Here is a 57,671-nt window from a genome sequence, read left to right as displayed (position 1 = left end):
TTATTACATAACCTCGGCGCAGAGTATCTTCCTCAAACCATCGCTATTGGTGCATTTTTCTTAAGTCTTCCTCTACAAGGCTTGTTATGGCTTGGCCATCGTTCTGATCAGTATTTGCCTCCACAGCTTAAAAGTTGGTATCAAGAGATCCACGCAAAAATGCGTACGCAAGGTTGTAATGTGGCCTCCGCAAAGTCAAAACCAAAGTACAAAGAATTGGCAAAGCTATTAAAAACCGCCTTCAACGACTTAGATAGCGTATTTACAAAGCATTGGTTTAACTAAAGGTCTGCTTCAGTTTAACCCAGATTCAACCTACTGATACCAACTACTGCAAAGCGGGTGTAAGGATTTGATTGCAACGCTTGCACCTGTACTGAGTACCTTTTCTGACATTGTTATGCCTGCGTGTTGAAAGTGAATACGTATTGCATTGGCATTGATATGCAAATGTTTTTACTGCCGACTTGGTATCAAAACTGTGTGTTGTATTAGGTTCGCGATTGAATACACCACGCATAATGCTTTGCCATTCGTTGCCGTGAGGTTTCACTTTTCCAAATAATTGCCATACCAATAAGTGACTTATCTCGTGGGGCACCACGTCGGTAAGAAACGCTTCGGTATTTTCTTTAAATAACACAGGGTGGAAGTTGATTCTGTTTTGTTGCAAAAATGCAGAGCCTGCATTTTTCCCTGAACGACGAAAAGAAAGCGTGGGGCGCGTAAAATACCTTTTAAAATAGCTGTCAGCCTGCTTATAGTAATGCTCTACAGCGTCTTCAATTGCGTGTTTTAGTGTAGGGGATAAATCCGAGAGTGCGATACTTACACCTGAATAGGAAATACGGTTAAAAATAAAAACGCGCTTGTGATAGTTAACACAAGCGCGATTTGAACTGATTGATGTTGGTTATGTATTCGTAATACCTAACGCAAACTCTTTCTAACTTACGTCAACTCTTTACTACCTAACGTTAGCTCTCTACTACCTAACGTCGCTTTTTTCTACCTGACGTCACAAGGCAAACAAAGTACGTAGGTGCCCTTAGGGTCGTTTAGGCGGTTAACAACGCTGAACTCTTTAAGTACGCGTTTAAACTCGTTTACTAATGCTGAATCGGCATTTGAAAATTGCCATTTACCAACATAAGTCATCGCCTGACCAAAGAACTCTTTCCAGAATAGGTCTTGTGCTGATAACGAGTGCTGTACGTATTGCGTATCGTATTCTTCCAATGCCGCAAACTCTGCCGCTGCAGACACAGCATCTTCAAGCGTGCCAAGCTGGTCAACAAGTCCAAGTTCAAGCGCATCTTCACCAATCCATACGCGGCCCTGCGCTACGTCGTCTACTTCTTCAACGGTCATCTCGCGTGATGATGCAACAAGTGATAAGAAATTGCCGTACGTGTTTTCAACATTACGCTGCAAAATTTGACCGAATTCTGGTGCCAATGGGCGCGCTACCGAGAACCCAGTTAGTTCCGTAGAGCCAACGCCGTCACTATGAACACCAATATAATCAAGCGAATTTTCGTACGTCATAAACATACCGAAAACGCCAATTGAACCTGTGATAGTGCTTGGGCTTGCAATAATCTTGTCGGTGCTGGCCGCAATCCAATAACCACCTGACGCTGCATAGGTGCTCATTGATGCAACAACAGGTTTACCTGCTTGCTGTAGCTGTAGCACTTCTTGCCTAATAATTTCCGACGCGAACGCGCTTCCGCCAGGAGAGTCAATTTGAAGTACCACTGCTTTAACGCTGTCGTCCAAACGCGCCTTTCTTAATAGACGCGCAGTACTGTCACCGCCAATTGTTCCTGCTTTTTGATCGCCATCTAAAATGGTACCTTTAGCTACAACAATAGCCACTTTGTCTATATTGTTTTCAATTGCCGGCAATGGCGGGTTTACCACCTTCAAATAAGTACTGTACGCGGTTAAATTCACGCCGTGGCGGTTATCACCGTCACCTACCAGTTCAATAAGCTCTTGTCTTACTTCTTCACGGGTTTTAAGCGCATCAACCCATCCATTTTCCAGAGCGTATTGTGCAAAGTCCCCGCCAGCTGCCTCAAACTTTCCTAGCAGCCCCTCAAGTGTTTCGTCGAAATTCGATGTTTCAATGCCTCGTGCAGCGGCAACATCTTGCTTGTATTGATTCCAATAGCCATCAAGCCATTGCTTCTCTGCTTCTTTCGCTTCCTCTGACATATCGTTACGCATGATTGGCTCAACAGCCGACTTGTACGTACCTACACGGAAAATGTGCGTTGTAACTTTAAGCTTTTCAAGCATATCTTTGAAATACATGCCGTATCGACCGTAGCCTTCAAGCATTAGGCCGCCCATTGGGTTCAAATAAATGTTGTCAGCATGCGCAGCAAGATAATATTGGTCTTGAGAGAAGTAATCGCCAATCGCGTACACCGGCTTTTCAGATGTTTTAAATTCATCTATGGCTTCTGCTACCACGCGCAGTTTGTCTAATCCGCCACCTGTCAAACCGTGCAGGTCTAGGACTAGCGCTTTAATACGACGGTCTTTCTGTGCGTTTTCCAACACTTTTACTACATCGCGTACTAGTACTTCCGGGTTTTCCGGCTCATCACCTAGAGCGTCTTGTAGAAATTGTTCAAACGGGTCAATGCCTTCTTTTTCGATAACCAATTTACCGTTCAATGTTAAATACAAAGCACTGTTTGCATTAACGGTAAGAGGGTCGTTGTCTGAGCTGGTTGCCGCGATAATGATACCCGCGAAAATGACAATAAAGATGATATTAAAGAAAAGTTTGCGGGTGAAGTTAAGCACCGTCCACAAGCCAATAAACAAGGATTTAGTCCAATTTCCTTTGGCTGCCATAAATCACTACCTTTTTTAAATTATTTTCAACAGGTGTATGTATCGATGTAATTCAGTGCGTTGAGGTTATTCGCACATCGTCATTCTATTATGTTACCTAAATCGAGTAAGATCGCTAATAGAATTGTAATTTTTTGTTATGTTTGACACATCCACGTTTAATTTTCTTTGCTATCAAGCCATTGGCTTATGAGCTTCGCAATACGTTTATGATCATTTTCACTTAGCTGCATAAGCAATTTACCTGATGGCGTTTTGTATCGGGTTTTTTCGTGCCCTTTTTGCATAATTCGTGTAAACGGCGATGTTTTTGACTGCTTAGATGAAATTTTTTTCATAGTTTGTCGTTCTACTAACTACCACACAATTACAGGTTGATGCTCATGACATCTCTTTATTCTAAATTCGTAGACAGTTTGCGCCATGTAGACGGCATCCCATTATTACTGCTTCGCTTATATCTTGCACCAGTAATGATTCAAGCAGGCTGGAACAAAGCGTCAAGCTTTGATGGTATCGTAGACTGGTTTGGTAATGAAGACTATGGGCTTGGTCTTCCATTTCCGCTGGTCATGGCATTTTTGGCCACTGCAGCGGAGTTAGTGGGCGGAATATTCATTTTATTTGGTGCATTAACACGGCTGGTAAGTATTCCATTAATGATAACCATGATTGTAGCGATGGTAAGCGTACACGCAGAAAATGGCTGGCTGGCCATAGCAGATGCTTCGTCTTGGTTAGCAGACGGTACCATTTTACTTAATGAAAGCGTAATGGAAGCACCTGACAAACTGGCCGCAGCGAAGTCGCTGTTACAAGAGCACGGTCATTATGACTGGCTAACATCGAGTGGAAACTTTGTTGTGCTGAACAATGGTATTGAGTTTGGTGCAACGTACTTCGTTATGTTGTTGGTATTGTTTTTCTATGGTGGCGGGCGTTACGTAAGTGTTGACCACTTCTTTACCAAGACAGAAATCAGCTGAACCATGCCGCTTATTTAAACCAATTAAGACCGGATTTTTCTGGTCTTTTTTGTAAGTGAGTCGTAGGATCCTGTGTATACAAATCAACGCCGTTATCTTGTTGATATTAACAACACTTTTTGGGTGGAGAACGCACATGGATGCACTAACGTTATTATTAAATAGAAGCTCTCAACCTCGTTTATCGGCGCCTGCGCCATCAGGGGACGCGCTTGAAAACATAATGCAAGCAGCGCTTCGCGCGCCGGATCACGCTTGTCTAACGCCGTGGCGCTTTATTGTTTGTGAAGGTAAGGGCCTCGACAAATTAGGGGCGTTGTATGAGCAATCAGCCATTGAAAATGAAAAGTCGCAGAAAGAAATTGAGCGTGCGGTGCAGCTACCGCATCGAGCACCAATGGTTATCGTTGCAATAGCCAAATACACTGAGCACGAAAAAGTACCAAGAGTTGAACAAATCGCTTCAGCAAGTTGTGCAGTGATGGCGATGCAAATGGCTGCGGTAGCGCAAGGCTTTAACGGAATGTGGCGCACGGGTAGCTACGCACAGTGTGAAACGGTTAAAAATGGCTTGGGGTTAGCCGAGGATGATGAAATTGTAGGGTACTTGTACTTAGGAACACCTGCGTTTGAGCCTGCGCCTAAACCACAACGAAACAGTGCAGATTACTTCGAATATTGGAAGTGAAGGGTTGTCAGATAAAAAAAGCGCCTGTTACGGCGCTTTTTAATGTCTAATATCTACAAACAGTGGGCATTTAGCCTCGAATGTTTAATGACACAATCTCGGCGCTAAAAACTCAATGTTGCGTTATAACCAGCGAATTTGCGGATATTGATAACACGGTCTTCATCTAGCATCCAGTATTGACCTTTAATACCTTGCAGCACGCCGGTAAATGCAGGTGTTTTATCAAGGTTTAGCGATTTAATTTTTACAGGATATTCTTCTACAGGATAGTGAATATCGTGCGTAACCGCGTTAACCTCTGATACCGCTTGTAATCCTTTTTCTTGTTTAAGTGCCTCGAGATCAGCGCTAATCTTTTCCATAAGCTCAGACTTTACCGCCTCTAGGTCAACCTCGTCTGGTTTTCCTTTTAGCATGGTTCGCCAGTTTGTTTTATCGGCTATGTGATCTTTACACAATGTTTCTACTAAGCCGCTTGTTAAGCGGTCGGGCACGCGCAGCATTATCGTTGCCTGTGTAGCACCTTGGTCCATCCAACGTACTGACACACCATCAGAGACTTGGCGAGTAATGCCTACTTTTACGGTGCCTGTGTTCGCCAAGTAAACAAAATGCTCGCTAAAACAATGCTCTTCACCCCACTGTGGCTCGCGGCAGGTGCCCTCATGATAGTGACATTTTTCAGGTTTAATAATGCAGCTATCACATTGCGCGAGTGAAATTAGACAGGGATAGCAGTAGCCCTGATTGAAGCTTTTTTTAGTTTTTCGATTACAGCTGACGCAGTTAATTTCGCCATTAAAGTTAAGCGTAATTTCTTTACCTATAAGTGCATTAACATCAACCAAATCATCACCAATAGGGAGCGTATAGCTTACTTTGTTGTTTTCATCTGCTTGGGTACGCATCTTTTTAAGCATACCCGTATAAGTCGTTGTCACTGTATTGCCTTATATTTATTGTTTGTTTTAATGGTTTGAAAATTAAAACCTAGTTTTACTAGTCGCTTAGCTCACCACGCAAGTTTTGGGTTAGCATCTTACTTACTTCGTCAAATGTGAGGTCTTTACTTAGTAGGTAGTGTAGCTTCGCCAGTGCCGCTTCTGGCGTCATATCACTGCCAGATAATACACCTACCTCTTGCAAACCATGCCCTGTAGCATAGCCGCCCATATTAACGCGACCGCGCATACATTGAGTGCAGTTTAGCACTGGTATTTCACGAGACTTGGCATATTTAAGCTGTGATATAAGCTCTGGGTTTTGTGGAGCGTTGCCAACACCATAACTTAATAAAATGAGCGCGTTGACTGGCTGTTGAAGCGTATTTTTTATAACTTCTGGCGCAATGCCGGGATACAGGCTAACCATGCCTATTGGCTGCGCTTTTACGCTCGATACCGTTAAGGTGTTTTCAGGCGATTCAGCAAGCTTGCCCGCTTTTACTCGAATGTTAATACCGGCTTCTAAAAGGGGAGGGAAATTGGGTGAATCGAATGCGCTAAAACCGTCAGCGTCCACTTTACGACTTCTATTTCCACGTAAAAGTCGGTTGTTAAAAAATAAACCAACTTCAGCAATAGGGTAGTTTGCAGCAACATACAATGCATTCAGTAGGTTTACTTGGCCGTCAGAACGTAGCTCGGCCAATGGAATTTGTGACCCTGTAACAATAACAGGCTTAGACAAATCTTCTAGCATGAAACTTAGCGCTGACGCGGTGTAAGCCATAGTGTCAGTGCCGTGCAAAATAATGAATGCGTCGTAAGTGTCGTAGTTATCGGCGATATCGTCAGCTATGCGCTGCCAATCAGACGGATTCATGTCAGAAGAATCGATAAGGTTATCGTACTCATGTAACGTGAATAACGGCATTTCAGGGCGATGGAACTCTGGCATGTTTTTGAGCGTATCTGCAAGGAAGCCTGCAGCTGGTACGTAGCCTTGTTTTGAAGGCTTCATGCCTATGGTTCCGCCGGTGTAGGCAATGTAAATATGTTTGCGCATCAATAAACCTTACTTACCACTGTAAACAAAAAAGCGGTGTTAACACCGCTTTTGTATTTTAGTTTGTAATGGCACCAACGTATTAACGGTGCCTTGTTTTTATTTTACTTCTTTACCTGCTGCCTGTTGGTCGGCGTGGTAACTTGAACGTACCATAGGTCCACAAGCGGCATGAGTAAAACCAATTTCTTTTGCGTAGTCGCCAAGTGCATCAAATTCTTTTGGATGAACATAGCGCTTAACAGGATAGTGGTGGCGACTTGGCTGCAGGTACTGACCAAGTGTAAGCATATCAACGTTGTGCTCACGCAAGTCGCGTAACACGCCTTGAATTTCTTCGTTCTCTTCACCCATACCCATCATAAGACCAGATTTAGTCATAACATCTGGGTGTTGTGCTTTGAACTTCTTCAACAAATCAAGAGACCACTGGTAGTTTGCACCAGGACGACACTCACGATATAGACGCGGGATAGTCTCTAGGTTGTGGTTGAATACATCCGGTACGCCATTTTTGAAGATCTCAAGAGCGCGATCCATGCGGCCGCGGAAGTCCGGTACAAGCACTTCAATTGTGGTAGAAGGGCTGTGCTCACGAATTGCGTTAATGCAATCAACAAAGTGTTGTGCACCACCGTCTCTTAAATCGTCACGGTCTACAGAAGTGATAACAACGTAGCGAAGATTCATTTCAGCGATGGTTTTCGCTAGTTTTTCTGGCTCTTCTGCACTAGGAGGAAGTGGTTTGCCGTGCGCAACATCACAAAATGGACAGCGGCGAGTACAAATGTCGCCTAAAATCATGAACGTCGCAGTACCGTGGTTGAAACACTCTGCCAAGTTCGGGCAGCTTGCTTCTTCACACACTGAATGAAGGTTATTTTTGCGCAACGTTTTTTTGATGTGGTCAATCTTCTCGGTAGTACGAGGAAGCTTGATCTTAATCCACTCAGGCTTGCGCAGCATTTCTTCCTTTTCTGTAGGAATAATGGTGACTGGAATATGTTTTACTTTTTCATCATCGCGGAGTTTTACACCCGCTTGAGGTCGTGCGTTACTCATCAAAACCTTCTTTATATGTTGTTTCCGTGATGGAAAGCGCTTCAAGTAGTAATTGGGTTAACTCACTGCCGGCAACAGAAAGTGATGTTGGGCCTTGGAGTCTGGCAGTGTCTACCATCTCCATACCCGCATATCCACAAGGGTTAATTCGCTGAAACGGTGATAAATCCATATTAACATTTAACGCTAACCCATGGAACGAACAGCCATTACGTATTCTTAAGCCAAGGGAACACACTTTTTTTTCGTCGACATAAACGCCAGGTGCATCGGGCTTTGGATAGGCTTTAACGCCATATTTTGCAAGTAGTCCGACCACAGCTTCTTCCATCGCCGTGACTAAATGTCGAACACCCAGTTTGCGGCGCTTAATATTGAGCATTAAGTAAATAACTTGCTGGCCAGGCCCGTGATAGGTCACTTGACCGCCGCGATCTACTTGCACAACAGGAATATCGCCAGGCATAAGAATATGCTCGGCCTTTCCAGCTTGACCTTGGGTAAATACAGCGTCGTGTTCTACTAGCCACAATTCATCTTGGGTGTGCTCGTCACGTTCATCTGTGAAGCGTTTCATAGCTTCAAAAATTGGCTCATACGCTTGACGACCAAGTTGTCGTACTATGACGTTTTGCATGCTTGGCGTAGTGTTTGTAGCTGCGTTAGCAGTTAGTTCGCTCACTTACAGGACAACCCTAACCAGTTCTAGTTTTGCTAGCTCTGTGTAAATCGTTTCCATGTGCTCTTTACTGGTAACTCGCACACTAACCGATACCGAATGATACGTGCCTTTGCTGCTTGGTTTAACCGCAGGAGAGTAGTCGCCTGGTGCGTGCTGCTGCAAACACGATACTACCTGTTGAGGCAGGTCTTCATGTGCCACACCCATCACTTTAAAAGTTTGGTTTGTTGGGAAGTCTAATAGTTCGTCGAAACGGGTATCCATGCGATATCCTTGGTACTGTCAATCTCATATAAAAAACGGCCAGATTGTAACAAATCTGGCCGCTTCACAACTAGCATTTACGCTAAAAAAACATAGCTAACACGCTTGGCGTGTAAACCTATTTACCCATGACATAGAATAAAAGGCTTATGTTTATTCATCATCAAAACCTAGTTGAAGCATAATGTAGTCTTTCATTCGGTTGAAAAAGCTACCTTCTTTTACTTCTTGAAGGGTGACTAGCGGATAACTTGCCACGTCTTCACCATCTAATTGAAGGTAAAGCTTACCTACCACTTGGCCTTTTGCCAGCGGCGCTTCTAGCTTCTTATCAAGCTCGAAATTCGCTTCAAGATTAGCGGCTTGACCGCGTGGGATAGTAATGGGGGTAGATTGGTTAATTCCAAGGTCTACCGTTTCTCTGTCACCCATGTAGATGCGGTGCGCTACAAAACTATGGCCTGCTTGATAAGGGGTTAGTGTTTCGAAGAATCTAAACCCGTACTTAAGTAGCTTCTTGTTTTCTACCTTACGAGCACGCTCACTGTCTGTGCCCATTACAACCGAAATAAGGCGCATATCGCCTTGTTCTGCTGAGGTAATAAGGCTGTAGCCCGCATCTGACGTATGACCCGTTTTAATACCGTCTACGTTAAGGCTTTTGTCCCAAAGTAGGCTGTTGCGGTTATACTGCTTGATACCGTTAAAGGTGAACTCTTTCTCGCTGTAAATTTTGTACATTTCAGGCGTTTCAGCAATCAATGCTCTTGAAAGCACAGCCATATCACGTGGTGTTGTATAGTGGTCTGGGTCGTGCAAGCCGTGTGCATTAACCCAGTTTGAGCCTACAAGGCCTAACGACTGAGAGTGTGCATTCATCATGCTAGCAAAGGCTGACTCTGACCCTGCTACGTGTTCGGCCATTGCAACACAAGCGTCGTTACCCGACTGAACCACAATACCGCGGAGGAGATCACGAACAGAAACCTGCGTACCTACTTCTATAAACATTTTTGACGAGTCAGGGAATTTCTTAGCCCACGCGTTTTCAGAAATGGTCACTTCGTCGTCTAGGCTAATATTGCCTGCTTGAAGCTCTTTACCGATAACGTAAATCGTCATTATTTTTGTAAGGCTTGCCGGAGCCAACTGCATGTCGGCGTTTTTCGAAGCAATAACATGACCTGTTTCAAAATCGGTAAGTAAGAAACCTTCAGCTGCAACAGTGGGGGCTGGCGGTGTAACAACCGCTGCGTGAGCAATGTTTAGCAAAGCGCCGATCAGAAGGAAGGCGAATGAAAGTAGTGACGGTTTAGCGCGTTGAATTGTTCTATGCATGGTTCTAATATCTTTGACCGTTTTATCCGTTTATGTGTGTAGCAATAAGATAAAGACAATACGTGAAACTACAATTATCACGATATCTAAGCTACCCAAATTAGCGTTTTAATAGTTCAGCCTTCAACGATGTTGAATGACGATGGGGTGATCCTATCGAAAGGCTGAGTATAAGACTAGGTTTTATCAAAAAAGTTTAGGTGTGAGTAGGTATTAGACGAAGAAACTCTGATATTGCCTGTTAAATGACACAATTGCGCCATATTGTTGATTGAATTGTGTTCAGCCTGCGGCGTTTCAGCTAATGCGTTTGACCTAATACGGTTGCGATAGAGCGTAGGCATTTGGGTAACCGTTTTGTCGAAGTTGTTGTAACACTTCCTCGACTATAGCTTCATCGTAGATGGGACCAAGCTGCAATTTGTAGATACTCTCTGCTTGGGGAAGATGGGCAGGAATTTGATAAAGTGCCGACAGCACATTTGATATCGATTTCGCTTTTTTGGCGTCGGACAAGGCAGCTACCTGTATAAACATAGCTTGTTCACTTTGCGCGTTATTTACTGTGTGTGCTTCTTCGACTATTTCTGTAGTTGGTTCATTCGCCACTTGAACATCCTGAGCGACTTTTTCACTAGAGCTGCTTGCAATGGTGGGCGTGGCGTCGATACCTAGATACTCGTCATAAGATACGGTAGGCCTATTCCCTATAGTCACGTTGTTGTGTTTGTCAAAATGGATAACTTCAAGCTTAACTTTTGTCGTGCCTTTACTGTGATAGCCTAACTTTACCGCAGCGGCATAAGATAAATCGATAATGCGGTTATCGTGAAAAGGGCCTCTATCGTTCACCCGTACAATAGCTTGTTTGTTGTTTTCTAGATTCGTTACACGAACGTATGAGGGCAGGGGAAGCGTCTTGTGAGCTGCGCTCATGGCAAACATGTTGTAAGTTTCACCGTTCGACGTTAAGTGCCCGTGGAATTTCTGACCATACCAGCTGGCGTATCCCGTTTGTTCATACCCCTTGCCCGACGTCATTGGCGTATAGTGTTTACCAAGCACCTTATAAGGGCGACTGTTGAACATGCGGTAGGCTTCATACTTAGGAACTGCATCAAGCGTTTCTGGCTCTTTAGCTATATGGCGTGGAGCCGAGTCGTGCTTTTGTGCGTATCGACCTGAAGGTGTAGATTCACAGCCCACAATCAACGTAACACAAATAAGCATAAAAAACGTTTTGGTAAATCTAAGTGCGTGGTTCTCTCTATGCTTAAACAACATGTTTTCTACCGTGACATCAATCGTTTTTGAGTAGCAATTGACATTAGAATGCCAAAGCCAGCCATTAATGTCACCATAGACGTGCCGCCATAGCTTACTAACGGAAGGGGAACGCCAACAACCGGCAGAAGCCCTGATACCATGCCCATATTTACAAACACATAAACAAAAAACGTAAGCGTTATGCTGCCGCCTAATAATTTAGAATAGGCGTCTTGGGCTCGGCTTGAAATAATAAGGCCTCGCGCAATGATGAAAAGATAAATTGCCAGCAATACCATTACACCAGTAAGACCAAACTCTTCGCTGAACACAGAGAAAATAAAATCGGTATGTCGTTCGGGCAAAAATTCTAATTGAGACTGAGTGCCTTGCAGCCAACCTTTGCCGTCCACGCCACCTGAACCGATAGCTATTTTAGATTGAATAATGTGGTAGCCGGAGCCCAGAGGGTCGCTCTCAGGGTCCAAAAAAGTTAACACGCGCTGTTTTTGATAGTCTTTCATTAAGAAAAACCACATGACAGGTGTAAATGCACCTACGAGTGCACCCACTATGGAGATTAAGCGCCAGCTCATTCCGGCAAGAAATATAGCAAATATTCCCGAACTGGCGATTAGAAGTGACGTTCCCAAGTCGGGCTGCTTGGCAATTAAAATGGTAGGCACAACAACCAGCCCAAACCCTATTATTATATGTGTAGTGCGCGGTGGCATAGTGAATTTACTGATATACCAAGCCACCATCATAGGTACTGCAAGTTTCATAAGTTCAGATGGTTGAAAGCGAATAAAGCCAAGATCTAACCAACGCTGTGCGCCTTTGCCCATATCGCCAAACAACAGCACCGCTATCAGCATTAATAGCCCTATCGCAAATGCATAGGTGGACAAGCGTCGATAAAAACCTGGTGGAAGTTGAGCAAGCGCAAACATGACGATAAAGCTTAAACTTAAGCGCACAAACTGACGTTCCATTTGTCCTGCATCCTGACCCGATGCAGAGTACAGTGTGAAAAGACCTACACCGCTTAATACTAGAAGGCCAACGAGAAGCCAGCCATCAATATGTATGCGCTGCAGAAAGCTCACTTTGTTTGGATTTATTGTTGTTCTTTTCATTAATGGCCGCTACTTACGCTTTCTTGGTGTTGATGCGAATAATTTGGCTGGTTTTTAGTGTCAGCGTCTTTATTACTCTGTGTAGAAGCGACATCGAAAACGCGATCTCTAAAATAAAAGTCCATGATTTGACGAGCCACTGGTGCGGCATTCTTACTACCGCCACCTACGTTTTCAAGCACTACCGTAACGGAAATTTCAGGGTCATTAAACGGTGCAAAACCTACATACATGGCGTTATCGCGCAGTCGTTCATCTATTTTAGTCGCATCGTATTTTTCGTTTTGACCCACTGTAAACAACTGTGCGGTTCCTGTTTTACCTGCAGAGTCGTAGTTTGTGTCGGCGAATGCTACACGAGCACCACCTTCTTCACCGCTAACCACGTCATGCATGGCATTTAAAATCACATCCAAGTTTTCTTGGTTTTTTATTTCAATAGGGCGAAGCGACTTTAAAGGTATTAAGTCCACAGTGCTGTCGGGGTTTTTATAGCCGCGAATAATCTGTGGTATGTAGCGCTCACCTCGATTGATAAGCGCATTGACTGAATGAGTAAGCTGTACTGGGGTTGTGGTCCAGTAGCTTTGACCAATACCTACTGGAATAGTATCGCCCACATACCATGGTTGATTAAAACGGGCGCGTTTCCAGCCTCTACTTGGCATATTCGCATCCGATTCTTCATACAAATCGATACCGGTAAAATCGCCAAAACCAAACTCGTACATCGCTTCGCTAATTTTATCGATACCAAGTTTGTATGCTAAGTCGTAATAAAACGTATCGCACGATACTTCAATGGCCTTAGACACGTTGACATTACCATGGCCCCAACTGCGCCAGTCACGCCACGTGTGTGATACGTTGGGCAATTGATAACGACCGTTATCAACAATGGTGTAGTCTTTGGTAATTATACCTTCTTCAAGACCTAACAAACCTAAGTGCGGCTTTACGGTTGATGCTGGCGGGTATTGGCCCTGAGTGGCTCTATTGATAAGGGGTCTATCTGGTGAATTTAAAAGCGCCGAGTAGTTTTTGCTGCTAATGCCATGAACAAAAAGGTTAGGGTCGTAGCTGGGGTTTGAATAAAGCGCTAGCACACCACCGGTTTTAACGTCTGTGACAACAATAGCACCGCGAATACCCTCTATAATGCGTTGGGCTTCCAACTGAAGCTCTAAATCAAGATTTAGCACAATGTCTTTGCCAGGTGTAGGCGGGTCTACATTAAGTACGCGAATAATGCGCCCTTGGTTATTTACCTCAACCTGCTGATAGCCAACCTCGCCGTGAAGTAATTCTTCGTGATATTTCTCAATACCCAGTTTACCAATGTCGTGAGTGGCTGCGTAATTGTCTTCTTGGCCGGCTTCAACGAGTTTTTGCAAATCTCGTTTGTTAATACGAGCTACGTAGCCTAGTGCATGGGTGAGGGTATCTTTGTAGGGGTAGTAACGGGCAAGACGAGCTTCAATTTGAACACCGGGAAATTTATGTTTACTGGCGGAAAATAGCGCCACTTCTTCTTCGCTTAATTGGGTTCGCAGTGCAACGGGTTTGAATCGCCGAGTGCCTTTTAATGTAGACTGAAATCGCTCAAGTTCATCATTAGTAATTCCCATTAGCGAGGTAAGTTCGCTAAGGGTTTTATCTATGTCTTTTACTTGCTCGGGAATGACTTCCAAGCTGAAAACAGGTCGATTCTCTGCCAAAAGAATACCGTTTCTATCGTAAATGAGGCCGCGATTGGGCGCTACTGGAAGTACTTTTATCCGGTTACCGTTTGAGCGGGTTTGATAGTCTTCGTATTGCGTAACTTGAAGTGAGTAAAGGTTGTTCAACACAATGCCCAGCATGGCAACAACAATAACGAAAGCGATAGTAGCTCTGCGGGCGAAAAGGTTTGCCTCGGCGGAGTGGTCTCGTATTGCTTGACGCTTGCGGTGCATTGATTTCCTTTGCATAAGTACTGTAAGTCTATTCTCGATGATAGGGATGGTTTTGAGTGACAGACCAAGCCCGATACAAACTTTCCGTTAGAATAATACGCACAAGAGGGTGCGGTAACGTTAGCGCCGACAGCGACCATTTTTGTTCAGACGCTGCGATGCACTCAGGAGCAAGTCCTTCAGGACCGCCAATAAGCAAGCTTACATCGCGGCCATCCATTTTCCAGTTGTCTAGCTGTTTAGCAAGGGTAGGGGTATCCCAAGGTTTACCGGTAACCTCTAAGGTTACAACGCGATTTCCCTTGGGAATAGCAGCAAGCATTTGCTCGCCTTCTTTTTCTAAGATGCGCTTGATATCGGCGTTTTTCCCACGCTTTCCTGCAGGTATTTCAGTGAAGCTTACTGGCATATCACTAGGGAATCGACGAATAAACTCATCAACTCCAGTATTTACCCAGCTGGGCATTTTTGTACCCACGGCCACTATTTGAATACGCACACTGCCTTCCTTTTACTTCTTTCGGCATTTACTGCCTATACACTTTATCAAACGCGTGCTTGCCTTAAGACCAAAGCTTTTCTAGCTGATAGAAGTCACGGGTTTCATCTTGCATAACGTGCAAAATAATATCGCCAAAGTCTACAAGTACCCATTCACCCGTTTCTTTACCTTCAACGCTGCTTGGTGCATGCCCAGCATTTTTAGCTTCAACCATCACGTTTTCAGCAATAGAAGACACATGACGCTTTGAATTACCTGAGCAGATAATCATGGTGTCGGTAATAGTAGATTTGCCGCGTACGTCTAGTTCAATAACGTCACGGGCTTTCATATCGTCAATTTTATCAATAACGAATTGTTTGAGTTGTGTACTCTCCAAGAGTTTCCTCACTTACTTAACTTTTATATAACTGATTTGCTTCAATATATTCAATAACACCCGAAGGAAGCCATTGATCTAATATGTCTGCACTGCTTTCATCACCGTTTTTATCAATGTTACTGCGCTTGCACAGCATTTCGCGTAATGCTGTAGAGGACACATTAAACAGTGGGGTGTCGACAAGCAGAACGCAACCATTGGGTTTAGTGTAAAGCTCATCTTTGTTAGTGATAGCGTTTTTACCAAGCCAGCGCGTTATTGCTGGACCCGGTGAGAAGGTTTCACTGTCTCTTCTCATCACAATTAAGTGACAATAAGAAAGTAATCCCTCCCATTCGTACCATTGGTCTAGATTATACAGCGAATCGGCACCAATGAAAAAACAGATTGTATCGCTTGAAGCCTGTTTTAATGCTCGCAGTGTTTTTACTGTGTAAGACGGCGAAGGCAGCGATAACTCAATAAGCTGTGGTGACAACCTCTCGTTGCCTTGGCAGCTGAGTTCAATCATGTTCACACGATGCACTTCCGACACATCAATCTGTTTATGTGGCGGCAGCTTCGAAGGCATTAACTGAACGTTGTTTATACCTAACTTATCTGCAGCACTTAAGGCCGCATTGATATGACCTTGATGAGGAGGATTAAAGGTACCGCCGAGAATTGCGGTAATTGATGGATGTTGGGCGTTAGACACGTTTACGCGTCCAACAGAGGAACTGCACGAAGATCTAGCCCCATAAACATCATACAAAGGTGACACAGCTCAATATAGGGGCGGGCAATGACGTTTTGTTTAAAAGCATGGTCGGCTTTTGTTAATGCCTGTTGTATATCTTCTAGCTGTTCAATGCTTAAGCGGTTGAGTGCGTTTTGATAGTAGCTTTGTCTGTTTCGCCAAATACCAAACTTTTGCCACTGAATAGGCTCACGGTTTTGTAGTGCCGTTTTAAGCTTCCACAATTGTTCCCACTCGCGAATAAGCGCCCAGATAACGATATTTGGCTCTAATCCCTCACTTTCTAATCGATAGAGCATTTTTACACAGCGCGTGTTTTCGCCGTTAAGCATAACGTCTACCAACTGGAATACGTTATAGCGAGATTGATCTACCATTGCTTGCTCAATCTGTGTTTCCGACACAGATTGCTGCGGGTAAAGCAGTGCAAGCTTGTCTATTTCCTGCTTTGCAGCAAGCATATTGCCTTCGCAAAAATCGCTTATCATTTTAGCACCGGCAGGTGAAACAGAAAGCTGATGAGACTGAAGCTGTGTGTTAATCCATGCGTTTAATTGCTTACCTTCAAGCGGATAGCAAAGTACGGAAACGCCAATTTCATCAAGCACTTTAAACCATTTGCCACGCTGTACATCTTTACCAATTTTGGGGCCGTGTACTAATAACAAAATATCGGGGTTCAAGTTTGCCGCCACTTCTTGCAGCATTTTACTGCCCTCAGTACCAGGCTTGCCCGTTGGTAGCTCCAATTCGATAAACTGCTGTGATGAAAACAGCGACATGCTTTGTGTTGCTTCGATTAGCTGATTCCACGAGAAACCAGATTCCGCTACCAATACCGTGCGCTCGACAAAACCGCTTGCTTTCGCTTTTGAGCGGATCTGTTCAATAACATCAAACTTTTGCTGTGGCTCATCACCAAATATCAAATAACAAGGGCGTAGTGCCTTGTTAATATCTTGCGAAAATTGATTTGGATAAATTTGCATGAATAAGCGCTAATGAATATTGGTTTGTGGATGAACGTTTAAAAGTACGTGCTAATAACAAAAGCCTAGGGCAAATCAACAGCAGCTACGGCTTGGCTAGATAAACGACGCACAATAATATCTGCAGCTTCGTTTCGCATCTCGTCAAGCATTAACTCAAGCTCACGTGATTTTGCAAGTACTTGATCAGGATCGTCCTGGTAGTCTCTTACCACTTCAAACTGTGCCATTTGTGCTTCTTTGCCAGGAAACTGTACGCGATAGCGAACCACATAGATAAGCTCATACTCAGCGACCTGGCCTGATGGATATACAGAAAGAAGCTGCCTTTCCAACTGTTCTGGTAACAGGTAAATGTTAACGTTTTTAGCATTAGGGCTAGTATCGGTAGGTACTGCACTAAGTCCATACACGTCAAGATGGGTTTTTAGCGCACGCGCCAAAGGCGCGTGTGCTCGCGCACTTTCAATGGCCACAGTGTTAATGTTGTCTGGCAGGCTTGGACCACTTCGCAAGTGGAAGCCACAGCCAGTAAGCACGATGGCACAAAGTAAAACTGCAGCACGTTGAAAGTACGTTTTCATCTCACAAATACCTAGTTGGCAACTATATTGACAAGCTTACCTGGAACCACGATAACCTTGCGGATAGTTTTCCCATCAATAAACTGCTGTACGTTAGGTTGCCCCTTCGCTGCTTCTTCAATTGCATCTTTCGTTGCATCAGCCGCAATGGTCATTTTTGCGCGCACTTTACCGTTAACTTGAACAATGATGAGCTTTTCATCTTCTACTAGCGCTGCTTTATCGACTTGCGGCCATGGCGCTACGTCAATATCTTCGTTATGACCAAGCACTTTCCACAGTTCATGCGCTATGTGCGGCGTTATTGGGTTCAGCAACAACAGTACAGATTCAACGGCTTCGCGCATAATGGCAATATCTTGCTCGTTGTCTTGTGGCGCTTTTTGAAGGTGATTAAGAAGCTCCATAATCGCGGCCACGGCAGTATTAAACGTTTGGCGGCGGCCAAGGTCGTCAGATACCTTTTCAATGGTTTTATGTACTTCTCTACGTAGGGCTTGCTGATCTTTCGTTAACGCTTTCGCATCAACGGCAACCGCTACACCTTTTTCAACGTGTTCAGTGACTAGTTTCCAAATACGGCGAAGGAAGCGGTTAGCACCTTCAACACCAGAATCTACCCACTCTAGTGTTTGCTCCGGTGGCGCAGCGAACATAGTGAATAGGCGAACTGTATCAGCACCGTATTGGTCAATCACTTCTTGAGGGTCAATGCCGTTGTTCTTTGACTTCGACATCTTAGTCATGCCGCCGTGAATAACTTCTTCACCATCGGCAGTTAGCCATGCTTTTACAATACGCCCTTTGTCGTCTTTTTCTGTGCTTACTTCAGTTGGCGAGAACCATGTTTTCTTGCCTGCCTCATCTTCACGGTAGTAAGAATCAGCCAATACCATACCTTGACATAATAGGCGTTTGAACGGCTCGTCAGAGTCAACCAGGCCTTCATCACGAAGTAATTTGTGGAAAAAGCGAGAGTATAATAAGTGCAAGATAGCGTGCTCAATACCACCAATATACTGGTCTACAGGAAGCCAGTAGTTTGCTGCTGTTGGGTCTAACATTGCGTCGGTGTTGGTAGCACAAGCGTAGCGTGCGTAATACCAAGATGATTCCATAAAGGTATCGAAGGTATCGGTTTCGCGCAGTGCCGGTTCACCGTTATAAGTGGTTTTTGCCCACTTTGGGTCGGCTTTAATAGGCGAGGTAACACCGTCCATCTCAACATCTTCTGGTAGTACAACCGGAAGTTGATCTGCAGGCACAGGTACCGACTCACCATTTTCCAAGTTAAGCATAGGAATAGGCGCGCCCCAATAACGCTGACGGCTTACACCCCAATCGCGCAGGCGATAGTTTACTTTTCGTTTACCACAACCTTTTGCTTCTAATTCATCGGCAATGCCGTTAAACGCTGCGTCAAAGTCTGCACCGTCAAATTTGTCGGAGTTTATTAACGTCCCTTTTTCAGTGTAAGCAGACGTGCTTAAATCACAGTTTTCTTCGTCACCGGCTTTTGCAGCAATTACTTGCTGAATAGGTAGGTTATATTTGGTTGCAAACTCCCAATCACGCTGGTCGTGACCAGGTACTGCCATAACCGCGCCTGAACCGTAATCCATCAATACGAAGTTAGCTACCCAAATAGGAAGCTTCTCACCTGTTAGCGGGTGTACAACTTCAAAACCTGTTGCACAACCTTTCTTTTCCATAGTAGCAAGCTCTGCTTCAGCTACTTTGGTGTTTTTGCATTCTTCGATAAATGCTGCAAGCTCAGGGTTTGATTTTGCAGCAAATTCAGCAAGCGGGTGTTGTGCTGCTACCGCAACATAAGTTACGCCGTAAAACGTGTCAGGACGAGTGGTATAAACCGTTAAATCTGAAATGTCGTTTACAGCAGACGCCATTTCGAAGGTAATCTCTACACCCTCTGAACGGCCAATCCAGTTTGCTTGCATGGCGCGAACCTGATCAGGCCACTCTTCTAGTTGCTCAAGATCGCCTAACAATTCTTCTGCGTAGTCAGTAATTTTAATAAACCACTGAGGAATTTCCTTTTGTTCAACTAATGCACCTGAACGCCAGCCTCGACCATCGATAACTTGCTCATTGGCTAGAACGGTTTGGTCTACTGGGTCCCAGTTTACGGTAGAGTTCTTTTTATAAACCAAGCCCTTTTCGTACAAGCGAGTGAAGAACCACTGTTCCCAGCGATAATAATCAGATTTACAGGTAGCAACTTCGCGGCTCCAGTCGTAACCGAACCCTAATGAGCGAAGCTGCGACTTCATGTATTCGATATTTGAGTACGTCCACTTAGCAGGTGCCGTGTTGTTGTTAATTGCCGCATTCTCAGCAGGAAGACCGAAGGCGTCCCAGCCCATTGGCTGCATTACGTTTTTACCCTGCATGCGCTGGTAGCGGCTGATTACATCGCCGATAGTGTAGTTACGTACGTGACCCATATGGAGTCGACCGCTAGGATAAGGGAACATAGACAGACAATAGAACTTCTCTTTGTCTTCATTGTCGTTTGCCTTGAAAGATTGATTATCTTCCCAGTATTGTTGAACACGTTGTTCTATATCTTTAGGGTTGTACTGATTATCGGCCATGAAACGTAGGCTTCCGCATTAAAAGTTGATCATTTATAGGTCGTTTTGACGTGTTTGAACGCCATTTAGCCCAATAGAATACCCCAGCGCTAAGCTATGCCTCAATAGCTTAGGCAAGACTTGTGCTATTTTTATTGCCGCTTGCTGGAAAAGTGACCACTTTGCACATGTCCGCGGTCACTATTTTACGCGCAACACATGCTACACTAATTTTCGTTGCTAAAAGCGGTGAGGGCTTTTAATTGCTGCGCCTGAACTTTATCAACTACTTTCACTAAGTTTGTTGCGTCTTCACTACTGCTTAATACACCGTTGAATTGAATTGCACCTGAAGCGTGATAGGTTAGTGTTACCTTTGTTCCTGAGTCAGTTTCTGTAAATAACCAGGTAAGGGCGCCATAAATACCCATTTCTTGAAGGGGGCCAAGACCGCCAGTCATCACTACTTTCTTATTAGGCTCGATATACGCAATCTGCATATGTGCTGCACTTTTTGCATTGTGAGTTTCGCAAAAACAGCCACCCGCTAATTCATCGATACTTAGCGTACCTTTCCACCAGGTGTGATCTTTAGGCCACCACATGTCAACGTGTTGTACAAAGTGCGAGTATACGGCTTCCACGGGCGCACTGCTTGTACTGCTATTGGTAATTGAAAATCCATTGGTGTTTGCATAATTAACGTCGGCTAATGCGCTGCTATGAAAGAACGCAGTCGCTATCAACCCTGTAAATGCTGCACTAACTTTACTCTTAAATGACAGCTTACGGTTTTGTTCTACTTGTGAAGTTTTCATTTTACATTCTCGTTTGTGCTTCTATTTTTGTCGCGATTGATTACGTGCGTATGGTGATAGTAGCAAAGAGTGTACAAGTCACACAGAGTCTTTTAAACGCTGTTTTAATTCACGTTGTGATGTTTTCTTGTTCAGTTGACAGTAAAACCATGTTTTATTCAGGATAAGCGTTTGACACGTCTTCGAATAAGGGTTTCACTTACTTCAAAGTAATAACGATAGAAAAGCATGTCTGTAGACACCACTTTGTACGCGCTTGATGTAGACGCGTTAACACCGACCATAAATCGCAGAGCAATAAATAGTGCGCTGAAAGACAATGAAGCGCTAAACGCCACATTTATTGGTCAAGAGCGCGCCCGCGAAGCGCTCACTTTTGGACTTGGCTTGAATACAAAAGGTTACAACCTTTATGTGATGGGTGAGCCAGCCACAGGTCGATTCACGCTTGTAAAAGACTATATTGAACGTCATGTATCGCATTCAACCACTCCAGATGATTGGTGTTATATCAATAACTTTGACGAAGAGCGCGAGCCAGTAGTGTTACGCTTTCCGCCAGGCGGTGGTAAGACTTTCCAAAAAGATATGGCAAATTTGATAGATGATGTGCTTGATTCACTACCAATTGCTTTCGATAACCCAGGCTATCAGCGCAGAAGGGCATCTATTACTCGCGAATTTGAACAAAAATACGATGCAGCCATTGATGCAGTAGAGCGCTATGCACAAGCCAATGACGTTGCCTTATACGAAGAGGGCGGGTCTATAACATTTTCGCCCATTATCAATGGTAAACCGGTAAGTGATACTGAGTTTGCATCGTTTAGCGAGAGCGACCGTGAGCGCTTCTATACTATCATTGATGAACTTGAGAACCGCTTAAGCGAGAACTTACTCAGCTTGCCCGCATGGAAGCGCGAGAACTCAGAGCGTTTGCGCGAATTAGATACAACCACCGCTGAGCAAGGTATTAAGCCACTTATTAAAGTGCTAGAGCATAAATACGCTGCAGAACTCGGGGTGATGAAATACCTCAAACAGGTAAAAAATGCATTAGTCTCGGCAATCTTAGTTATTCATAGCGAAGAGCAGAAAGACGAAAAAAGCGATGATTTCGACAAGAAAGTTTTTCTTGAAGAACAATTTCTACCTAATGTACTGGTGTCGAACAAAATAGATGATGCCGCGCCAGTTATTTATGAGCCCAATCCAGCCTATCAAAACCTGTTTGGCAAAATTGAATATACAAACATTCACGGTAGCGTGTTCACAAATTACAGAATGATTCAGCCAGGTGCGCTGCACCGCGCAAATGGCGGTTATTTATTGCTAGATGTTGACCAACTCATAGAGCAACCTTATGTATGGGACTCATTAAAGCTTGCTATTAAATCTACGCGTTTGCGCATGGATTTGCCGCAACAAGATGTGGGCATGGTAAATAACATTACCTTAAATCCACAGCCCGTTGACCTGAACGTCAAGATTGTTTTGCTGGGGTCGAGAGACTTGTATTACACCTTGCAAGACTACGACGATGAATTTGATGAGCTCTTTCGCGTATTAGTTGATTTCGATTTAGAAATCCCCGTTACTAAACAAGCGCTTTTTGATTTTGTAGGGAAGGTGCGAGCGCATGTGTATTCACTTGGGCTTGAAGGTATCACCACCAATGCCATGTGCCGTTTAGTTGAATACTCGCTTCGTATGGCTGAACACAAAGAAAAGCTGTCGGCGCATTTTGCAGAAGTGATTGAGTTGGTAAACGAAGCGCATTATTTTAGTAAAAAATCGAATGCGAGCGCTAATACAAATGTCCTTGAACTCGACCATCTTAAAGCAGCATTGAGTGCCAAAAAACGTCGTACAGGAAGAGTAAGTCAAGCGCTGCTTAACGACATAAAAGAAGGGCATGTACTTATTGCCACAGAGGGTAAAGCTGTGGGTACAGTAAACGGCTTAACGGTTCTAGATATTGGTGATACAGCATTTGGAACGCCTGCGCGTATTACCTCAACCGTGTTTGCTGGCGCCAGCGGCGTAGTAGATATTGAACGCGAGGTTGAGCTTGGTCAGCCAATTCATTCTAAAGGCGTTATGCTACTAAACGGCTATCTAGGAAATAAATACGCACAACATTTCCCGTTAACATTATCAGCAAACATCGCCTTAGAGCAGTCTTATGGACATATCGATGGAGATAGCGCGTCTTTAGGGGAATTAGTGGCACTTATTTCTGCCCTCACTGAAATTCCATGTCTTCAAACCCTGGCCATTACTGGTTCAATCAACCAATACGGTGAAGTGCAGGCTGTGGGAGGTGTAAATGAAAAAATTGAAGGGTTCTTCGATTTGTGCCAGCACCGCGGTTTAACGGGAACACAGGGCGTTATCATTCCTAAATCAAACGCCATTAATTTAGTGTTAGATGCCACCGTGGTAGATGCAGTTAAAAAAGGGCTTTTCCACATTTATACCGTTGAGACTGTAGATGACGCTTTGACCATTTTAATGGAGCAAGAAGCCGGAAAAATTAGCTCTAAAGGTCGCTATCCGAAAAATTCCATCAACTACCATGCCGTAAATCGCTTGTACAACATTGCGCTTATTGTAAATGGCGGTGATGGTGAATAGTTCATTTATTCTGTAACAAAAAAGGGAGCATCTGCTCCCTTTTTTTAAATTTAATAAGCCAGCTTATTTTGGTGGCATACGTAGGCCGCCATCTAGGCGCACTGTCTCGCCGTTTAGGTAGCTGTTGTTAGCCATATGGATTACTAGCTTGCCGAATTCTGCTGGTAGGCCTAAACGCTTAGGAAACTGTACGTTAGCAGAAAGCGCATCTTGCACTTTTTCAGGCATTGCAAGCAACATAGGTGTGCCCATCACGCCAGGTGCAATGGTGTTTACTCGAATACCTAGTGGTGCTAAATCGCGGGCCATAGGAAGCGTGAGACCAATAATTCCGCCTTTACTCGCTGCGTACGCTGTTTGGCCTATTTGACCTTCGTACCCTGCTACGGACGCGGTGTTGATGATAAGGCCGCGTTCACCTTCTTCGTTGAGAGGCGATTGTTTTGCCATTTGCGCAGCAACCAGTCGAGCAACGTTAAAGCTGCCAACTAAATTGATATCGATAGTAGTTTGGAAATCTCCAAGCGGCGCTGGTTTGGCTTCTCTGTCTAATAAACGCTTTGCCGGTGCAATACCAGCGCAGTTTACTAGTAAAGCAATGTTGCCGAATTTAGCCGCTGTAGCTTCAATAGCCGCTTGTACTTGCGCTTCATCGCGTACATCAACTTTGTTGAAAAGCGTATTGTCGTTACCGAGTTCTTCAACGCGTTGCGCGCCCATCTCTTCATTAAGGTCGAAAAGGCTTACATTAGCACCTGCTTCTCGAAGCGCAATGGCAGTAGCATGCCCAAGACCAGAGCAGCCGCCGGTTACAATGGCGGTGAGATTATTTAACGTCATGATATTCCCGTGTATTCACTATTATTAACGTGATGTTAACGAGAAGTAAGAAGAAAAACTACGGTGCCGACGGGCATCGGCACCTTCAATTGCATTATTTTGGCAACTGAATTTTACAGTCTTCGCTTTGACGGTAAATAATTAGCGTATGACCAATTACCTGAAGCTTTACAGACGATGTCTCGCGAACGATAGCGTCCATAATTAGCGCTTTCTCTTCACGGTCGTCGGTGGGAACCTTAACTTTAATTAATTCGTGATGGTTAAGCGCGCTATCAATTTCAGCTACCACGCCCTCAGTAAGACCGTTTGCACCTAGCTGTACAACAGGCTTAAGCGGGTGAGCAAGGCCTTTAAGAAATTGTTTCTGTTTATTTGAAAGTTTCATGAAGTAATAATTCTTACAATTAATCTGTTAGTTTATGCTTGAAATAACGTATTCTAACGCCATCTTCTCTACAATCCTAATGACATTGTGCTGGAATGACAAAAAAGAAACACTCTGCCAGTAGTAAACGCTGGCTACAAGAACACGTAAATGACCACTATGTGCAAAAAGCACAAAAGGAAGGTTGGCGATCTCGTGCCATTTACAAACTGGAAGAAATTCAGAAAAAAGATAAGCTTATAAAGCCGGGGATGACGCTTGTCGACCTAGGTGCTGCCCCCGGCGGTTGGTCTCAATTTGTTGCGCAGCAAGTAGGCGATAACGGTCAAGTAATCGCGTGCGATATCTTGCCAATGGATCCCATCGTAGGTGTTGACTTCTTACAAGGCGACTTCAGAGAAGACGAAGTGTTAGAGGCCTTATTGAACAGAATTGGCGGCAAGAACGTAGATATAGTGTTGTCGGATATGGCACCTAACATGGCGGGCAATTCGGCGGTTGATCAATCTCGTTCAATGTACCTGTGTGAGCTGGCGCTTGATATGTGTCATCAGGTACTAAAGCCAGGTGGGTCATTCGTTATTAAAGTGTTCCAAGGGGAGGGGTTTGTTGAGTTTATGAACGCACTTAAACAATCTTTCACCACAATAAAAACGCGCAAGCCAGACTCTTCGAGATCGCGGTCTCGTGAGGTGTATTTGGTGGCTTGTGGGTATAAAGTGTAGTACGCTTTGAGATAAGCGTTATTCGTTGCGAGTTGTACTGGTTGTTCGACAAGCAAGTTGTTGAATATCTAAGCAATTCCGATTTATAGAGGTTAGTAGCATTGAGCGATATGGCAAAAAATTTAATTTTATGGTTAGTCATCGCGGTTGTGTTAATGTCGGTGTTCCAGAGCTTTTCACCTGGTGAATCAGCTCGCTCACAAACAGACTACACGACATTTTTAAGAGAAGCAGAACAGGGAAATATTCGTGAAGTTCGCATCAATAATAGTGGCGAAATTCGCGGTACAAAGCGTTCAGGCGAGACATTCCAAACTTTCGTTCCTTACTTCGACGACAAGTTAGTATCTGACTTAGTTAAAAACGACGTAAGGGTTTATGGCGAACCACCTGAAGAGCAATCTCTTCTAACGTCTATTTTCATCTCTTGGTTCCCAATGCTGTTGCTAATTGGTGTGTGGATTTTCTTCATGCGTCAAATGCAAGGTGGCGGTGGCCGCGGTGCAATGTCGTTTGGGAAAAGCAAAGCGCGCTTGCTTGGCGAAGACCAAATTAAAACAACATTTGCCGATGTCGCTGGTTGTGACGAAGCGAAAGAAGACGTTTCAGAGCTGGTTGATTTTCTGCGTGACCCATCTAAATTCCAAAAGCTAGGCGGTAAAATTCCGAAGGGCGTACTTATGGTAGGTCCTCCTGGTACAGGTAAAACGTTGCTTGCAAAAGCCATTGCCGGTGAAGCAAAAGTACCGTTCTTTACTATTTCAGGTTCTGACTTTGTGGAAATGTTCGTAGGTGTTGGTGCTTCTCGTGTTCGCGATATGTTTGAGCAAGCGAAGAAAGCAGCGCCTTGTATTATCTTTATCGATGAAATCGATGCGGTAGGCCGTCAACGTGGTGCTGGTCTAGGTGGTGGTCACGACGAACGTGAGCAAACCCTTAACCAGATGCTTGTTGAAATGGACGGCTTTGAAGGCCACGAAGGTATCATCGTTATTGCGGCAACCAACCGTCCTGACGTACTTGACCCTGCGTTGCTTCGCCCAGGTCGTTTCGACCGACAAGTTGTTGTTGGTCTTCCTGACATCCGCGGCCGTGAGCAAATTCTTAAAGTTCACATTCGCAAAGTACCAGTGGCTGATAACGTAGAACCGTCAGTTATTGCTCGCGGTACACCAGGTTTCTCAGGTGCTGACCTTGCTAATCTTGTAAACGAAGCTGCATTGTTCGCTGCTCGCGGCAACAAGCGCCTTGTTTCTATGGAAGAGTTTGAGAAAGCGAAAGACAAAATCATGATGGGCTCTGAGCGTAAGTCTATGGTGATGTCTGAGCCTGAAAAAGAAATGACTGCGTATCACGAAGCGGGTCACGCTATCGTAGGTCGCTTAGTGCCAGAGCACGATCCTGTTTACAAGGTGTCTATCATTCCTCGCGGTAGAGCATTGGGTGTAACCATGTATCTTCCAGAGCAAGATCGTGTGAGTCACTCTAAGCAGCACCTAGAAAGTATGATTTCTAGCTTGTTCGGTGGCCGTATCGCAGAAGCTATCATTTACGGTGATGACAAAGTGACAACTGGTGCGTCTAATGACATCGAGCGTGCAACCGAGATTGCTCGTAAGATGGTTACGCAGTGGGGCTTATCTAGCAAGATGGGGCCAATGTTGTATGCTGAAGACGAAGGTGAAGTTTTCTTAGGCAAGTCTATGTCTAAAGCAACTAACATGTCTGATGATACGGCGCGCGCAATTGACGCGGAAATTAAGTCACTTATCGATCGCAACTACGAGCGTGCTCAGAAGATCCTTGAAGATAACATCGATATCCTTCACACAATGAAAGACGCACTAATGAAGTACGAAACCATTGATGCGAAACAAATTGATGATCTAATGAATCGTACTGATGTTCGTCCTCCTGCCGATTGGGACGACAGCCAGCGCTCAGACGGTGACAAGCCTAGCGGTGGTTCGCCGGTTCGTGAAGGCGAAATCAAAAACGATGGCGTTGATAAGCCATCGGTTGGTAAGCCGGGCGACATTCCAAGTTAATCCTGCTTACACTTAATAAAAAACGCCAGTTCTGCTGGCGTTTTTTATTAGCACTCTAAAAAATTCAAAAGAAGTAGCGAGAAGAACATGCAGTTTGGAAAGCATTTTATTTCACTTAGCCAGCCTCAGGTAATGGGCATTTTAAATGTTACCCCCGACTCATTCTCAGATGGTGGTAAGCATTCTTCGGTTCAGCAGGCAGTAGAACATGCGCTAAAAATGATAGAGCAGGGCGCTACATTTATTGATATTGGCGGAGAATCAACACGTCCGGGTGCACCAGATGTAAGTCTACAAGAAGAGCTCGATCGCACCATTCCAGTTATTGAAGCTCTTGCTGATAAGAGCGAATGCGTTATTTCAATAGACACGAGCAAAGCAGAAGTAATGACAGCCGCTGTTAATGCTGGTGCAGGCTTAATTAATGATGTTCGGGCGCTAACTGGCGAAGGCGCACTAGAGGCAGCAGCGCAAACTGATGTACCTGTGTGTTTAATGCACATGCAGGGACAACCGCGTACTATGCAACAAAACCCAACATATGATGATGTAGTGAAAGATGTAAGCGTGTTTCTTGAGCATCGTGTACAGGCTTGCGTGGATGCGGGTATAGATGAATCTAGAATATTGCTTGACCCTGGTTATGGCTTTGGGAAAACGTTGGAACACAACTACGCGTTGGTTAAATATTTACCGAATATTATGGATTTAGGTTATCCAGTGCTAGTAGGTATGTCTCGTAAGTCTATGATTGGTAACTTACTCAATAGAAACGTGGATGAACGCTTGGCTGGAAGCATATCCCTCGCTACAATTGTAGCCCAAATGGGCGCACAAATAATTCGCGTACACGATCTGCAAGAAACTGCGGATGCGGTAAACATCGTAAAAATGCTGAACACAATCAAATAAGGAATAAAAATGACTCAGCGTAAGTATTTTGGTACTGATGGTATTCGAGGTAAGGTTGGTGAAAGCAACATCAATCCAGAATTTGTAACCAAGCTTGGTTGGGCAGCAGGTAAAGTGCTTGCAGGACGCGGCACAAACAAGGTTTTAATTGGTAAAGATACACGCATTTCTGGCTACATGCTTGAGTCTGCGTTAGAAGCCGGCTTGTCAGCCGCCGGTATTAATATTGGCCTTCTAGGGCCCATGCCAACGCCAGCGATTGCGTATTTAACCAAAACATTTCGTTCTGAGGCTGGCATTGTTATTAGTGCCTCTCATAATCCGTTTTATGACAACGGTATCAAGTTCTTCTCTGCACAAGGCTTCAAATTAGATGACGATATCGAACTTGCCATAGAAGAAATGCTTGAACGTCCTATGACGTGCGTAGCGTCAGATAAGCTGGGTAAAGCCAATCGTATTGATGACGCGGCAGGCCGCTACATTGAATTCTGTAAAGGCACGTTCCCTTCTGATTTATCTCTTACAGGTCTTAAAATTGTGGTTGATTGTGCTCATGGCGCAACTTATCACATTGCACCGAATGTATTGCGTGAATTAGGTGCAACGGTTATTGAGCTTGGAACTGCGCCAAATGGTTTGAATATCAACGACAGCGTTGGTGCTACCTCTATGGATGCTATTGTAGCAAAAGTGAAAGAGACAGGCGCTGATCTTGGCTTTGCTCTTGACGGTGATGGCGATCGCATCATGATGGTAGATCACTTAGGTAACATTTTAGACGGTGACCAAATTGTCTACATCATTGCCCGCGATGCGCTAAAGAACGGCAACTTACAAGGTGGTGTAGTTGGCACGCTAATGAGCAATCTTGGTCTTGAAAATGCACTTAGCAAGTTGGGCGTTCCATTTGCAAGAAGTAACGTGGGTGACAGATATGTCATGGAACTGTTACAGCAAAAAGGTTGGTCTATTGGTGGTGAAAACTCTGGTCACGTATTGAATTTAAACATGAGTTCTACCGGTGATGGTATTGTGGCTGGTTTGCAGGTAGTGGCTGCAATGCTTCGTTCTCACATGGACTTACGCGACCTTGCCAGCGGTTTCGAAATGTATCCGCAAACCTTAATTAACGTGCGTTATGCGAACAAAGACGTTGATTATCTTGCTCATGCCGATGTTCAGGCGTCGAAGGAAGAAGCTGAAGCGGCATTAGGTAAAACGGGAAGGGTATTGTTGCGTAAAAGCGGCACTGAACCTCTTATTAGAGTGATGGTTGAGTCTAACGACGAACAGCAGTCTAAGAAGTGGGCAGAGCATATCGCGCAAACTGTTCGTAATCTCGCCAATTAGTTGGCGTAGCTGCGATTTTCGCTATTTGTGCTTGTAACTTAGTGATTAAATAGTTAATATCACGCCCGCTTAAAAGACAGGGCTAAGGTCTGCGTTGTGAGTAAAAATGTAAGAAAGCCATTCGTGGCTGGCAATTGGAAAATGAACGGAAGCATGTCACTTGTGGCAGACTTCAATGAAAAGCTTGCTTCAGTAAGTGCTCAGGCTGACATAGTAATATGTTCTCCTGCTACGCTTCTCCACGGCTTCAATAATTCAACCTTTTCAATTGGTGCTCAAAACGTTAGCCACTTAGACAATGGCGCTCATACAGGCGAACTTTCGGTTGAAATGCTGAAAGAAGCCGGATGTGAGTATGCAATTGTAGGGCACTCTGAGCGTCGTGAAGACCAAGGTGAATCCAACACACTCGTTGCTCAAAAAGCGAAAAAGTGTGTTAGTGAAGGTATCACACCAATCATCTGTGTGGGTGAATCACTAGACGTTCGCGAGGCTGGGAATGTAGAGTCATTCGTTGCTGCACAGCTAGACGCAGTTGTTGAAGCCCTTTCTGTTGAAGAACTTAGTAAAACAGTCGTTGCATACGAGCCTATCTGGGCTATAGGCACAGGTAAAACTGCAAGCCCGCAACAAGCACAAGAAGTTCACGAATTTATTCGCGGCTACTTTGAAAAAGTAGACGCCGACTTAGCACAAGGTATTCGTATATTATACGGTGGCAGTGTTAAGCCTGATAACGCCGAAACGCTGTTTGCTCAGAAAGACGTAGACGGTGGCTTAATTGGCGGAGCTAGTTTAAAAGCTGAAGATTTTATTTCAATTTGCCAAGCGGCAGACTGACGAGGTATTTATGGTTTACGAAGTGCTATTGGTAGCATACTTAGTGGTTGCGCTTTTATTGATTGGATTTGTTTTAATTCAACAAGGTAAAGGCGCAGATATGGGCGCTTCATTTGGCTCTGGTGGTTCAAACACAGTGTTTGGTTCTACTGGGTCAGGCAATTTCATGACGCGTACAACTGGCATTCTAGCTGGCTTATTTTTCTTTATCAGCCTTACGCTTGGTGCAATGACTGCAAATCGTGAAAGCGCTGAAGACGAGTGGAACAACTTAGAAGTGCCTGCTGCGGTAGAAACGCCAGTAGAGATTCCAGCAGACCAAGACGTGCCTGTAATTGAAGGAGCTGCAGAGTCAGATGTTCCTGCAGTTGAGTCTTCAGACGTACCAAAGGCTCAAGACGAGAATATTCCTGACTAAGGAATGTGTTTGAAATTCGCGGAAGTGGTGGAATTGGTAGACACGCCATCTTGAGGGGGTGGTGAGCATAGCTCGTGCGGGTTCAAGTCCCGCTTTCCGCACCAAATTAAAAACCCGTTACCAATGTAACGGGTTTTTTCTTTTCTACTCAATGAGTTTTGATTCAGAACAACCTTTGTCTTACAGAATAAAATACGTTGTCTGATTAAATACTATCACTAGCCATTCTAGATAATATTTTTCCCTTAATTGCAATTTGTAACAAAGCGTTTAATTTTAGAAAATACAGGACGTTACTACTGTTCGATTTTCAAAGAATCAGCTATCCTGATTATTAACGAATGCTCTTTCCCTCTATCGAGCTACACCAAACAAGAGACACTGTAGTGCAAAAAACGCTTAGCCAAAGCTTATTTCAAACCCTTATTCTGGGTATTGTTATCGCATCGCTGCTTATAATAGGCGCCGTTTGGAAATCTGCGAACTCGTTTGTTGTTGAAAATATCGACCAAGATATAGCGTTGGCCGAGAAAGTATTCGATAAAGTGGTGGAAGACCGCCAAGAGGTTATAAAAAGTGTATCGAATGTTTTATCTCGCTCCTTTGACTTCCGACGAGCGGTAGGTACCCAAGACCTGCCTTCAATAGAAGCTGCGCTTACTAGTTACGCCAGTAGATTAAATACCGATATTATTGCGCTTGTGAACTTAGACCATACGGTAGTGGTATCTCACTCCGATATTTTTGAAGCTGGACAGCAACTTCAGAGTAGTGTGGCGCTGGTAGCTAAGGGCAAAGACAGTGGCTTCTTTGTGGTAAACGACAAGCTGGTTCAACTTAATTTATACCGCGTTGAAATACCAACACTTCGTTATTATATGCTTATCGGTGTTGAGTTCGATAAAACACTGCTGAACGAACTTAAAACGTTAATTGATGCTGATATCATTGTTTCTCAACCTAAAACCAACAACATCATAATTACAACGTTAGACGCAGCGGTCGCAAGTTACCTTCTCGATAAAGAGGAAGACCCTTCATGGTTAGACGTTACGTTTGGCGACGAGCTTACTTATTTTAAACGCAATGCAAATATCTCTTCTGATATTCATTTACCCGTAGATATTACCTTAGCAGTTGATACAACCGTATCCTTTGATGCATTTACCAGCATACAGATAACCATTCTTGCCTTTGCACTCATTGCAATGCTAATTGCACTGGGTTTGTCTATGCTACTGGCAAGAAACGTAAGTCAGCCTGTTTCTAATCTAGTCGCTGCGGTTAACAGAGTGGCGTCTGGAAAATATGGTGCAACGCTTGAAAAGCCGTCGAAGCTAAAAGAGATCACTGAATTAGCTAACGCTGTCGACAGCATGCAGGAAAGTATTAAAAGCCGTGAAAAGCACATACGCTATCAAGCTCAACATGATGTGCTAACGGGTTTATACAACCGCAACTATGTAGAAGACTATTTTTCTTCTCAAATGGCATTGAGCAATACCGTACAAGTAATAGCTATAACGGTGTTGGGTTTTAGGACTATAAACGACCTGTATGGTTACCAAAATGGTGACAATACCTTAAAAGCCCTTGCACAACGCTTAAAACGATGGCCTGGCACATCTGCGCGCCTCGCAGGCGGTGAAATTCTGTATATTTCTCATGAACCGCTTCAAGAAGACCAGCTAAATACACTTCGTCACATACTTGAACAACCCGTGGAAAGTAATTTAATAGCCATTCCGGTTAAAATTACAATGGCGGTAGTGAATTGTCCCATTGATGCGAGTAACTCCGAAGAACTGTTTAGAAAAATAAACATAGTTACAGATGAAGCCATACATACTGGCGCATGGTGTGTTAACTACAGAGCCGAGCTTGAGGATAGGTATAACAGGCGCCTTTCAATAACCACAGAATTGAAACGTGCATTGGCAAGTCAGCAAGACGAGCTCTCTATGGTTTACCAGCCAAAAGTAGACCTTACAACAATGAAAGTAAGCAGTATGGAAGCGCTTATTCGTTGGAATAACTCTGAGCTTGGATTCGTACCTCCTGACGAGTTTATTACTATTGCTGAGCAAGCAGGGTTAATTGAGCAAGTGACAACATGGGTTATGCAACAAACCATTACCGATCTTGCGTACTTTAGAAATAAAGGGTTCAACTTTACGGTTGCAATGAACTTGTCTACTCAAGATATTCAAAACAAAGTATTGCTGAGCAAGTTGGTTGCGCTTTTAACTGAAAAAGGGTTATCTCCTGAAGCGCTCGAATTAGAAATAACCGAGAGCGACTTGGTGGCAGACGCAAGTCTGGCTATTGAAAACTTAACCGAACTTACTGCACGCGGTTTCCATTTTGCCATCGATGATTTTGGAACAGGCTATTCATCGTTAGCGTATTTGAAAAACTTACCTGTCAAAACCATAAAAATTGATAAAAGTTTCATACTGTCTTTAGCGTCAGATGAAAACGACCAGCAAATTGTGCATACGGTGCTAAGCCTAGCCAGTATCTTTAATTTGAAAGTTGTTGCTGAAGGTGTAGAGGACGAAACATCTCTTGATATCCTCAAAGGGTGGGGTTGCGATGTGGCGCAAGGCTACTATATAAGTAGGCCGCTTAAAGTGGCTGACTTAGAAACATGGCTGCGTAATTCGCCTTTTGGTGAATAGTAAAAAGGCTAAACTCTTAGTAACGTGTTCTTAGCAGCGTGTAATAAAACGTGTAATAAGGCGTGAAGTACTCGTTTTGAAGCCTTAACTTTACTTAATAACGTTGGCACTGAATGTGCTTAGTTCTACACGGGTTAAATGAACGTGGTTTTAACAGCGTTGTTTAAATGTCTCTCGCCAATAAAAAATAACAAAATAAGGAAAAGATTATGGATATCATTCGCATATTACTATCAATTTTACTTCCGCCACTGGGTGTGTTTTTGCAAGTAGGGATTGGCGCACAGTTTTGGATAAACATTTTGCTAACCATATTAGGTTACTTTCCAGGCGTAATTCACGCAGTGTACATCATTGCTAAGCGTTAATAAGCACTGTAAATGCAGTAACTTTTGGCGTTTAATCGTAAAAAAAGCCAGCTTAACGCTGGCTTTTTTATGATTTGAAGAGAGGCTGCATTGGCACGCTATGCCGTTGCAGTAGCTGTTGACATTTCCTGTTCCATCTCATTTACGTAATCATCAGCCAATGTGGCTTTTTGCTTATCATTGAGCACGCGACCTGCCACTTGGAAAAACTCGTGTTCTTCGTCTGCCAAATGATGCTCAACCTTATCTTGTAAGTTTTTAAGATGACGTAGCCAAGCAGGAGAACTCATCTCAGTGTCATCTAGTTTTGCCAATAGCTCATCAATTTCATGGTGCTCAGCAATGCCGTGGCGCGTTAAATCTACCGTTGCATCTTTTTCTAGAAGGTGAGCATAAAAGTGTCGCTCTTCAGCCAGTGCATGACCTTCTAACTGCAGTTTTAACTCTTGATAGTATTCGCGACGAGCAGCAGTGTCGCCGCTTGTTTCAGCTAATATCTTTAACAGCAGACGTTGTTTCTCATGGTCTTTACGAAGTGCTTCGAAAATATTCATAATGCATTCCTCAGGTAATTTTAACTCTACCTTAGTAATGCGATATACGTTCCAACTTGCGAAAAACACTTACTGCTTGATTTTTATTACTATTTTAAAATTGCCACCAGGGTAGCAAATTCGACTTTAGAAAAACTTACATAACGATTGGAGAATATACATTGCTTTTTACACGCCTTGGGCAACGATAGCATCAGCCAAACGCCTGAAAGCCGCTATGTTAGCACCTTTCATATAATCAATGTAATTGTTAGCAGTATCTTTCCCTTCCTCTACACAGCGCTCATGAATACTAAGCATGATGTTTTGCAGTTGTTCGTCTAGTGTATCTGCGTTGCGTTGGCTAAACATGGCATTTTGTGACATTTCTAGGCCAGATAGTGCAACTCCACCTGCGTTTGACGCCTTGCCTGGAACATACACTAGTGCTTTGTCTTTAAACACGTCTTGAGCTTCATCGGTACACGGCATATTCGCACCTTCCAATACCATATTACAGCCGTTATTCACTAGCGTTAATGCATCGTCTTTATCTAGTTCATTCTGAGTTGCACAAGGTAATGCAATGTCGCAGGTTAAATGCCATGGCGTTTTGCCTTTTTTCCAGTCCCCAATGCCTTTATCAGCAAGATCGGTAAGAATGTTGTTGCTTTTTGCGTGCTCAGCAATAGCAAATTTTATGGCTGGCTCGTCAAACCCATCTTGCTTGTAAAGAGTGCCGCGACTGTTCGACAGGCTAATTACCTTCGCACCTTTTTGCGTTGCTTTAAGTGCAGCATGAAGCGCTACATTCCCTGCACCCGAGACAACAATGTTCTTCCCTTCAATGTCAGTGTTGTGCTGTTTACATACTGCGTCTAAGAAGTAGATAAGCCCGAAACCAGTGGCTTCCGTGCGCACATAACTACCGCCAAATTCAAGCCCTTTTCCTGTCAGTACACCCTCAAACTTGTTGTTAAGTCGTCGATACTCACCGTACAAGTAGCCTATCTCTCTTGCTCCCACGTTTATATCACCTGCCGGTACGTCCGTGTTTGCGCCAATATGGCGCTGTAATTCACGCATAAACGCTTGGCAGAAAAGCATTATATCTCTATCACTTCGGCCTTTAGGGTTGAAGTCTGCACCGCCTTTACCGCCACCCATGGGTAGCCCCGTAAGTGCATTTTTGAAACACTGCTCGAAGGCAAGAAACTTTAATACCGATAAATTAACCGTTGGGTGGAAACGCAAGCCGCCTTTATAGGGTCCCATTGCTGAGTTGTGTTGAACACGCCAACCCTGATTGACTTCAATGTCTCCGCTGCTATTCATCCATGACACTGTGAAGTAAATAACGCGCTCTGGAAAACACAGCCGCCTAACTATGTCATCACGTTTATAGCTTTCGTTTGCGTTATAGATGGGAATAATATCGTGTAGTACTTCTCTTACTGCTTGAAGATATTCGTTCTCACCCTCAAATTTCTGGGCGACAAAGTTATAAATTTCATCAAAATTGCTTTCGTATGGCATTGGATTAATTATCCTTCTCTTCAACGTTGGTTAGCACTATTAGGCTTCTAGGGTACGTTGTAATTTCGATTTTACCGTCTTTAAATATTTCCCCATCTACCGCATAAAGGGTAGGTGAATCGAACGCAAGCCTAATGCTTCGTGCTTGAGCATGCTTTATTGCATTTGAATGTTGTTTCGCGTCGTTGGGGCTTAATACAAGTTCAGCCAATGACAAGAACTGTCTATCTGATGACGTTTGTGGGTTAAGCCATGTTAAGTCAAGCTTTCCATCGGTCACATCTGGTGGCGCTGAACCTTGTGCCAGTGCAGTAGTTAACGGCGCTGCATTTGCCACTACAAGGCTAGGTGTAGTTATTGACTGCGCTTCATTTTCATCAAGCGTAATAGTGAATGACATGTCTTCATTATTAGAAATCGCTTGCAAAAGCCCTTTGATATAGGCGAACTGGCCGCCAATATTTTTTGCTTCTCTGTCGGCGGCAGAGATCATTTTCTCTTCAAAACCGACTGCAGCGACAAGGAGCATGACGTGGTCATTGCATTTTGCGGTATCGATAGCCAATGTGTTGCCGGCAATTATCACATCACACGCTGTGCTTATCGGCATGACTTTACTCATATAGCCATGTAGAACCTGGCTTAGCGCATTCGCAGTACCTAAAGGGATAATGCCCATTGTGATTTCGCTATCAATAAGTTCGCTTGCCACTTCTGTAAGGGTGCCATCACCGCCGCACGCCACTACAATGTCTGCACCATTGCGTTTGGCTTCACGAGTCAGTTCAGTCGCTGTTATGTCTGGTGTGGTTTCTTTAACTGACACACTAAACTTTTCATTCAGCCGAGATAATATGTCGTCTTTGTTCTGTTCCCATTTGCCACCGCCAGCTACGGGATTAACAATAAGAGCAAGGCGTCGTTTCAGGTTTAGAAGGCCACCGTCGCGTATTTTTTGAAGCGATGCCAACTGACGTTTATTTAATCGAGCAGTTTGTCGGATATCGTTAATCTGGCTTAAGGCTTCTTTTACGCTCAACGATGGATTCTTTGCTAACAAGTAAGCGGCAACAACAAGCACCGACCTGCCTCTACCTAATGCACAGTGCACTACAACATTTTTTTGTTCGTCAACCTGTTGTTGAATGAAGTTAATACCCTGCATCAATTGGTCTTGGGTAGGGCTGGTGTGGTCAAGAACAGGAATGTTGAGATAACGATAGTCTTCTTGGAACGCGGTCCAGTCTAAGCCATCGAATTCAGCAGTGACATCCAGTATTGCCCCAATCTTGTTTTCATTGAGCAGATCAACATGCTTGTTTGACATCCGGCATGCTAGAAACAGGTGAGGTTCAATTTGTTGAAGTGGTGGTACTTTATCAGTGCGTCTGGCATATTCATTGTAAAGCCATGAGCCAAACAAAAAGGGCACAAAGACCCAACGAATATAAATTGGGATAGAGCCGTCCTGACGCTTGCGAAAAAGGCTTGGAAAATTTAATAAGTAAGCACTACTTACAGCTATCAGCGAAAACGCAGTCCATCCAAACATCAGCTTTAAAAGAGTGTAGGGCGCAAAGTACGTTGCAAACAGTGCAGCTATTGCGCCCGCTACATAAAACTTCACCATCTTCATGTAGAAACATATCCTTTGTTTGCGAGAGTACTGTTCTTACTGCGAGAGAATGGTTTTCGTTTACTTTACAAGTGAACTATCGTGCAATTGGATCTATTACTTATTGTAAACTTACATAATGAACTTACCTTTGACGATGCGCGTAAAGGCTAGGTATTAAAGCTAAAATTTGGAAGCGCTTATGTGGTTAAAGGTTGGCAATTTTGTTTGGTTTCAAACAATTTGGTGGTTGATCATTCTTTTTCAAAACAATGCAATATTACCCGTCGTTGCCCTCATTGGCGTTTGGATAGTTTTATCTCCGCAAAGAGCTGCAGACATCAAACTCATGTCCATCATGTTAGTGATAGGAACTGTCGTGGATGGTTTACTCACCCATGGTGGGCTTTTCAATTTCACTGAACAAAATGTGCTAATTCCCTTTTGGCCGATTCCAATTTGGCTTTCTCTACTTTGGGTAGCTTTTTCGGGAACGGTTCATCACAGTATGGAAGCGTTTAAGGGCAGATACGCGTTGTGCGCTGTTGGAGGCGCAATATTTGCACCTTTAAGCTACATAGCGGGCGCACGATTTGACGCAGTAGAACTGGGTGCGTCTTACATAATGTCTTATGCAATTATCGCTGCTGTTTGGAGCGTGGTTTTTCCTCTGTGTTTTTATATCTCGTCCAAGTTATTGAAGACGCAGCTTACACCTAACATTCAAGGAGAAAGTACATATGACTAAAACTGTATTAGTTACTGGTGGAAACCGTGGCATAGGCTTTGAAGTAGTAAAGTCGATGGTTACAGCAGGATATAAAGTACTGATGGGGTGTCGTGATGAAGAAAGTGGGGAAAAAGCCAAAGCTGAAATTCCAGGCGCAGATTTACATGTAATTGAAATGCCGCTCGATAACGAGAATGCCATAACCGACGCCATTATTCAGGCGCAGGCTGTGTATGGAAATATCGATATTTTGATAAACAATGCGGGCGTTCTCGATGATACGCCTTGGGATGAAGTATCGTCAGAGGGGTTTTCGAAAAGCATGCAGGTAAATGTGAACGCGCCATTGACACTAATACAGAATACGCTGCCTAAAATGATTGAGCGAGGTTTTGGTCGAATTGTAAATGTGAGCTCTAGTTATGGAAGTTTCGATCAATCACTACAGGGGCCGTTAAGCTATGCCTTTTCGAAAGCCGCATTAAATGCACTTACGGTAAAAATGGCGGCAGTAGTTGATAAGGCAAGAGCTGACAAAGCCGACGATGACGAATTTGACGTTACGGTAAACAGTGTCACCCCTGGATGGGTTCATACACGAATGGGTGGTGCAGATGCACCCAGATCACCTGAAGAGGGTGCTGATAGCATTGTGTGGCTAGCAACGTCTGCAAAAGGTGGTCCGCACGGCGCGTTTATAAAAGATAGAGAAACGGTTGCGTGGTGATAGTTACCAATGATTGCTCGTAGCGTGAGTTGCGCGTAGCAAAAACTGCGCGCTTCAAGTGTGCAATTTAACGCTTTAACGTGCGGCTAAAGCGAAAAACGTTCTCTTAAAAAACGTGCAATGCCGTCTTCATTATGATGGCCAATAATCGAGGTTGCCGCATCCTTAATCATTTGCTTTGCATTTGAAGGCGCATAGGCTTCGTCAGCAAGCTCGAACATACTAATGTCATTATCACTGTCGCCAAAACATATTACGTTACTGGCCCCTAGCTTGTTTTTAAGTATCTCAACCGCACTACCTTTATTGGCCAACTGGTGATGAACATCCATCCAACGGTATTGGTCTCCCTCTATAGCGGGACCAGAATACGCAATTAGCTCATCATGGTTATTTAAGTACTGATACATTTCGTAAACCAACGGAGCATCACCAATCATGCTAATGTTTGTTATGTGGGCGTGGGCAGGTAGCTGCTCAATAGGAGCAAGTGTGGCATCAGTACGAGAAAAGTACTTATCAATTAAGTCACGTTCAACCTGATGCTGCGGGATAGCGTGATAAATCACGTGGTCGTTGGACTCACTGTTAATATCTACGGTGTTTACGAATGGTGTGATACGGTTTTCGTTAGCACATTGCACAATGGTGTTAACCTCGCTAGGTGCCAACAGGTTCTCTAGTGTCAATGCCTTACCTGATGGGTCCCAAATGGCCACACCATTATTATAAATGTGTGGAAGAACAAACTCGGTGCCTTTTAAAACATGCTGCGCTGAGTGCATGGTTCTGCCGGTTGCAACAGTGAAAGCAATGTCTCGCTCGGCAAGTAAACCTAACGTGTCTTTGGTGTAGGGCGATATTTCTGATGATTTATTGAGAAGGGTACCGTCTAAATCGAAAAAAATTAAATCCATAGTAAATCCATAGAAAGAAGCCTGGTAATGCATAGTTAAAAAAAGAAGGCAATAAAGCATAATACGCATTTATTGCCTTTTTGTTTACTTCATCTCACTAATGTCGTACCAGTATGGATTTGCTTTAATACCTTTCCGTGTAAAGGCGATTAACTACTGACCTTGTCATCTTCGATAAATTCTCCATGAATCTTAATGAAACGCTATCCGTTCATAATTTCACAGGAAAGAAGGCTGCGGTTATTTAATAGCCGCTACAACGTCTTTGGCGTGCGGGCGCAGCGCAGCCTCAAGCTCTTTAACAGATTGCGACTGTTTAAGGCTTATAATGAGCGCCACTTGTTTATTGCGTATAGCATGACGCACTGTTTGCACAATTTGATTTCGGTCGGGGCGTAAGCCCAACAAACCTGCTATAAACAAACCAATGAATATACCTGGGCTAATTAATGCAATGTAGGTGAACATTGGGTTTTGTTGAGTCAGCGCTGGACCATACTGTGTAAGTAGAAACGCACAAATTAGCCCAATGATCAAACCCACGCTGCCCAATACAAGGTGTGATGTCCACAAATTGTTGCCGATGGTTTCAGTGTTTTTCTCAAGCTTTTCGCTCAGTTTCGGGTCGCCTGATTCCACCAACTCAACCTGTGAGAGTGCAATGTTAGTTTGCTCGCTCACCGCATCAATTGCGTTTTGAGCATTTGTCTTTGTATCGAACACCGCAGCAACTTGAAGATGTTCACTTGCTATCATTGACGCACGGCGATTGTTTGTATTTTCGTTTGATTCCTTCTTTTGTACTTTATGTTCAGCTTTCGACATAACCTACTCCATTTCTTACGTTTTTAAATGTTTCAAATCTAGTATATGTCCATCCAATATTCATTCCGTCTAATTAATACAGAGCGTTTTTGAACGCATAGTGGCGCTTGGTTTACGTTTTAAAGTTCTGTTATCTAAACGTTTTTTAGCAAGTGTTAAAGGCGTTTAAGGAAGGGATAGATGAAAAAATGATGGCGTTAAATATGATTAAAACAGAGCAGGGCAGCTCATCGTCAATTAATTTGAGCAAAAGTGTGACATTTTTACACGCTGTATGAAAAAGCGTTACATCGCATTGTTTAAACTGTGTGTTCTTGATCAATATGCTCGCAACGTCAGTACTCAATTTCTACGTTGAATTGAATTCTGTAAAGTCTATTAGGAATGGCAATGGTTGAAAAAGGATTACTCGCTTGTCGACAGTACAATAGCTCAGAACACCTTGCCATTACGCGCCATAGGACAGGTGCAAAGCGTTTCTATTATCGTTATACCAGTGGAAGAAAAGTATCTGGTAAACGTACTTTAAAACGTATAAACCAATTAGTTATCCCACCAAAGTGGGAATCTGTCTTAATTAGCAAAGACCCCAAAGCCTGTATTCAAGTTATTGGCTGTGATGAAAAAGAGAGACGACAGTACATTTACCACCCTAGTTGGCATGAACACCAACAAGCGCTTAAATTTGAAAGGCTTTGCGAATTTGGAAATAAAATTTCAGCTTTCAGACAGCGGTGTGTTTCGTTAGTAGAAGAAGCCGGGTGGCAACAAGAAAAAGCATGCGCTTTAGTGTGTTTACTGCTTGATAACACTGGTGCGCGAGTAGGGAACGCGCAGTACAGTAAAGTAAATAATACGTTTGGTTTAACTACACTACGGCGCAAACATCTTAAACAGAACGATGATGATACTGTTTCGTTACACTATGTGGGTAAGCATGGCAAGCCACGCCAATTAACGATAGAGGATCCAGCGCTAGCAGCACTGGTTAATGAGTCATCCGAAAAGCCGGGGTACTGTTTATTTCGCTATCAAAACGGTGAAGGTAAATGGCAAGATGTTACCAGCGATGATGTTAACCAATTTATTCACGAAAACCTTGGAAATTCATTCAGTTGTAAAGACTTCAGGACATGGGCGGCAAGCCGCCAAGCATTATTGATGTTACCGCGTGTTCATGAAGAGATAGACCAAGCGAAAAACAAAAAATGGGAAAGTACGCTAAGCAAATCGGTAAGCAAAGCGTTGGGAAATACGCCCAATGTATGCCGGAAATATTATATTCACCCTAATCTTTTTGCCCTTCTTAAAGACAAACAAAACACAGAAAGACTCATTTTGCAGGTATCAGAACTTGCGCAAGAAAATCTTAGTCAATTTACAGCGTATGAGCGCATTGAAAGGCTTTTGTTGGGCATAATATCAGCTGAATGAAGTTGTTTATATATTTGTAATGAAAATGATTTAGTTGATGCTAACTTGCGATAGAATCGCTTCAAAAGTTGAATCTAACTATGTTTCACGTTTCTTGGTTGTTATTTTAAATATCTGATATTTATTGTTTTAATTTAACTCTCTAGCAGATTTTTTTCTGTGAAACCATCATCCTACTTTTTGCACATGAACAAGTGTTGAAATTAAGCTGTACATTAATTGCACTTGAAAAAATTTAAAAAACCTTTATATTGTTTGAGCTCAAATGATTACTGTTCGAGTTATCTTGCGTTGGCGTCGACGATTTGCCGTTACTGTTAGCTGATTAATCGCGAAGTTGACCACCTCTGTCAGAGAAACGCGGATTGGAAAGACCGCTGCATAGGTAACGGGTACTTTAATCATTTATTTTTTTGAGCAACAAAGGATTTATCCCTCGCTATGCCATTAGAAAGTTATATCTCATTGTCGCTTTATTTTATCGCGATGTTGGGAATAGGGTTGTTTGCATATCGTCAATCGACCAGTGATATATCAGGTTATATTTTGGGCGGAAGAAAGGTAAGCCCTCAAGTCACTGCTTTATCAGCAGGCGCGTCCGATATGTCTGGTTGGATGTTAATGGGGCTACCCGGTGCAATGTTTTTAACCGGGTTCGACGCTTTATATATCGCGATTGGTTTAGTAGCAGGCGCACTGGCAAATTACTTACTAGTGGCACCGAAATTGCGTGTATACACAGAAGTGGCTGATGACTCACTTACGGTTCCTGAGTTTTTTGCTAAACGTTTTAATACACCGAGCTCAAGCATAAGAATTGTGTCTGCTGCGATTGTTGTGATGTTTTTCACGTTGTATACGTCGGCAGGTTTAGTGGCAGGTGGTAAGCTTTTTGAAAGTGCATTTAATGTTGACTATCAACTTGGCCTGTTTATCACGCTTGGCGTTGTAGTGTCATACACCTTGCTTGGTGGCTTCTTAGCAGTAAGCCTTACCGATTTTGTTCAAGGCTGCATTATGTTTGTTGCACTTGTACTCGTTCCGGTGGTGGCGTTTACCGAGTTCGACAGTGTTTCGCAAATGACAAGTGCAGCATACGCATCGGTGCCAAGCTTTTCTGAGTCGTTAGAAACGCTTACCGTGGTAGGTTTACTTTCTAGCCTAGGCTGGGGGCTTGGGTACTTTGGACAGCCGCACATCATTGTACGTTTCATGGCAATTAGGTCGGTGAAGGCAATTAGCACAGCGCGAATCATTGGTATGTCGTGGATGACAGTAACCATCATTGGTGCACTTGCAACAGGCTTTGTTGGCATTGCTTATGCAAATCAATTTAATTTGAAAGTGGATGACGCTGAGACCATTTTCATTATTTTTTCTCAGCTATTGTTCCATCCATTAATTAGTGGATTTTTAATGGCGGCAATTTTGGCAGCCATTATGAGCACAATTTCATCACAGTTGTTGGTGAGTGCAAGCTCGTTAACAGAAGATATTTATCGCGTAGTAACGAGTAAAGAAGTAAGTGAAAAGCAAACAGTAACAATAGGACGCTACGGTGTAGCGGGTGTCGCAATTGTAGCGCTTATGTTGGCTATGGATGCGTCAAACACCATTCTATCTTTAGTGAGTAATGCATGGGCTGGTTTTGGTGCTGCGTTCGGCCCACTAGTACTGTTTTGCTTGTATAGGAAAGACCTCACAGCAAAAGCTGCGATGACCGGAATGGTAAGCGGTGCGGCAACGGTACTGTTTTGGATTTACGCACCGCTCTTAGCCAATGGTGAGGCATTAAGTAGCGTGATGTACGAAATTATCCCTGGTTTTGCGGTAAGTACGCTAACCTTATATTTAATGAGTAGGTTTGGCGAAAAGCCCGCAGATAGCGTTGAAAAAACGTTTATTCAAGCCAGTGAAGAATTAGCGAATCAACAATCTTAAGGTTTAGAAGTTTATTATGAGTAACCCTAATTGGAAACGCGTAGTAATAAAGGTAGGTAGTGCACTGATTTCACCTAATCAACAAGGGTGCAGTAGCCATTATTTGCTTAGTATTGCGCAATTCATCGTGCGATGCAGAGCGAACGGTACGCAAGTCGTGCTGGTTTCTTCAGGCTCGGTCGCAGCAGGTGCGCATTTGTTTCCAGAGCTAGAGAAATCCGATATTGCCATTAAGAAAGCGATGGCAGCGGCAGGTCAAACAGAAATGATTGCAACGTGGGACAGGCTATTTGACTTTCCATCTGCGCAGATACTGTTAACTCATGCCGACTTACGAGACCGTGAACGCTACGTAAGTATTCGAGAGACAATTTTCAGCCTGTTAGACAATGGCGTTCTTCCTATTGTTAATGAAAATGACACGGTAACAACTGACAAGCTAAAAGTTGGTGACAACGATAACTTGTCGGCAATGGTAGCGTCGGCTGCCGAAGCGGATGCACTTATCATCTGTTCTGATATAGATGGATTATATGATAAAAATCCGCATGAACACGACGATGCGACTTTGCTTAAAACGGTGGATAACATTGATGCAAGCATCTACGCCATGGCTGGTGGCGCGGTTAAAGGCGGTGTAGGTACGGGCGGAATGCGCACAAAAATCGAAGCTGCCGAAAAAGCAGTTTCGCATGGTATAGATACTTATATTATTAACGGCTTTACGGAGCTGTCGTTTAACATGCTGCTAAATGGTGAAAACCCAGGCACGCATTTCAAGCCTCATGCGAAGCCAATGCAAGAAAACGTACATTGGATGCGACATACGTCGAACGCACAAGGTGAAGTTATTGTTGAAGGCGACTTCGACGCACAACTAGATAGCGACGCTGAGCAACTTACAAGTAGCGAAATTGTAGACGTGAAAGGCGAGTTTTCAGTGGGCGACACTATTTTGGTGCGCAAAGAAGATGGCACTAAGCTGGTTAAGGCGAAGTCGAATTACAGTAGCTGTTTATTGAATTTCATTGCTAATCAGGAAAACGAAGAATTTGCCAACGAATTCGAAGAGAAAACGGGGCCAATTATTTCTGATCAGCATATAGCAAACTTGGAGAAAGAATGAGCATTATTACAGAGTTAGCACAACAGGCGAAAAAAGCTGCACGTACATTGGCAATCCTAAGTGAAAGCCAAAAGAACGCGGTGTTAACTGACATGGCAGCAGCTATTCGCGCAAACAAAGACAAAATTATTGCGGTTAACGAAAAGGAAGTTGCGCGTGCTAAGGAAAACAACTTAGACGCTGCCATGGTGGACCGCTTAATTTTGAATGAAGAGCGCATTGAATCGATGGCCGAAGGCATCGAGGTTATTGTTGAGCTTGATGATCCAGTGGGTAAAGAGCGTGTTATTGGCACTCGTCCTAACGGCATCGAGATTAAGAAAATGCGTATCCCGCTAGGTGTAGTGTGTATGATTTATGAAGCACGCCCCAATGTAACTGCTGACGCAGGCGCCTTGTGCTTCAAATCGGGCAACGCTGTCATTCTACGTGGTGGTAAAGAAGCGTTAGATACAAGTTTGGCAATTGCTGAACTTATGCAAGACGTTCTGGAAAAGCACAATTTACCAAAAGCACTGGTAACAGTAGTGCCAAACCCTGACCGTGCACTAATGCAAGAGTTAATGGAACAGCGTGACTACATCGACGTAATTATCCCTCGCGGTGGCGAAGGCTTGATTAATTATGTAACTGATAACGCTAAAGTACCGGTTATTCAGCACTTTAAAGGTGTGTGTCACCTTTATGTTGATAAAGAAGCGGACTTAGATAGAGCCATGGCATTATTGTTAAATGGTAAAACCCAGCGTACCGGCGTGTGTAATGCACTAGAAGCGCTGGTAGTACACCAGGCTGTTGCAGGTGATTTCTTACCGAAGGTGGCACAAGCATTTAAGGAAAAAAGCGTGAAAGTGCATGTGAACGAGAAGGGAAGTCAGTACTTTGACGATGCTAATGTTATTGCTGAAGACGAATTCGGTGAAGAGTATTTAGGATTAGAAATCGCGATTCGCGTAGTGGACGACTTTGATGCAGCTATCGAGCATATCGCTCATTTTGGTAGTAACCATACAGAGGTTATCTGTACCGAAGATGCTGAAAAAGGCAAGCTATTTCAGCGCGCAGTAGACGCAAGTGTAGTGATGGTTAATGCGTCGTCACGATTCTCAGATGGAAGCCAACTAGGTTTGGGTGCTGAAATTGGTATTGCAACCACGAAATTGCATGCTTACGGACCAATGGGCCTAGAGTCGTTGACGTCTGAAAAGTACCTAGTAAATGGTGAAGGTCAAATTCGCGAATAAAGACTGAGGTCTTCTACGCTAACCAGGCTAAAAGCAGGGGCGGCGCATAGTATTTAATAAATAGATCGCGCAGGAAAAAAGCTGACTAAACCTTATAGAAGGTACTAATAGAAGTCACTGGTCAGCATTGTACCCTCAGCCCTCATGCTTCATAATATAAAGCGCTAACATTAGTTGGCGCTTTTTTGTTTCTATCCATAGGGTTAATTTGCTATAGCGCCTAGCCGCTTTCATCACGGTAATTAACAATATAAGAACCACTAATAGAAGCACCACAAATATACAACCCAAAGATGGAGCCGTAATGGAGATAGTGATAGACCCAGCACAAATGTGGCAACAGTTCATTGCATTTGCGAACGATTACAAACTGCTGACGTCTTTGGTTTTGCTCGTCATTTTACACTACATCAAGAAAGGCTTATTGCGCCTTATTAAACGTAGAAGTTCGCGTAAAGGCGAAGATCGCCGTAATCAAATTAATATTTTAGAGCAACTTGGTAACGCACTTATCATCATATTACTTATGGTGATGTGGTCATCTGAAATACAAACTCTCGCCATTTCAATAGCTGCGTTTATGGTGGCAATAGTGCTTGCCACGCGAGAATTTATTCAATGTTTTATGGGGTTCATTTACTATTTAGGCGCAAGGCCTTTCAGGGTTGGCGACTGGATCCAAATGAACAACCTCATTGGTGAAGTTGTTGAAATGGACTGGGCTAAAACGGCGCTACTAGAAGTAGACCCAGAAAGCTTCAACTACACGGGTAAACACGTTTATGTACCTAATAGCCAGTTAGTAACGCAAACCGTTAAAAACCTAAACTTTATGCGTCGCTATCGATTGCATTCTTTTGAAATTGTGAATGAGCCAACGGTTAACGCGTATAGCTTGTTGCCAGCTTTTCATGCGCGAGCGCAGGCGCATTGCGAGTATTTTCGCGATGTGGCAGAGCGTTACAAAGGCTTAATCGAGCGACACCTCGAACAAGAGTTTATACGCATAGATCCAGAAGTAGAGATAAAAACAAACGAGTTGGCAAAAGTAGTAGTGAAGGTTAGTTTGTTTTGCCCCACTGCAGAAGCCCACGAGCTTGAACATAAAATGTGCTCAGACTGGCTAAGCCTTTGGTTTAAAGCCATGAAAGAAGAGCAAAAAGCGCTTGAAACGCAACAAGGCGAGATTTAGTACTGCAGCGTAATAAAATGCGCCTACTATGACTAGCGCAAGCTAGTCACAATCCCAGGCACGATTTTGGGTAAAGTGGCTTTGCAAAAAAGCCATTTGATCTGCCAATATACGCCTATTCATTAAGTAGAAACGTTCGTATACGTTAGGGCGAAACGGCACTGCTAACAGCGGCATATTCGCTTCTTCAGGTGTTTTTGCGCCTTTCGCGTGATTACACCGTTGGCAAGCAGTGGCAACGTTTGTCCAGCTGTCTTTACCACCACGTGAGCGAGGTACAATGTGATCGCGTGTTAGCTGCTTTGGTGAAAACTTTTGCCCGCAATACATACACAGGTAACTATCGCGTCTGAACAAATATCGATTAGTTAAAGCGACTTTGCCCGACATATCGGTAACTTTTCCATCGCAGGCAATAATGCTAGACAGGTTTAATTGGCTTTGAAGACCGTTTCTATTCCAACCGCCTTTTAAAATAATGCTGTCGCTTCCCAATTCAAACAGCACCTTGTTTTGGCAGTAAAGTTTTGCGGCGTGTTCAACATCTATCCACTCTTGTGGCATGCCTGCTTTGTTAAGTCGAAGTACCAACATGGGTTTCTCCTTTAGCACACTATAATTAGACGTTCTTGTTGTTATAAGCTGAGCAACTTTTCACTGGTAGACCGCTAAACTGGTAGACCGCTAAAAGGATGGGCGCGGACAGTAAATAAGATGCGCTACTTATTGTTCTAGCATACGCTGTTTTGTGTCATTATGATGAAAATATAGCCAAAAAATGAAATTTCACAGAGTTTTCATACAGTCATGGTGCAATAGGAACTAGCAACTAAACTAAAATGTGCATAAGAATTTCTGCATGACGCTGTATTTGATCGTGGTATTAACGATATATCATGGCTATACTATGCGCCGCGTTTAAAAGCGATAAATAAAGATTGAAATTAAAGGACAAATAGTGACTCCTATTACAAAATCATTCCAGTATGGACAGCATACTGTAACTCTAGAAACGGGTGTAATTGCTCGTCAGGCAACAGCTGCGGTACTTGCAAGCATGGACGACACGTCTGTACTAGTAACAGTAGTTGGTAAGAAAGAAGCGAAAGCAGACCAAGATTTCTTCCCACTTACTGTTAACTATCAAGAAAAAGCGTATGCTGCGGGTAAAATCCCAGGTGGTTTCTTCAAACGTGAAGGTCGCCCATCTGAAGGTGAAACACTGATTGCACGTCTTATCGACCGCCCAATCCGCCCATTATTCCCAGAAGGTTTCAAAAACGAAGTACAGGTTGTTGTTACTGTAATGTCTGCTAACCCAGACATCCCTACAGACATCATCTCTATGATTGGTACTTCTGCAGCCCTTGCTATCTCTGGTATTCCATTCAACGGCCCAATTGGTGCGGCACGTGTTGGTTTTAGCAACGGTGAATACATTCTAAATACACGCCACGAAGAGCAAGCGGAAAGCGAGCTTGACCTTGTAGTTGCGGGTACTGAAGGCGCAGTACTTATGGTTGAATCAGAAGCAAGCGTGCTTTCTGAAGAGACTATGCTTGGTGCTGTTATGTTCGGTCACGAGCAAATGCAAACTGTGGTTAACGCAGTAAATGAATTTGCTGCTGAAGTTGGCACTGAGAAGTGGGACTGGACTCCAGAAGCAGAAAACACTGCGCTTAAAGATAAAGTTAAAGCACTAGCTGAAGCTGAAATGACAGCTGCTTATCAGATTTCTGACAAGCTAGAGCGTAAAGACGCAGTAACTGCTGCGACTGAAAAAGCACTAGAAGCAATACTTGCTGAAGACGAAGAACAAGACAAGAAAGAAGTACTAGACCTTCTTCACGACCTTGAGTCTGACGTAGTACGTTCTCGCATCCTTTCTGGCGCACCGCGTATTGACGGTCGTGACCCTGCGATGATTCGTGCACTAGACGTTGCTACAGGCATTCTTCCACGTACTCACGGTTCTGCACTATTTACTCGTGGTGAAACACAGGCACTTGTTGCAGCTACTCTTGGAACAGAGCGTGACGCACAGATGATTGACGAGCTTCAAGGTAAGCGCGACAGCCGTTTCATGCTTCACTATAACTTCCCTCCATACTGTGTTGGTGAAACAGGTATGATTGGCTCGCCTAAGCGTCGTGAAATTGGTCACGGTCGTCTAGCGAAGCGTGGTATTCAAGCAGTAATGCCAAGCGAAGAAGAATTCCCGTACGTAGTACGTGTGGTTTCTGAAATCACAGAATCAAACGGTTCATCTTCAATGGCGTCTGTATGTGGTACTTCACTAGCGCTAATGGATGCAGGTGTTCCAATTAAAGCGTCTGTTGCGGGTATCGCAATGGGCCTTGTTAAGAGCGACGAAAACTTTGTTGTACTTTCAGACATCCTTGGTGATGAAGATCACCTTGGTGATATGGACTTTAAAGTAGCAGGTACTACCGACGGTATTACTGCACTTCAAATGGACATTAAGATTGAAGGTATCACCAAAGAAATCATGCAAATCGCGCTTAAACAAGCAAAAGAAGCACGTTTGCACATTCTTAAGACCATGGATGAAGCCATTGGTGGTCACCGTGAAGAGCTAAGTGAATTTGCTCCACGTATTTACACAATGAAGATTGACCAAGACAAAATCCGTGATGTTATCGGTAAAGGCGGCGCAATGATCCGTCAAATTACTGAAGAGTCTGACACTAACATCGAGATTGAAGACGACGGTACTATCAAAATCTTTGCGACAGAGCGTGCGAAAGCAGACATCGCTATTAGCAAGATTGAGCAAGTAACGGCTGAGATTGAAGTTGGTAAGACTTACAACGGTAAGATTACACGTATTGTAGACTTCGGTGCGTTTGTAGAAGTACTTCCAGGTAAAGAAGGTCTTGTTCACATTTCACAAATCGCTCACGAGCGTGTGAACAAAGTAACTGACTACCTAGAAGAAGGCCAAATGGTTGACGTTAAGGTTATGGAAATCGATCGCCAAAACCGTGTACGCCTAAGCATTAAAGAGCTTCTAGAAAAGCCTGCGCCTAAGTCTGACGACGCAGAGTAATACTGACTGGGTTTAAACAAAACGTAGTTATCAGCAATTAAGTAAAAAGGGAGCTTGGCTCCCTTTTTTCGTTATAGGTTGCTACAGGTTTTATCAAGTTGCGTTTTGTGAATTAACCCACACATCCAATCTATAACGAAAAGCGTAATTCAAAGGTATTTGATAATGGATAAGCAAACTCAAACCGAAGTAGAAGCAGCAGTATTTCGCCGCTTACTAGAACATTTAGATGCGAACAAAGACGTTCAGAACATCGACCTCATGATTTTGGCCGACTTTTGCCGCAACTGCCTAGCAAAGTGGTATTCAGCTGCTGCTAGCGAGCAGGGCGCAGACATCGACTATGAAGCGGCGCGTGAAGTGGTATACAAAATGCCGTATTCAGAGTGGAAGGAAAAGCATCAGCTACCCGCTACTGACGAACAACTTGAAAAGCTAGCTGCCAGACAGAAGAAATAGTTGCTAGTTTGAATGATGATAATCTATCAATTTAAAAAGCCAGCGAAAGCTGGCTTTTTTGTATATTTTTCTATTGGTTATGGTTATGGTTTAAGGTAGTAAGTGATACAAGAACAAGTCTTTTAAAGTGGATTGAGAAAGCATGGCGGTTTGGAGATGTCAAGATTGTTATGCTTTTTAAAAGGGATTTTGAGTTATGAGAAGAGCATCGCCAGAAGCATGGCTTTTTGTCGGATTTATTATTTGCCTTGTAGTCCTCCCCGTAGTTGCAGGTTTAATTGCACTCAAAACATACCGAAAGTGTAAATCTATCGAAGTTCAAGAAAGGAATTCCATTGCAGCCCTGCATCAAAAGACACATGACAGTTTCTTTACCGTTCTAGTCGTTGGGTAGAAGAGCACGCCTTGAAAGCAAACATCAAAAGCAAAGTTCCACTTATTTTCCTAATTGTGGTGTCGCTTTGGTGGTGGTTTTATTATGCCTCATCAAATGCGTTCAATGGCTTTGGGGCAGAAAAGCATGAATGGTTATTTATGCTCGACACTTTGCTGGTATTACCAATACTTTGCTTTATTTGTGAAGATGACAAACAAAAAGCCTTGTTAAAGTTCGCTATGCTTTGTAGCAGTGCCGTGTTTATTGGGAGTGTGATTATTCCAGAGCAGAACAAGGTGTTATTTCAATACCTTGAAAGCGGACGGTATGTAGTTTTAGCTATTGTGCTTCTGCTTGAATTGACTGCTGTCATCACCGTGGTGTTAGCTGTGCGTGGTTTGTTAGCAATAAATGAAGACCCAGATATTGCACTGCAAAAGCCTATTGATAATATGCTGGGCACATCGGCATTAAGTACATTGCTACAGTTTGAAGGCCGTGTATGGACCTTTGCACTATTAGCATCACACATTAAGCCAATGGCGTATGCCGGTGAATATCACTTCTTTTATGATAAAAAAGACGGCGCACGCAGTAATCTTGTTGGTTTTCTTGCTTTAATGGTTATCGAGCTACCTTTAGTTCATTTGCTTATTCATTTTCTCTGTAGCAGCACCGCTGCCAATATTGTTACTGGCCTTACCCTATTTGGACTCGTATTTTTCTTTGCGGAATACAAAGCAGTGGGTAAGCGTCCAATTTCGATAAGTGGCAACAATATAATTGTCCGCTATGGTCTCTATCCGTCGCTTACCATTCCAGTGCACAATATTGCTGCAATATCGGCTAATACGGGCTTTATAAAGCGTAGCCGCTACATTAAAAGGTTTAACTATGCTGGTGTACCCAACGTTGAAATTCTTTTGCATGAACCAATGAATGGTAGGAAGGCAATATATTTGGGCGTTAACTCGCCATGTAGATTTATACATTGCGTAAAGCAAGTAAAAACCAAGGACTCGTTTTTTTAACAAGGAAGCACTTAATGCGTACAACAGTTGTAATAGTGGCTGCGCTTATTAGTTTGTATTCAACAATACTCAAAGCAGATACAGTAAAAATTCACGCAATTCACAAAGAAACCTTTGCCTGTACAGAGCATTGGGACGGGCAGTTTGCATACGCGGGTGATGCGTTAGGAACAGACTGTGTTATTGGTGGTTGGTATGAGGATGATACTCGGCTTTTTCAGCGCTCTTATATTAATAAGGGTTTCGAAAACGAAGAGTGGTTTGGTTTTAAAAAGGATGTGTTAGCGCCTTGCGATTGCACGGTAGAAAGTATTCATATTAACCCTATTACGAATAAGCCAGGTGTAATGACGCCCGGTAGAGCAAGCTCAATTACGTTTAAAACAAAAGAGGGTCAGTTTGTACTGCTTGCACACGTAAGAGATATCGCTGTAAAAGTTGGTCAAGAAATCAAGCGCGGCACTGTAGTAGCCAAGGTGGGTAATAATGGTTACAGCCGAAACCCACATATTCATATAGGCGCGTGGGATATTAATGGTAAGCCAATGCAAATTCAGTTTGACCAGAGCACGCTCGCGTTAATAGACCGTCAGTAGTTTAACTTTACAACTTAGCGAAGTAATTGATACCGTCGCTGCTCGCTACGAATTATGGAACATGACTATTCCCGATCTTTTTAATTTATCTAAAATAACGTGTTGGCAGGCGTTTCGTCTTCTTATCATTTCCGCATTATTGTTTAGCGGGTTAGGCATCAAATTCATCAATTTTTAACAAGGAATGTTCAATGAAAAAGGTTTTATCTTTAGCGTTTATCTCATTAACTCTAGTCGGCTGTAATGGTAATAGCGATGACGAACAACCATGTGGCGAAATCACGCTGCCTGTAATTGTTCCTGCTATTCGAGTGAATCTATTCGACATTAATGAGCAAGCACTAAATGCATGCGATGCAATATTAACCATTACTAACTCTTCGGGAACAGAAGTAGTGTACGGCTCTGCTTTCAATAATTGCGAAGAAGAATTTAGCCTTGATGGTGGTTTCAATTTAGAGGAGCACGACTTCCTGATTGAAAAAGCGGGTTTTGTAAACCAAGAATTTAGTAATATCTCGCCCATAGAAACACGTTGCGCATACGAAACCATAGAGATAGACGTATTTTTAGAGGTTAATTAACGGTGTTCAATTTGTAATTAAGTGCGTTACGTTACTTTCTGTCATCCTTTATTGGGTGTTTATAGCACACATTTACGGTAAATTAAGTTCACATTACTTGTAACCTTAGTTAGGACAACGACTTATTATGGTTTCTATCCTTACCCCTGTCGTCGCTCATATCTTTTGGTGCGCACTTCTTTATGCATTGCTAACTGTGGCACGTGCCCCAGCTGTGTGGGGAGTAGGTCGCAATACTGATGGAAGCAATCCATTTCAAAACATTCAGCCCAAAATAAGTGCTAATTTGTCGAATCAGTTTGAATGGCCGGTATTTTTTCATGTGCTTTGCGTAATGCTTTATGTAGAACAAAGCGCTGTAACAAGTACCATGATGCTAATGGCATGGGTATTCGTTATAGGTCGCGTTCTGCATAGCCTTGTTCAAATTTGTAGCAGCAACGTACGAATTCGTGGGCTAGTGTTTACTATTAATTTCCTTGCTGTGATAGCCATGTGGGTTTTGTTTTTATTTGAAATGTAGGGTGATTAATCATCTTTAAACGCGTTTAACTTGCAATTGCAGGTTAGTAAAACATTTAACAAAAGAAGGAATTTGGGAAAACGTGGCACAGCTTGTATTTGAAAACACTACTTTAAACACACCGTTACTCATACTGGCGCCGCTTACATCAGCGCATAAAAGCGATTTATTAAAAGCTGCAACTGACGGCGAGCTATGGAATTTATGGTTTACCAATGTACCCAGTGAAAACACAATCGACACTTACTTTGAAGCTGCATTAGAACAGAGAGAAGCCGGTACTTCTTTACCGTTTGTCGTTCAGCACAACGCGACGGGAGAAATAATTGGTACCACGCGCTTCTGTAACGCTGATTTGAAGAACAAGCGTTTAGAAATTGGCTATACCTGGTACGCCAAAAGTTATCAACGCTCTTCGGTTAACACAGAATGTAAGCTAGCTATGCTTACGTACGCATTTGAAACCTTGCAAGTCATTGCTGTTGAGTTCAGAACTCACTGGCATAACCAGGCCTCTAGAAACGCAATTTTAAGGTTAGGGGCAAAACAAGATGGTGTATTGCGACAGCATCAACAGCAGGCCGATGGCGCATACCGCGACACGGTGGTATTTTCTATTCTAAATAGCGAGTGGCCCACCGTTAAAAAAGGCTTAATTCACAAGCTTTCATATAATACTAACACCCACGAATAATAGCTTTACAACCCTATCGCTGCTAAAAAACGTTGCGTTTTAAATAACGATCAATGATGACCAACAAGGAAACAACATGGACTTTTTACTAAACATTCTTATTTGGGTAGGGGTTGTGATATTCGCCATGTTTTTTATTGGCTTTTTGGCAGCAGTAAAATTAAATAAACGCCAGAACGAAAATGATCAAAGCACCAAAAATAAAAACCCAAATAACTAAAACCAGAATGATAAAAACTAGAATAAATGAAGCTTGATTAAAAAAGCCTGACAGTAGAATAATTAGAACTAACATCGGTTTATACAATGTACCTTCCTAAAAACCTTACCATGACGCCAAATTCTGCTGTGCGAAGCTTTATCTCTCAGTACAATTTTGGCGCGCTTATTACTAGCGACTTACGCACAACGCAACTGCCTTTCATGGTGGAAGAACGAAAAGATGGCAGGCTTGTGCTTACTGCGCATATGGCGAAAGCCAATAGCCAGTGGAAACAGTTTGAGAGCTCTGCAGATTCAAAGGTAAACGCCAGCGTCTTATTCGCAGGTCCTCATGCCTACATTTCACCTACTTGGTATCAAAGTCGACCAGCAGTATCTACATGGAATTATGCTTCTGTTCAGTGTTTTGGGTCGGTTACATTATTAGATGAAGCGGCAACGCTGGATGCAGTGTATAAACTTACGCAACAGTTTGAGCCTTCTCTTGAAAGGGGAGCTAAAGCCATAGAAGCATTAATGCCTGAAGAGTATGTAAACAAACTAATTAAAGCTGTGGTTGGCTTTGAAATGGTGGTTGAAACAGTAGAAGCAAAAGAAAAACTGGGGCAACACAAAAGTAATGTTGATCAAGCTTCTGTTTTTAATGCGCTAACAAAAAGCGAAAGTTTAGATGCTCAAGCGTTAGCGGCCTATATGGTGAAAAGAAATACGGGTACTGGACAGAGCTGATAATAAGTACTTCTTCAAAATTTAAATAACCCCTTTTTGAACATTTCCTCGTTTAGTCATAAACAAGAAGGGGAAATGCTATGTTACTAACACTTCAACATGCTTCAAATGCTGCTCCGTCGTCACCTTGGCTTTCGTTGTCTCAACGGTTAGTTAAGGCGTTCTCTTTAGGCACCGCTGGTTTGGTGATAACTGTTGCGCTTTTCGTTTTGATGGCGCGTTTAATTGAGCAAGACAAAGTATCGGTAGAGAAGGTACAACCTGTACATTTAGACCCCATTATTTATCAAGCAGAAGATGAGACCACCGTTGTAAGGCCAAAGATTAAGCCCATAGAGCAGGTGATAAAAACGCCGCCAGTACAAAAGGTTGAGACTAACCCTGAACCTAATGACACATTAAACAATGTAGCCATGTTCACTCATGTACCAAACACTAATTTAGACATTAAGATTGGGTTTAATGGCGCTCAGGGCAACATGCAGGCGTCTCCACAATTTCGCGTTGACCCTACATACCCACCTGAAGCGTCTAGGAATGGAACAGAAGGATGGGTAAAACTTGGCTTTACAGTAAGTGCCAGTGGTGCCGTATCAGATATAGAGGTACTAGAGTCGCAGCCTGCGAGAGTGTTTGATAGAGCGGCAAAACGAGCGCTTAAAAAGTGGAAATATAAACCTAAGTTAGTTGACGGTAAGCCTGTTAGTCAGACAGGTATGATCGTAGTATTAGATTTCAAGCTAGAACAATAAGGAAGAAGCCTATGAGCATAGGCGCAAGCTTACAGGGTATTTTTCGTCGCTCGGCTAGTACGAGCGACAGTACAAAGCATACAGCCACTACCAATTCGTTAGGATTAAGCGAAAGGTTAATGGTGCAATATCGCGATACACAAAGCGACCAGGCGCTGTCATCGCTTTTCGATTTGCACAGTAACAAGCTTTATTACTTTTTACTGGTAATGTCAGACGCTGCTACAGCTGAAGATATAGCGCAAAAAGTATGGGTGACGGTAATTGAAAAGCGTCACCAATTTGTGAATGCAGACAATTTTCAAGCGTGGTTATTTACCATCGCGCGTCGGGCTTTAATTGATGAATTTCGTCGAAATGCTCGAATAGATTACGACAGTGACGCAGTGAGTAAAGCGCCCAGCGATAATATAGATATAGGCGAAACGCTCACTAAAAGCGAAGCTATCCATTCGTTGTTGTGTGCACTGCCACTTAAACAGAAAGAAGCGCTTTCGTTGCAGCTTGAAGGGTTTTCTTTAGAGCAAATAAGCGCTATTTGCCACGTACCAAGAGAAACAATTAAAACACGCTTGCGCTATGCGCGCGAAACTCTTAAAAAAATGACGGAGCGTGATTAGTATGTCTATGTCAGATAAAGAATTACAGGACGCTTTTAAACAAAATCAACAAGTGCACAGTGCGCCAAGTGCGCTTAAGCAGTCTGTTATGCAGCATCACATGGCGAAAAAAG

The 57,671-nt window shown here is 43.4% G+C and carries 58 protein-coding genes and 1 tRNA gene (2 of these 59 only partly in view); 32 read left to right on the top strand and 27 right to left on the bottom strand.

Features of this window, described 5'->3' with window-relative positions; genetic code table 11:
• Nucleotides 1-285: the 3' portion of a terminus macrodomain insulation protein YfbV gene (gene yfbV, locus V7R35_RS08675; RefSeq protein ID WP_334014348.1), read on the top strand. It extends 165 nt beyond the left edge of the window; 285 of the gene's 450 nt are visible here — the last part of the coding sequence; its start codon lies beyond the left edge, outside the window; it ends in the stop codon at nt 283-285.
• Nucleotides 286-328: 43 nt separating this feature from the next.
• On the opposite strand, the gene V7R35_RS08670 is transcribed toward yfbV, so the two are convergent.
• The 3 genes from V7R35_RS08670 to V7R35_RS08660 all read right to left on the bottom strand — a co-directional run bounded on the left by V7R35_RS08670 (nt 329) and on the right by V7R35_RS08660 (nt 3,212).
• Nucleotides 329-826 (bottom strand): SprT family zinc-dependent metalloprotease, encoded by a 498-nt coding sequence (locus tag V7R35_RS08670; RefSeq protein ID WP_334014427.1) that lies wholly within the window; start codon nt 824-826, stop codon nt 329-331.
• A gap of 182 nt (nt 827-1,008) precedes the next feature.
• Nucleotides 1,009-2,874 carry a signal peptide peptidase SppA gene (gene sppA / locus V7R35_RS08665; protein WP_334014347.1) on the bottom strand — a complete coding sequence of 622 codons (1,866 nt, stop codon included), beginning with the start codon at nt 2,872-2,874 and terminating at the stop codon, nt 1,009-1,011.
• 158 nt (nt 2,875-3,032) lie between these two features.
• Nucleotides 3,033-3,212 carry a hypothetical protein gene (locus V7R35_RS08660; protein ID WP_334014346.1) on the bottom strand — a complete coding sequence of 60 codons (180 nt, stop codon included), beginning with the start codon at nt 3,210-3,212 and terminating at the stop codon, nt 3,033-3,035.
• Nucleotides 3,213-3,257: 45 nt separating this feature from the next.
• Between V7R35_RS08660 and V7R35_RS08655 the strand changes: the two genes are divergently transcribed.
• Both V7R35_RS08655 and V7R35_RS08650 read left to right on the top strand, forming a co-directional pair.
• Complete coding sequence (locus V7R35_RS08655; protein WP_334014345.1) at nt 3,258-3,860, top strand: HvfX family Cu-binding RiPP maturation protein; 603 nt, start codon at nt 3,258-3,260, stop codon at nt 3,858-3,860.
• Between the two features lie 136 nt (nt 3,861-3,996).
• Complete coding sequence (locus tag V7R35_RS08650; protein WP_334014344.1) at nt 3,997-4,548, top strand: NAD(P)H nitroreductase; 552 nt, start codon at nt 3,997-3,999, stop codon at nt 4,546-4,548.
• Nucleotides 4,549-4,652: 104 nt separating this feature from the next.
• On the opposite strand, the gene V7R35_RS08645 is transcribed toward V7R35_RS08650, so the two are convergent.
• From V7R35_RS08645 to V7R35_RS08570, 16 genes are all read right to left on the bottom strand, one after another.
• On the bottom strand, nt 4,653-5,492 hold the full coding sequence (locus V7R35_RS08645; protein WP_334014343.1) for a DUF2797 domain-containing protein: 840 nt from the start codon (nt 5,490-5,492) through the stop codon (nt 4,653-4,655).
• 58 nt (nt 5,493-5,550) lie between these two features.
• On the bottom strand, nt 5,551-6,558 hold the full coding sequence (gene ansA, locus V7R35_RS08640) for an asparaginase (protein ID WP_334014342.1): 1,008 nt from the start codon (nt 6,556-6,558) through the stop codon (nt 5,551-5,553).
• A gap of 99 nt (nt 6,559-6,657) precedes the next feature.
• Entirely contained in the window at nt 6,658-7,620 is a 963-nt protein-coding gene (lipA, locus tag V7R35_RS08635) for a lipoyl synthase (protein WP_334014341.1), read from the bottom strand.
• Nucleotides 7,613-8,257 (bottom strand): lipoyl(octanoyl) transferase LipB, encoded by a 645-nt coding sequence (lipB, locus tag V7R35_RS08630; RefSeq protein ID WP_334014426.1) that lies wholly within the window; start codon nt 8,255-8,257, stop codon nt 7,613-7,615. The genes lipA and lipB overlap by 8 nt, the downstream gene beginning before the upstream one ends.
• 45 nt (nt 8,258-8,302) lie before the next feature.
• Complete coding sequence (gene ybeD / locus V7R35_RS08625) at nt 8,303-8,566, bottom strand: DUF493 family protein YbeD (protein ID WP_334014340.1); 264 nt, start codon at nt 8,564-8,566, stop codon at nt 8,303-8,305.
• 153 nt (nt 8,567-8,719) lie between these two features.
• Nucleotides 8,720-9,904 (bottom strand): D-alanyl-D-alanine carboxypeptidase family protein, encoded by a 1,185-nt coding sequence (locus V7R35_RS08620; RefSeq protein ID WP_334014339.1) that lies wholly within the window; start codon nt 9,902-9,904, stop codon nt 8,720-8,722.
• Nucleotides 9,905-10,219: 315 nt separating this feature from the next.
• Entirely contained in the window at nt 10,220-11,134 is a 915-nt protein-coding gene (locus V7R35_RS08615) for a septal ring lytic transglycosylase RlpA family protein (RefSeq protein ID WP_438823457.1), read from the bottom strand.
• Nucleotides 11,135-11,193: 59 nt separating this feature from the next.
• Nucleotides 11,194-12,309: a rod shape-determining protein RodA gene (gene rodA / locus V7R35_RS08610; RefSeq protein WP_334014337.1), complete on the bottom strand. Its 1,116-nt coding sequence runs from the start codon at nt 12,307-12,309 to the stop codon at nt 11,194-11,196.
• The gene (gene mrdA / locus V7R35_RS08605) at nt 12,309-14,264 is read right to left on the bottom strand and encodes a penicillin-binding protein 2 (protein WP_334014336.1); all 1,956 of its coding nucleotides are present in this window, start codon (nt 14,262-14,264) and stop codon (nt 12,309-12,311) included. The genes rodA and mrdA overlap by 1 nt, the downstream gene beginning before the upstream one ends.
• A 28-nt stretch (nt 14,265-14,292) precedes the next feature.
• Nucleotides 14,293-14,763, bottom strand: a complete 471-nt coding sequence (gene rlmH, locus V7R35_RS08600; RefSeq protein WP_334014335.1) for a 23S rRNA (pseudouridine(1915)-N(3))-methyltransferase RlmH — start codon at nt 14,761-14,763, stop codon at nt 14,293-14,295.
• 64 nt (nt 14,764-14,827) lie between these two features.
• Complete coding sequence (rsfS, locus tag V7R35_RS08595; RefSeq protein WP_334014334.1) at nt 14,828-15,145, bottom strand: ribosome silencing factor; 318 nt, start codon at nt 15,143-15,145, stop codon at nt 14,828-14,830.
• 16 nt (nt 15,146-15,161) lie between these two features.
• Nucleotides 15,162-15,845: a nicotinate (nicotinamide) nucleotide adenylyltransferase gene (nadD, locus tag V7R35_RS08590; RefSeq protein ID WP_334014333.1), complete on the bottom strand. Its 684-nt coding sequence runs from the start codon at nt 15,843-15,845 to the stop codon at nt 15,162-15,164.
• A 2-nt stretch (nt 15,846-15,847) separates the two neighbouring features.
• A complete protein-coding gene (holA, locus tag V7R35_RS08585; RefSeq protein WP_334014332.1) occupies nt 15,848-16,876 on the bottom strand; it encodes a DNA polymerase III subunit delta in 1,029 nt (342 codons plus the stop codon).
• A gap of 65 nt (nt 16,877-16,941) precedes the next feature.
• Nucleotides 16,942-17,460: an LPS-assembly lipoprotein LptE gene (locus tag V7R35_RS08580; RefSeq protein WP_334014331.1), complete on the bottom strand. Its 519-nt coding sequence runs from the start codon at nt 17,458-17,460 to the stop codon at nt 16,942-16,944.
• A gap of 11 nt (nt 17,461-17,471) precedes the next feature.
• Complete coding sequence (gene leuS / locus V7R35_RS08575; protein ID WP_334014330.1) at nt 17,472-20,075, bottom strand: leucine--tRNA ligase; 2,604 nt, start codon at nt 20,073-20,075, stop codon at nt 17,472-17,474.
• A 206-nt stretch (nt 20,076-20,281) separates the two neighbouring features.
• Nucleotides 20,282-20,872, bottom strand: coding sequence for an SRPBCC family protein (locus tag V7R35_RS08570; protein WP_334014329.1), 591 nt, complete (start codon nt 20,870-20,872; stop codon nt 20,282-20,284).
• Between the two features lie 228 nt (nt 20,873-21,100).
• On the opposite strand from V7R35_RS08570, the gene V7R35_RS08565 reads away from it, so the two are divergent.
• Nucleotides 21,101-23,509, top strand: a complete 2,409-nt coding sequence (locus V7R35_RS08565; RefSeq protein ID WP_334014328.1) for a Lon protease family protein — start codon at nt 21,101-21,103, stop codon at nt 23,507-23,509.
• A gap of 63 nt (nt 23,510-23,572) precedes the next feature.
• On the opposite strand, the gene V7R35_RS08560 is transcribed toward V7R35_RS08565, so the two are convergent.
• Entirely contained in the window at nt 23,573-24,349 is a 777-nt protein-coding gene (locus V7R35_RS08560; RefSeq protein ID WP_334014327.1) for an SDR family NAD(P)-dependent oxidoreductase, read from the bottom strand.
• A 94-nt stretch (nt 24,350-24,443) separates the two neighbouring features.
• Nucleotides 24,444-24,737, bottom strand: coding sequence for a ribosome assembly RNA-binding protein YhbY (yhbY, locus tag V7R35_RS08555; protein ID WP_334014326.1), 294 nt, complete (start codon nt 24,735-24,737; stop codon nt 24,444-24,446).
• Between the two features lie 95 nt (nt 24,738-24,832).
• Here yhbY and rlmE point away from each other — a divergent pair, with 95 nt between their 5' ends.
• From rlmE to V7R35_RS08510, 9 genes are all read left to right on the top strand, one after another.
• A complete protein-coding gene (gene rlmE / locus V7R35_RS08550; RefSeq protein ID WP_334014325.1) occupies nt 24,833-25,462 on the top strand; it encodes a 23S rRNA (uridine(2552)-2'-O)-methyltransferase RlmE in 630 nt (209 codons plus the stop codon).
• 101 nt (nt 25,463-25,563) lie between these two features.
• Complete coding sequence (gene ftsH / locus V7R35_RS08545; RefSeq protein WP_334014324.1) at nt 25,564-27,510, top strand: ATP-dependent zinc metalloprotease FtsH; 1,947 nt, start codon at nt 25,564-25,566, stop codon at nt 27,508-27,510.
• A gap of 87 nt (nt 27,511-27,597) precedes the next feature.
• Entirely contained in the window at nt 27,598-28,422 is an 825-nt protein-coding gene (gene folP, locus V7R35_RS08540) for a dihydropteroate synthase (RefSeq protein WP_334014323.1), read from the top strand.
• A gap of 9 nt (nt 28,423-28,431) precedes the next feature.
• A complete protein-coding gene (gene glmM, locus V7R35_RS08535; RefSeq protein ID WP_334014322.1) occupies nt 28,432-29,775 on the top strand; it encodes a phosphoglucosamine mutase in 1,344 nt (447 codons plus the stop codon).
• A 96-nt stretch (nt 29,776-29,871) separates the two neighbouring features.
• Nucleotides 29,872-30,615 (top strand): triose-phosphate isomerase, encoded by a 744-nt coding sequence (gene tpiA / locus V7R35_RS08530; protein ID WP_334014321.1) that lies wholly within the window; start codon nt 29,872-29,874, stop codon nt 30,613-30,615.
• Nucleotides 30,616-30,625: 10 nt separating this feature from the next.
• Nucleotides 30,626-31,033 carry a preprotein translocase subunit SecG gene (secG, locus tag V7R35_RS08525; protein WP_334014320.1) on the top strand — a complete coding sequence of 136 codons (408 nt, stop codon included), beginning with the start codon at nt 30,626-30,628 and terminating at the stop codon, nt 31,031-31,033.
• A gap of 18 nt (nt 31,034-31,051) precedes the next feature.
• Nucleotides 31,052-31,137, top strand: a tRNA-Leu gene (locus V7R35_RS08520).
• A gap of 282 nt (nt 31,138-31,419) precedes the next feature.
• Nucleotides 31,420-33,714, top strand: coding sequence for an EAL domain-containing protein (locus tag V7R35_RS08515; protein ID WP_334014319.1), 2,295 nt, complete (start codon nt 31,420-31,422; stop codon nt 33,712-33,714).
• Nucleotides 33,715-33,923: 209 nt separating this feature from the next.
• Nucleotides 33,924-34,082, top strand: coding sequence for a YqaE/Pmp3 family membrane protein (locus V7R35_RS08510; protein ID WP_334014318.1), 159 nt, complete (start codon nt 33,924-33,926; stop codon nt 34,080-34,082).
• A 98-nt stretch (nt 34,083-34,180) separates the two neighbouring features.
• Here V7R35_RS08510 and V7R35_RS08505 read toward each other — a convergent pair whose 3' ends face one another.
• From V7R35_RS08505 to V7R35_RS08495, 3 genes are all read right to left on the bottom strand, one after another.
• Nucleotides 34,181-34,636: a hemerythrin domain-containing protein gene (locus tag V7R35_RS08505; RefSeq protein ID WP_334014317.1), complete on the bottom strand. Its 456-nt coding sequence runs from the start codon at nt 34,634-34,636 to the stop codon at nt 34,181-34,183.
• A gap of 168 nt (nt 34,637-34,804) precedes the next feature.
• Nucleotides 34,805-36,151, bottom strand: a complete 1,347-nt coding sequence (gene gdhA, locus V7R35_RS08500; protein ID WP_334014316.1) for an NADP-specific glutamate dehydrogenase — start codon at nt 36,149-36,151, stop codon at nt 34,805-34,807.
• Nucleotides 36,152-36,155: 4 nt separating this feature from the next.
• Entirely contained in the window at nt 36,156-37,787 is a 1,632-nt protein-coding gene (locus V7R35_RS08495; protein ID WP_334014315.1) for a diacylglycerol kinase family protein, read from the bottom strand.
• Between the two features lie 181 nt (nt 37,788-37,968).
• Between V7R35_RS08495 and V7R35_RS08490 the strand changes: the two genes are divergently transcribed.
• On the top strand, nt 37,969-38,514 hold the full coding sequence (locus V7R35_RS08490) for a DUF2878 domain-containing protein (RefSeq protein WP_334014314.1): 546 nt from the start codon (nt 37,969-37,971) through the stop codon (nt 38,512-38,514).
• On the top strand, nt 38,507-39,223 hold the full coding sequence (locus V7R35_RS08485; RefSeq protein WP_334014313.1) for an SDR family NAD(P)-dependent oxidoreductase: 717 nt from the start codon (nt 38,507-38,509) through the stop codon (nt 39,221-39,223). The genes V7R35_RS08490 and V7R35_RS08485 overlap by 8 nt, the downstream gene beginning before the upstream one ends.
• A gap of 86 nt (nt 39,224-39,309) precedes the next feature.
• Here the strand turns inward: V7R35_RS08485 and V7R35_RS08480 are convergent, their stop codons facing one another.
• Both V7R35_RS08480 and V7R35_RS08475 read right to left on the bottom strand, forming a co-directional pair.
• Complete coding sequence (locus tag V7R35_RS08480; protein WP_334014312.1) at nt 39,310-40,140, bottom strand: HAD family hydrolase; 831 nt, start codon at nt 40,138-40,140, stop codon at nt 39,310-39,312.
• 240 nt (nt 40,141-40,380) lie between these two features.
• Nucleotides 40,381-40,965, bottom strand: a complete 585-nt coding sequence (locus V7R35_RS08475) for a hypothetical protein (RefSeq protein ID WP_334014311.1) — start codon at nt 40,963-40,965, stop codon at nt 40,381-40,383.
• Between the two features lie 390 nt (nt 40,966-41,355).
• Here V7R35_RS08475 and V7R35_RS08470 point away from each other — a divergent pair, with 390 nt between their 5' ends.
• From V7R35_RS08470 to V7R35_RS08450, 5 genes are all read left to right on the top strand, one after another.
• Entirely contained in the window at nt 41,356-42,399 is a 1,044-nt protein-coding gene (locus tag V7R35_RS08470) for a DNA topoisomerase IB (protein WP_334014310.1), read from the top strand.
• Between the two features lie 441 nt (nt 42,400-42,840).
• Nucleotides 42,841-44,340, top strand: a complete 1,500-nt coding sequence (putP, locus tag V7R35_RS08465; RefSeq protein ID WP_334014308.1) for a sodium/proline symporter PutP — start codon at nt 42,841-42,843, stop codon at nt 44,338-44,340.
• Nucleotides 44,341-44,356: 16 nt separating this feature from the next.
• A complete protein-coding gene (gene proB / locus V7R35_RS08460) occupies nt 44,357-45,466 on the top strand; it encodes a glutamate 5-kinase (protein WP_334014307.1) in 1,110 nt (369 codons plus the stop codon).
• A complete protein-coding gene (locus V7R35_RS08455; protein WP_334014306.1) occupies nt 45,463-46,710 on the top strand; it encodes a glutamate-5-semialdehyde dehydrogenase in 1,248 nt (415 codons plus the stop codon). Before proB ends, V7R35_RS08455 begins: the two co-directional genes overlap by 4 nt.
• 304 nt (nt 46,711-47,014) lie before the next feature.
• Complete coding sequence (locus V7R35_RS08450; RefSeq protein WP_334014305.1) at nt 47,015-47,902, top strand: mechanosensitive ion channel family protein; 888 nt, start codon at nt 47,015-47,017, stop codon at nt 47,900-47,902.
• Between the two features lie 42 nt (nt 47,903-47,944).
• On the opposite strand, the gene V7R35_RS08445 is transcribed toward V7R35_RS08450, so the two are convergent.
• Complete coding sequence (locus V7R35_RS08445; protein WP_334014304.1) at nt 47,945-48,496, bottom strand: HNH endonuclease; 552 nt, start codon at nt 48,494-48,496, stop codon at nt 47,945-47,947.
• A gap of 364 nt (nt 48,497-48,860) precedes the next feature.
• On the opposite strand from V7R35_RS08445, the gene pnp reads away from it, so the two are divergent.
• From pnp to V7R35_RS08385, 12 genes are all read left to right on the top strand, one after another.
• A complete protein-coding gene (gene pnp / locus V7R35_RS08440; protein ID WP_334014303.1) occupies nt 48,861-50,972 on the top strand; it encodes a polyribonucleotide nucleotidyltransferase in 2,112 nt (703 codons plus the stop codon).
• Nucleotides 50,973-51,137: 165 nt separating this feature from the next.
• A complete protein-coding gene (locus V7R35_RS08435) occupies nt 51,138-51,431 on the top strand; it encodes a DUF1244 domain-containing protein (RefSeq protein WP_334014302.1) in 294 nt (97 codons plus the stop codon).
• 405 nt (nt 51,432-51,836) lie between these two features.
• Nucleotides 51,837-52,838 carry a hypothetical protein gene (locus V7R35_RS08430; RefSeq protein WP_334014301.1) on the top strand — a complete coding sequence of 334 codons (1,002 nt, stop codon included), beginning with the start codon at nt 51,837-51,839 and terminating at the stop codon, nt 52,836-52,838.
• Nucleotides 52,839-52,852: 14 nt separating this feature from the next.
• Nucleotides 52,853-53,434, top strand: coding sequence for a M23 family metallopeptidase (locus V7R35_RS08425; protein WP_334014300.1), 582 nt, complete (start codon nt 52,853-52,855; stop codon nt 53,432-53,434).
• Nucleotides 53,435-53,625: 191 nt separating this feature from the next.
• Nucleotides 53,626-54,018: a hypothetical protein gene (locus V7R35_RS08420; RefSeq protein WP_334014299.1), complete on the top strand. Its 393-nt coding sequence runs from the start codon at nt 53,626-53,628 to the stop codon at nt 54,016-54,018.
• Between the two features lie 127 nt (nt 54,019-54,145).
• Entirely contained in the window at nt 54,146-54,541 is a 396-nt protein-coding gene (locus tag V7R35_RS08415) for an MAPEG family protein (RefSeq protein WP_334014298.1), read from the top strand.
• Nucleotides 54,542-54,623: 82 nt separating this feature from the next.
• The gene (locus V7R35_RS08410; protein ID WP_334014297.1) at nt 54,624-55,235 is read left to right on the top strand and encodes a GNAT family N-acetyltransferase; all 612 of its coding nucleotides are present in this window, start codon (nt 54,624-54,626) and stop codon (nt 55,233-55,235) included.
• 76 nt (nt 55,236-55,311) lie between these two features.
• A complete protein-coding gene (locus V7R35_RS08405) occupies nt 55,312-55,455 on the top strand; it encodes a hypothetical protein (protein WP_334014296.1) in 144 nt (47 codons plus the stop codon).
• Nucleotides 55,456-55,541: 86 nt separating this feature from the next.
• Nucleotides 55,542-56,186, top strand: a complete 645-nt coding sequence (locus V7R35_RS08400; RefSeq protein WP_334014295.1) for an FMN-binding negative transcriptional regulator — start codon at nt 55,542-55,544, stop codon at nt 56,184-56,186.
• 80 nt (nt 56,187-56,266) lie between these two features.
• Entirely contained in the window at nt 56,267-56,938 is a 672-nt protein-coding gene (locus tag V7R35_RS08395) for a TonB family protein (RefSeq protein ID WP_334014294.1), read from the top strand.
• A gap of 11 nt (nt 56,939-56,949) precedes the next feature.
• Nucleotides 56,950-57,558, top strand: coding sequence for an RNA polymerase sigma factor (locus V7R35_RS08390; protein WP_334014293.1), 609 nt, complete (start codon nt 56,950-56,952; stop codon nt 57,556-57,558).
• Nucleotide 57,559: 1 nt separating this feature from the next.
• Nucleotides 57,560-57,671, top strand: partial view of a hypothetical protein gene (locus V7R35_RS08385; RefSeq protein WP_334014292.1) — the beginning only. It continues 560 nt past the right edge of the window; the window shows 112 of its 672 coding nt (coding positions 1-112); its start codon is at nt 57,560-57,562; the stop codon falls past the right edge of the window.

The organism is Alteromonas sp. S167 (genome assembly GCF_036864375.1).
Lineage (GTDB): Bacteria > Pseudomonadota > Gammaproteobacteria > Enterobacterales > Alteromonadaceae > Alteromonas.
The sequence above is the reverse complement of the archived record's forward strand: the minus strand, read 5'-3'. Positions and strand labels throughout refer to the sequence as shown.

What these genes read in the sequence shown, in the direction of transcription:
- sppA (WP_334014347.1), bottom strand. Translation starts at nt 2,874, where the DNA reads ATGGCAGCCAAAGGAAATTGGACTAAATCCTTGTTTATTGGCTTGTGG.
- V7R35_RS08660 (WP_334014346.1), bottom strand. Translation starts at nt 3,212, where the DNA reads ATGAAAAAAATTTCATCTAAGCAGTCAAAAACATCGCCGTTTACACGA.
- V7R35_RS08655 (WP_334014345.1), top strand. Translation starts at nt 3,258, where the DNA reads ATGACATCTCTTTATTCTAAATTCGTAGACAGTTTGCGCCATGTAGAC.
- V7R35_RS08650 (WP_334014344.1), top strand. Translation starts at nt 3,997, where the DNA reads ATGGATGCACTAACGTTATTATTAAATAGAAGCTCTCAACCTCGTTTA.
- ansA (WP_334014342.1), bottom strand. Translation starts at nt 6,558, where the DNA reads ATGCGCAAACATATTTACATTGCCTACACCGGCGGAACCATAGGCATG.
- lipA (WP_334014341.1), bottom strand. Translation starts at nt 7,620, where the DNA reads ATGAGTAACGCACGACCTCAAGCGGGTGTAAAACTCCGCGATGATGAA.
- lipB (WP_334014426.1), bottom strand. Translation starts at nt 8,257, where the DNA reads ATGCAAAACGTCATAGTACGACAACTTGGTCGTCAAGCGTATGAGCCA.
- ybeD (WP_334014340.1), bottom strand. Translation starts at nt 8,566, where the DNA reads ATGGATACCCGTTTCGACGAACTATTAGACTTCCCAACAAACCAAACT.
- V7R35_RS08620 (WP_334014339.1), bottom strand. Translation starts at nt 9,904, where the DNA reads ATGCATAGAACAATTCAACGCGCTAAACCGTCACTACTTTCATTCGCC.
- V7R35_RS08615 (WP_438823457.1), bottom strand. Translation starts at nt 11,134, where the DNA reads ATGCTTATTTGTGTTACGTTGATTGTGGGCTGTGAATCTACACCTTCA.
- rodA (WP_334014337.1), bottom strand. Translation starts at nt 12,309, where the DNA reads ATGAAAAGAACAACAATAAATCCAAACAAAGTGAGCTTTCTGCAGCGC.
- mrdA (WP_334014336.1), bottom strand. Translation starts at nt 14,264, where the DNA reads ATGCACCGCAAGCGTCAAGCAATACGAGACCACTCCGCCGAGGCAAAC.
- holA (WP_334014332.1), bottom strand. Translation starts at nt 16,876, where the DNA reads ATGCAAATTTATCCAAATCAATTTTCGCAAGATATTAACAAGGCACTA.
- V7R35_RS08580 (WP_334014331.1), bottom strand. Translation starts at nt 17,460, where the DNA reads ATGAAAACGTACTTTCAACGTGCTGCAGTTTTACTTTGTGCCATCGTG.
- leuS (WP_334014330.1), bottom strand. Translation starts at nt 20,075, where the DNA reads ATGGCCGATAATCAGTACAACCCTAAAGATATAGAACAACGTGTTCAA.
- V7R35_RS08570 (WP_334014329.1), bottom strand. Translation starts at nt 20,872, where the DNA reads ATGAAAACTTCACAAGTAGAACAAAACCGTAAGCTGTCATTTAAGAGT.
- V7R35_RS08565 (WP_334014328.1), top strand. Translation starts at nt 21,101, where the DNA reads ATGTCTGTAGACACCACTTTGTACGCGCTTGATGTAGACGCGTTAACA.
- V7R35_RS08560 (WP_334014327.1), bottom strand. Translation starts at nt 24,349, where the DNA reads ATGACGTTAAATAATCTCACCGCCATTGTAACCGGCGGCTGCTCTGGT.
- yhbY (WP_334014326.1), bottom strand. Translation starts at nt 24,737, where the DNA reads ATGAAACTTTCAAATAAACAGAAACAATTTCTTAAAGGCCTTGCTCAC.
- rlmE (WP_334014325.1), top strand. Translation starts at nt 24,833, where the DNA reads ATGACAAAAAAGAAACACTCTGCCAGTAGTAAACGCTGGCTACAAGAA.
- folP (WP_334014323.1), top strand. Translation starts at nt 27,598, where the DNA reads ATGCAGTTTGGAAAGCATTTTATTTCACTTAGCCAGCCTCAGGTAATG.
- glmM (WP_334014322.1), top strand. Translation starts at nt 28,432, where the DNA reads ATGACTCAGCGTAAGTATTTTGGTACTGATGGTATTCGAGGTAAGGTT.
- secG (WP_334014320.1), top strand. Translation starts at nt 30,626, where the DNA reads ATGGTTTACGAAGTGCTATTGGTAGCATACTTAGTGGTTGCGCTTTTA.
- V7R35_RS08510 (WP_334014318.1), top strand. Translation starts at nt 33,924, where the DNA reads ATGGATATCATTCGCATATTACTATCAATTTTACTTCCGCCACTGGGT.
- V7R35_RS08505 (WP_334014317.1), bottom strand. Translation starts at nt 34,636, where the DNA reads ATGAATATTTTCGAAGCACTTCGTAAAGACCATGAGAAACAACGTCTG.
- gdhA (WP_334014316.1), bottom strand. Translation starts at nt 36,151, where the DNA reads ATGCCATACGAAAGCAATTTTGATGAAATTTATAACTTTGTCGCCCAG.
- V7R35_RS08495 (WP_334014315.1), bottom strand. Translation starts at nt 37,787, where the DNA reads ATGAAGATGGTGAAGTTTTATGTAGCGGGCGCAATAGCTGCACTGTTT.
- V7R35_RS08490 (WP_334014314.1), top strand. Translation starts at nt 37,969, where the DNA reads ATGTGGTTAAAGGTTGGCAATTTTGTTTGGTTTCAAACAATTTGGTGG.
- V7R35_RS08485 (WP_334014313.1), top strand. Translation starts at nt 38,507, where the DNA reads ATGACTAAAACTGTATTAGTTACTGGTGGAAACCGTGGCATAGGCTTT.
- V7R35_RS08480 (WP_334014312.1), bottom strand. Translation starts at nt 40,140, where the DNA reads ATGGATTTAATTTTTTTCGATTTAGACGGTACCCTTCTCAATAAATCA.
- V7R35_RS08475 (WP_334014311.1), bottom strand. Translation starts at nt 40,965, where the DNA reads ATGTCGAAAGCTGAACATAAAGTACAAAAGAAGGAATCAAACGAAAAT.
- V7R35_RS08470 (WP_334014310.1), top strand. Translation starts at nt 41,356, where the DNA reads ATGGTTGAAAAAGGATTACTCGCTTGTCGACAGTACAATAGCTCAGAA.
- putP (WP_334014308.1), top strand. Translation starts at nt 42,841, where the DNA reads ATGCCATTAGAAAGTTATATCTCATTGTCGCTTTATTTTATCGCGATG.
- proB (WP_334014307.1), top strand. Translation starts at nt 44,357, where the DNA reads ATGAGTAACCCTAATTGGAAACGCGTAGTAATAAAGGTAGGTAGTGCA.
- V7R35_RS08455 (WP_334014306.1), top strand. Translation starts at nt 45,463, where the DNA reads ATGAGCATTATTACAGAGTTAGCACAACAGGCGAAAAAAGCTGCACGT.
- V7R35_RS08450 (WP_334014305.1), top strand. Translation starts at nt 47,015, where the DNA reads ATGGAGATAGTGATAGACCCAGCACAAATGTGGCAACAGTTCATTGCA.
- V7R35_RS08445 (WP_334014304.1), bottom strand. Translation starts at nt 48,496, where the DNA reads ATGTTGGTACTTCGACTTAACAAAGCAGGCATGCCACAAGAGTGGATA.
- V7R35_RS08435 (WP_334014302.1), top strand. Translation starts at nt 51,138, where the DNA reads ATGGATAAGCAAACTCAAACCGAAGTAGAAGCAGCAGTATTTCGCCGC.
- V7R35_RS08425 (WP_334014300.1), top strand. Translation starts at nt 52,853, where the DNA reads ATGCGTACAACAGTTGTAATAGTGGCTGCGCTTATTAGTTTGTATTCA.
- V7R35_RS08420 (WP_334014299.1), top strand. Translation starts at nt 53,626, where the DNA reads ATGAAAAAGGTTTTATCTTTAGCGTTTATCTCATTAACTCTAGTCGGC.
- V7R35_RS08415 (WP_334014298.1), top strand. Translation starts at nt 54,146, where the DNA reads ATGGTTTCTATCCTTACCCCTGTCGTCGCTCATATCTTTTGGTGCGCA.
- V7R35_RS08405 (WP_334014296.1), top strand. Translation starts at nt 55,312, where the DNA reads ATGGACTTTTTACTAAACATTCTTATTTGGGTAGGGGTTGTGATATTC.
- V7R35_RS08400 (WP_334014295.1), top strand. Translation starts at nt 55,542, where the DNA reads ATGTACCTTCCTAAAAACCTTACCATGACGCCAAATTCTGCTGTGCGA.
- V7R35_RS08395 (WP_334014294.1), top strand. Translation starts at nt 56,267, where the DNA reads ATGTTACTAACACTTCAACATGCTTCAAATGCTGCTCCGTCGTCACCT.
- V7R35_RS08390 (WP_334014293.1), top strand. Translation starts at nt 56,950, where the DNA reads ATGAGCATAGGCGCAAGCTTACAGGGTATTTTTCGTCGCTCGGCTAGT.